This window comes from Cereibacter azotoformans (genome assembly GCF_021391315.1).
Taxonomy (GTDB): domain Bacteria; phylum Pseudomonadota; class Alphaproteobacteria; order Rhodobacterales; family Rhodobacteraceae; genus Cereibacter_A; species Cereibacter_A azotoformans.
The window spans coordinates 1,883,711-1,937,932 of sequence record NZ_CP090021.1 but is presented as its reverse complement, the minus strand read 5'-3'; the positions used below and the strand labels follow the sequence as shown (position 1 = coordinate 1,937,932).

The following is a 54,222-nucleotide window of genomic DNA, read 5'->3' as shown; positions in this document are numbered from 1 at the left end:
AGCGTGTCCGGCGCAATCCCGGTCTGGAACTCGAGGTTCACCGACTGCGGCACGGTCGTGTCGAACTCGCTCACGCCGGCGCGGTCGCCGAAGACCGCGTTCGTTCCCGTCTCGTCGGCCTCGAGCGTATGGTCGATCGCCGAATTGTAGGTGAGGGCGACGCGAGCGGCGATTTCGGGCTTTTCCCAGGCGACGCCCACCACATAGCCGAAGGCATAGTCGGTATTGGTCTCGAGGTTGTAGTCCGTCGTCGCGACGTAGGATCCCTCCTGATAGATGTCGAACAGGATGTTCGCCTTGCCCTTCACCGACTGGGCGCGAAGGCCACCGTAGAGCGACACGTCATTGTCGAACTTGTAGCGCAGGAGCGCGGTGACCGCGTTGGAGCGCAGTTCCGCCGTGGTTCCGGCGAGCGGGTAGATGCCTCCCGGATAGTCCACGTCGGCGCCGATCGGCTGGTCGAGCACCAGCGCGATGTCCATGTTCGATCCGAGCGCCTGCTTGTAGGCAAGCGACCATGTCGAGAAGTTGCCGGCCATGTTCCCGGACTGGAACGGCGTGTTCGGAATGTTCCCGCTGACATCCGGCTTGACGAAGCCGTAGGTCAGCTCGACATACCGGCCTTCCTCGAACAGGATGCCCACGCTCTGCGTCGAACGTTCGATGTCCCCGGCCGAGGCCGCTCCGGCGCTCAGCGCCAGCCCTCCCAATGCTCCCGCAATCTTTCTCATGTCCCGCTCCTCCGCTTGCCGGAGCATCTTTCCGATCCCTTGCCTTTCGGTCAATCACTGACGCCGCGGAACGAAATGTCACTTCGCCCGCTGTGGCTGCGGCGCCCCAGCGGCCGCCCGGATGCTGATCCAGTTGGCCAGCAGGATCACGCCGCCGCCGAGGATCACCAGCGCATCGAGCGGCTCGGCAAAGAGGATCATGCCGAGGATCGCAAAGACCGGCAGCCGCAGGAAATCCACCGTCACCACGAACCCGGCCGTAGCCAGCGAGAGCGCCTGGGTCAGACAGAGATGCGCGGCCAGACCCGAAAGGCCGATCATCACCAGCCAGAAGCCCGAGGTGAGCGTGGGCCAGGTGGTCTCGCCGTCGGCAAGGGTGCAGGCAATCCCGAGCACCGCCTGGATCAGCGTGAGCCAGAACATGATCGAGACGATCGACTCGTGGCGCGTCAGGCGCTTGGTCAGGATGATCGAGCCCGCGAAGAAGATGGCCGATCCCGCGGCGGCGAGCACCCCCACATCCACCTGCGCAAAGTCCGGCCGGGCGACGACGAGGATCCCGGCGAAGCCCACCACGGTCGAGAGCGCGCGCATCCTCGTGATCCGCTCTCCGAGCAGGAGCGGCGACAGCAGGATGACCCAGATCGGCGAGGTGAACTCCAGCGCGATCACCTGCGCGAGGGGGATGAGCCCCAGAGCCCAGAACCAGAGGTTCTGCCCGGTGAAATGGCACAGGTTGCGCACGAGATGCCGTCCGAAGTGGTCGGTGCGGATCTCGGCCGTGCGTCCGGCGGCCATGGCCCAGAGGCCCACCACGGCCAGCCCCACCAGCGAGCGCCAGGCCATGATCTCGAACGTGTCGTGCACGCCCGAAACCATGCGGCCCGAGACCGCCATGGCCGAGAAGGACGTGATGGCACCTGCCATCCAGAGGGTGGCGGCGGGAAGATGTTGCTGGGGAGGCATTTTTCAGGTCCGGTCACTGGGGCCGGCCACCATTGCCCCGCCTGCGGCGGATTGTCCAGCGCAGCGCGCTTGACAGGTGCCGCATGCGACGGCCGGGCCGCGGCGGAGGCCCGGCCCGGTCGGCGCGGATGCCCCTGCCGGGCCTTGCCGATGACGGCGTGCCGGCCGGGAGCGGGGCTTGGCAAGCCCTTCGCCTTGCGTGTAAGACGAAGGCACCAGCGAGGGAGAGGGCCTTGAGCAACCCCGAGAGTTTCATCGACGAGGTGACCGAGGAGGTCCGCCGCGAGCGGCTGTTCGGCTATTTCCGCCGCTATGGCTGGATCGCCCTTGTCATCGTTGTGGCGATCGTCGGCGGTGCGGCCTTCGTCGAGTGGCAGAAGGCGCAGCACCGGGCCGAGTCGCAGGCGTTCGGCGATGCGCTGCTGGCGGCGCTCGAGGCGCCCGATGCGGCTGCGCGCCGGGCGGCGGTCGAGGCCGTGCCGGCCGCGGGCGACCGGGCCGCGCTGCGCGATCTGATGGCCGCGTCGGATCCCGCGGGCGACCGGGCGGCCGCCATGTCCGCGCTGGAGCGTGTGGCCTCCAACGCCACGCTGTCGCCGGTCTACCGCGACCTCGCGGTGCTGCGCCGGGTGATCCTCGGCGGGGCCGAGCTGCCGGTGGCCGACCGCCGCGCCGCCCTGGACGGGATCGCCGCGCCGGGCCGGCCCTACCGCGCGCTTGCGCTGGAGCAGATGGCCTATCTCGAAATCGAGGCGGGCGAGCCCGCCCGCGCCATCGAGACGCTGCGCAGCCTCACGCAGGACCAGGAAGCGCCGCAGGGTCTTCGCCGGCGCGCCGAACAGATGATCACCGCGCTGGGCGGCGGAACCCAGGCCGGCTGAGACCGGCAACAAGGGGACGGGCAGGGACTTGAAGAGGGGTTTCACGGTGAAGCGGACGGCTGCGGTCACGGGATTTGCGCTTCTTGGACTGCTCGGCGCCTGCGGCGAGCGCGAACTGATCCTTCCCGGCGAACGGTTCGACGTTCGCGCGCCGCTCGATGCGAGCGTGCCGACCGAGGGAAATCCGGCGCCTGCGGACCGCAGCGGCCTCAGCGCCAACCGGTCGCTGCCCGTGGCGTTGCCGGCGGCCACGGTGAACGCCTCCTGGCCGCAGCGGGGGGGCAACGCGGCCCATCTCGCGCCGCATGCAAGCCTCTCGGCGGCCCCGCAACTGGTCTGGAGCAGCGACATCGGCGCGGGCAACAGCCGCCGCAACCGGATCTCGGCCGCCCCGGTCGTGGCCGAGGGGCGGGTCTTCACCATGGACGCCATGAGCGACGTGCAGGCCACCTCGACGGGCGGCGCGCAGCTCTGGCGGGTGGACATCACGCCGCCCTCCGACCGGGCGACCGACCTCTCCGGCGGAGGGCTGGCCTACGGCGCCGGACGCCTCTTTGCGACCACGGGCTTTGGCGAGCTGGTGGCGCTCGATCCCGCCACGGGCGCGGTTCTCTGGCGCCAGAAGCTCGGCGCTCCGGCCACCGGCGCCCCGATGGTCGAGGGCGAGACGGTCTATGTCACCGGCCGCGACAGTTCGGCCTGGGCGATCGACGCCTCGAACGGGCGCGTCCGCTGGCAGCTTCCGGGCGCGCCCTCCAGCACCGGCATGATCGGCGGCTCGGCCCCGGCGATGGCGGGCGGAACGGTGCTCTTCCCCTTCAACAGCGGCCAGATGATCGCCGTCCTGCGCGAGGGCGGATCGCAGCTCTGGTCGTCGCAGGTGGCGGGCGAGCGGCTCGGGCGCGCCTACACCGGCTTCCGCGACATCACCGGCGATCCGGTCGTTTCGGGCGGCACGATCTACGTCGGCAGCTCGGCCGGCCGCACGCTTGCGATGTCCGCGGCGTCGGGCGAGACGCTGTGGTCGGCCGACGAGGGCGCGCTTGCGCCGGTGGCCGTGGCGGGCGGTTCGGTCTTCCTCGTCTCGGACGAGGCGCGGCTCGTGCGGCTCGACGCAGCGACCGGGTCGGTGATCTGGTCGGTGGACATGCCCTACTGGGAAAATGCCACGCCCAAGCGGCGCAAGGGGATCACCGCCCATTACGGCCCCGTGCTGGCGGGGGGGCGCCTCCTCGTGGCCTCGTCGGACGGGCTGGTGCGCTTCTTCAACCCGGCGGACGGAGCCCTCGTCGGCTCTGCCGAACTGCCGGGCGGTGCGGCGGCGCAGCCGGCGCTGGCAGGGGGAACGCTCTATGTCGTCGCGGCCAACGGGAAACTTCTCGCTTTCCGCTGACCGTTGTTCCTGCTAGGGACCCGGGCTTGACCTGCCCAAGCCGCCTCCGGAGGCATCGATGAGCTTTACCCTCGCCATTGTCGGCCGTCCCAACGTCGGCAAGTCCACCCTGTTCAACCGCCTTGTCGGCAAGCGGCTGGCCCTGGTGGACGACCAGCCCGGCGTCACGCGCGACCTGCGCGAGGGCGATGCCAGGCTCATCGACCTGCGCTTCACCGTGATCGACACGGCAGGGCTGGAGGAGGTGACGGACGACAGCCTTCAGGGCCGGATGCGCCGCCTGACCGAGCGCGCGGTCGAGATGGCCGACGTCTGCCTGTTCCTGATCGATGGCCGCGTGGGCGTGACCCCCTCGGACGAGGTCTTCGCCGATATCCTGCGCAAGAAGAACGCCCATGTGATCCTTGGCGTGAACAAGGCCGAGGGCCGCGCGGGCGACGCCGGCGCGATCGAGGCCTGGTCGCTGGGACTGGGAGAGCCGGTGCGGCTCTCGGCCGAGCATGGCGAGGGGATGGACGATCTCTACCACATCCTGCGCCCGATCGCCGAGGGCTTTGCCGAGCGCGCCGCCGCCGACGCGCCGGTGGTCGATGTGGATGTGTCCGAAGAGGAAGCCGACCTCGAGGCCGATCCCGACGCGCACAAGCCGACCGTCAAGCGCCCGCTGCAGATCGCGGTGATCGGGCGGCCGAACGCGGGCAAGTCCACCCTCATCAACAAGATCATCGGCGAGGACCGGCTCCTGACCGGCCCCGAGGCTGGCATCACCCGCGACGCGATCTCGGTCCGCTCGGAATGGCAGGGCACGCCGATCCGCATCTTCGACACCGCCGGCATGCGCAAGAAGGCGCGGATCTCGGACAAGCTGGAAAAGCTGTCGGTGGCCGACGGGTTGCGCGCGGTGCGCTTTGCCGAGGTCGTGGTGGTGCTTCTCGATGTCGAGATCCCGTTCGAGCAGCAGGATCTGCGCATCGCCGACTTTGCCGAGACCGAGGGCCGGGCGGTCGTCGTCGCGGTGAACAAGTGGGACCTCGAGGGCGAGAAGCAGGAAAAGCTGGCCGAACTCAAGGAGATGTTCGACCGGCTGTTGCCGCAGCTGCGCGGCGCGCCGCTGGTGACGGTCTCGGCCAAAACCGGCCGTGGGCTCGACCGGCTGCACGCCGCGATCCTGAAGGCGCATGACATCTGGAACCGGCGGATCACCACCGCGCGGCTGAACAGCTGGCTCGGCGCGATGGTCGAGGCGCATCCGCCACCGGCGCCGGGCGGGCGGCGGATCAAGCTGCGCTACATGACGCAGGTCAAGACCCGCCCGCCGGGCTTCGTGGTCATGTGCTCGCACCCCGACGAGATGCCCGACAGCTATCGCCGCTACCTCGTGAACGGCCTGCGGGATCACTTCGACATGCCCGGCACGCCGATCCGGCTGACCATGCGCGGGCAGGGCGACAAGAACCCGTTCAAGGAACGCAAGTTCCGCACGCCCTCGCGGCTCAGGAAGCACCTCGGCAAGAAGGAGTGAGAGGCGCCGCAGGGCGCCTTTCCTCATCCGGCGGCTGCTTGCGCAACTCCTCGGGCGAGAGGTGGCACCGGATCGCGTGACCCGGCGCGACCTCGGCCAGCGGCGGCAGGCGGTCGGCGCAGAGCCTGCCCGGCACCTCGGCCCGTCGGGGACAGCGGGTGTGGAAGGGGCAGCCGGACGGCGGATCGAGGGCCGAGGGCGGATCTCCGGCCGGGGCGGGGCGCAGGGCCGCCGTCGGATCGGAGCGCGGGGCGGCGGCGAGAAGCGCCCTGGTGTAGGGATGCGCGAGCGGGCCGAAGACCTGCGTGGCCGGCCCGATCTCCAGCACCCGGCCGAGATACATGACCATCACCCGGTCCGCGATCTGCCGCACCAGCGCGAGGTCGTGGCTGATGAAGAGGAGCGTGGCCCGCCGGATCCGCTGCAACTCGAGCAGCGTCTCGATCACGGCGGCCTGCACGCTCGCATCAAGGGCCGACACCGGCTCGTCCGCCACGAGGATCGCCGCATCCCCGGCCAGCGCCCGGGCGATCCCAACCCGCTGCCTCTGCCCGCCCGACAGTTGCCGCGGCATCCGTGCGGCCAGTGACTCGGGCAGGCGGACGAGACCGAACAGCTCGGACAGCCGCGTGCGGAGGCTCGCGGCCGAGGAGGCGCCCTGAAACAGCTCCAGCGCGCGCATCACCTGCCGCCCGACCGGCGCCGAGGGATTGAGCGTGTCGGCGGGGTTCTGGAACACCATCTGCATCGCCGCGGTCAGCGCCGCGGGCCGCCGTCCGGCCGGCCGGTCCTGCACCTCGACCCCCGTCAGCCGGATCCGGCCCGCGTCGGGCCGGTCGAGCCCCATGATCAGCCGGGCAAGCGTGCTCTTGCCGCAGCCGGACTCGCCGACGATGGCGAGCGTTTCGCCCTCAAGGGCGGAAAAGCTCACATCCTCCACCGCATGAACCGTGCCGCGGGCCGTGCGGAAGCGGCGGGTCAACCCCTCGACCTCCAGCACCGCGGGTCCGGGGCGGGCCTCTGGCAGCGGCTCGGCCACAATGGGCTGCTCGCGGATCTCGCGCCAGCGCAGGCAGCGCACCGTCTCGTCCGGCCCGGCGGTCTCGAGAGGCACCGGCGCCACGTCGCACCGGCCGCCCTGCGCGTGGCCGCAGCGGGGGGCAAAGGCGCAGCCCTGCGGACGTTCGTGGGGCAGGGGCTGGCCGCCCGCCAGCGGCACCGGAGGGCGGCGCGCGCCCTCGATCCTCGGCAGCGCCCGCAGCAGCGCGCGTGTGTAGGGATGGCGTGGGGAGGCAAACAGCCGCGGCGCCGGCGCGCTCTCGACCAGCCGCCCGGAATAGAGCACCGCGATCCGGTCGCAGATCCCGGCCATGAGCGCCAGGTTGTGCCCGATGAAGAGCATCGACGTCCCGTGCTCCTGCCGGATCTCGCGCAGCAGCTCCACGATCCCCGCCTCGACCGTCACGTCGAGCGCGGTCGTCGGCTCGTCAAGGATCAGCAGCCGCGGGCGGGCCATCAGCGCCATGGCGATGGCGACCCGCTGGAGTTGCCCGCCCGAAAGCTGGTGAGGGTAGCTGTCGAGGATGCGCTCGGGATCGGGCAGGCGCACCTCCTCGGCGGCCCGCCAGGCCGCCGCGCGGGCCTCGGCGCGCGAGACGCGGGCGTGCAGGCGCGGCACCTCGGCCAGTTGCGCCCCGATCCGCATCGAAGGGTTCAGCGCCGCCATCGGCTCCTGGCCCACCATCGCGATTCCCGCGCCGCGGATCGGGCGCAGCGCCCGCTCGCTCAGGCCCGCAAGCTCGCGCCCCCCGAAGCGGAGGCTTCCCCGGTCGATCCGGCCCGCGGGGCCCAGATCGCCCATCACGGCCAGCGCCACCGTGCTCTTGCCGCTGCCGGATTCGCCCACAAGCCCCAGCACCTCGCCCGGCGCGATCGCAAGCGACAGATCCTCGACCGCGGGAAACCGGCCGCGACGGGTGCCGAAGCTGACCGTCAGCCCTTCGAGGCGCAGGACGGGCTCAGTCATGCAGGCTCTCCTCGCGCAGCGCATCGGCGAGAAGGTTGAGCCCGAGCACGAGGCTCATCAGCGCCAGCGCCGGCACCACGGCCGCATGCGGGTAGATCGCGAGAAACCGGCGCCCGTCATTGATGGTCGAGCCCCAGTCCGGGCTCTCGGGCGAGACGCCGAGGCCGAAGAAGCCAAGCGTTCCGAGAAGGATGGTCGTGTAGCCGACCCGCAGGCAGGCATCGACGATCAGCGGCCCGCGGGCGTTCGGCAGGATCTCCCACAGCATGATGAACCAGGGGCCCTCGCCGCGCGTTCGGGCGGCGGCGACATAGTCGCGCGCCCTCAGATCGAGCGCGAGGCCCCGCACGATGCGGAAGGCGGTGGGCGCGTTCACGAAGACCACGGCCACGAAGACGGTGAGCAGCCCCGGTTCCAGCCGCCAGACCCCAAGCGGGTCGGCATCAAGCGCCAGCCCCGACCACATCCAGAGACCAAGGCCGAGGATCGGGATCATCCCCACCGCCCACGGCCTTGCCCGCGTGCGGTATCGGCTGTGCCAGAGGAGAATGAGGAACAGGAGCGGGAACAGGAACAGCAGCGCCGCGAACGTCCGCGGCAGGGCGGTCTCGCGGATCTCGGGCGTGACGAGAAGGTAGAAGAGCAGGATCACCGGAAAGGCCAGCACGAGATTGGCCAGGAAGGAGAGCGCTGCATCGAGCCTTCCGCCGACGTAGCCCGCGGGCAGCCCGAGCAGCACCCCCACGGCCATCGCGCAGAGCGTGGCGGCCGGGGCGATCGCCAGCACCCGGCGCGCGCCCGCAACCATCCGGCTGAAGCTGTCGCGCGCGAGGCTGTCGCCGCCGAGCAGGTAGAAAGGGTAGGATGACCCCGGCGCGGGACTGCCGGGAGCTGCGTTCTTCAGCCCCGACAGCTGCGCCAGCGGATCGTGCGTGGCGATCAGATCCGCAAAGAGCGCGGTCAGGAGCCAGAAGAGCACGATGGTCAGCCCGGCCAGCCCGATCCCGTTGCCGAAGAGGCGGCCGGCCAGCCCCAGTCGCCCGCGCAGCGCAAATCCCGTCCCCAGGATCAGCGCAAGGCCCGCCCAGACAGGCGCGAAGCGCAGCGCCATCCGGCCGAGGATCTCGAGCCAGCCCAGCGACTCCATCAGCCCACCCTCAGCCGCGGGTTCAGGGCGCGATAGGCCAGATCGGACAGCGCCTGCGTCGCCAGCACCAGCGTCACCGCCACGACCGAGCAGCCCAGCAGCAGGGCGATGTCGTTGTTGCCCGCCGCCTGCACCAGCGTCCAGCCGAAGCCCTTGTAGGCAAACAGCGTCTCGACGATCACCACGCCGTTCAGCAGCCACGGAAGCTGCAGCAGGATCACCGTGACCGGCGCCACGAGCGCGTTGCGCAGCGCATGGACCAGCACGATCCGCGCGAGGCCCGCCCCCTTCAATCGGGCGGTGCGGATGTAGGGCTGCGCCATCACCTCGGCCATCGAGGCGCGCGTGATGCGCGCGATGTAGCCCGTGCCATAGAGCGCGATGGTCGCCACTGGCAGGGCAAAGTTCCAGAAGGTGATGCGCGTCATCGCCCCCGAGGCGGTGCCCTGGAACAGCGTGCGCCTCTCGATCCAGCCCGCCTCGTGCAGCAGCGGCGACAGCCCCGCCGTGGCCGAAGCGAACAGCGCCACGAGCACCACGCCCGAGACATATTCGGGCGTCGCCGCCGTGAGGATCGTCGCCACCGAGATCGTGCGGTCCGTCCTCGAGCCCTCGCGCATCCCGGCCAGCGCCCCGAGGGCCAGCGCCGTCGGCACCATCACCGCCATCACCCAGAGCATGAGCCAGCCCGTCGCCGCAAGACTGCGCAGGATCACCGCGCTGACCGGCTGGCGGAAGACCGTGGACTGGCCCCACTCGCCTTGCATCACGCCGCAATGGCCGCAGTCGGCGCGCGGCAGCACGCCCAGCCACTCGCCATAGAGCACGGGGAGCGGCCGGTCGAAGCCGGAGCGTTCCAGCCAGCTTGCCACCTCGGCATCGGACATGCGGGCCGAGCCTTGCGACTTGGCGAGCTTCTCGAGGTTCGGCGGCAGGTGGGTCAGCCAGAAGACGAGCAGGCTCAGGCACAGGGCGGTGCCGAGCATGGCGCCAAGGCGGCGCAGGAGGAGGGTGACGCCCCGCAATGGCTCAGGCGTCGATCCACCACTTGTAATGGTGATGCTCGAAGGTCGGGTGGGCCTCGGCACCCTTCACCTTCGGATCGACATGGCGGAAGATCGAGCGCCAGTAGGGCTGGATCAGCACGCCCTCCTCCTGCAGGATCCGCTCGAGATCGGCCATGAGGGTGCGGCGCCCGTCGGGATCGACGATCGACATGGCCTCATCAAGCTTGGCGTCGAACTCCTTGTTGGCAAAGCCGGATTCGTTCCAGGGCACCCCCGAGCGATAGGCGAGCGCCAGAACCTGCACCCCCAGCGGGCGCATGTTCCACTCGGTCGCCGAGAAGGGAAACTTCAGCCAGTCGTTCCAGTAGGTCGCGCCGGGCAGGACCGTCCGCCGGATCGACACGCCGGCGTCCCGCAGCTGCGCCGCCACGGCGTCGCACGAGGCCGCCTGCCAGGCGTCGTCGAGCGAGACCAGCTCGAACTCGTGGCCCTCCATCCCGGCCTCTTCCAGCAGGGCCCGGGCCTGCGCGCGATCGACGGTCAGCGGCGGCAGCTCGGCATATTCGGGATGGATCGGGCTGACGTGGTGGTTCTCGGCCACATGCCCGTGGCCCGAGTAGCCCAGTTCCAGCACGACGGCATTGTCCACCGCCATCTGCAGCGCCCGGCGCACGCGGACGTCGCGGTACTCCTCGGACTGCTGGTTGAACCGGATCGCGAGGGTGGTCGCGGTGCGGGCTTCGGACTTGTCCCAGCCAAGCCCGTCCAGCACCTCGATGAACTCGCCCACGGTCTGATAGGTCGCGTCGATCTCGCCCGATCCCGCCGCGGCCACGGCGGCCGAGGGATCGCTGCCGAAATCGAGATATTCGATCCGGTCGAGCCAGGGGCCGCCATGGACGTCGCTGCCCCACCAGGGATGCGCCTCGTTGCGGACCAGCACCATGCGGATGCCCACCTCGACCGTTTCCGGCCGGTAGGGCCCGGTTCCGACGGGATTGGCCGCCGGGTCGCCGCCCTCGTAGGAGGGGTGGACGATCGCAGCCGGATAGTCGGCGAGGTTCGCAATCAGCGCGATGTCGGGCTGCGAGAGTGTCAGCCGGAGTGTCGTCTCGTCCACCACTTCGATCGCGTCCGGCCGCAGCTTGCCCTCGGCCTGCAGGGCCACCATCTGGGCCGCCATCGCGTTCCCCTCGACCGAGGCGTCGCACCAGCGCTCGAAATTGTGCCGGACATCCTCGGCGGTGAAGGCGTCGCCGTTGCTCCAGCGGACGCCGGGGCGGACGTTCAGCCGGTATTCCGTGGCGTTGTCGTTGGCCTCCCAGCTTTCGAGGAGCATCGGCCGGAAGGTTCCGTCGGACTGATATTCCACCAGATACTCCAGCCAGCCGCGGGTGAAGTTCGCGATCTGCGACCAGTCGGCCGTCCGCGGATCCTTGAGCGCCCGGGTCTCCATCTCCATGCGCAGGGTGCCGCCGGGCCGCGGCGCCTCTTGCGCGCGGGCGGGGGCTGCCAGCCCCAGCAGGCCGTAGGCCGCGCCCGCCGAAACGCCGAGCGCGGTGGCCCGGCTCAGGAACTCGCGTCGGCTCATCCGGCCCGCCGCAACTTCGACCTGATGCATCAGGGCCGCGGGATGCAGTCTCTCGCTGGTCATGTCGGTCTCCCTGCTCGTGCGGTGCTGCCCATTCGGCCCGGATTTTCCGCGTGCGTCAACGCCCTGCGGCAGTCTCCGTTCCGTCGTCAGGAGGCGCGGCGGAAGGCCGAGGGCGACTGGCCGGTGAGATGGCCGAAGGCGCGGGTGAAATAGGCGGGCGAGGTGAAGCCGAGGCTTTCGGCGATCCGATGCACCGGCAGGTCCGTCTCGGCCAGCATCCGGCGGGCCTCGAACAGCACCCGGTCATGCAGCAGCGCCGAGGCGGGCCGGCCGCAGGTCTGGCGGCAGCACCGGCTGAGATGGGTGGGCGTCACGCCCAGCTCGCCCGCGAAATGACCCACGCCCAGGCCGCGGCGGAACTCGCGCTCGAGCAGCATCGTGTAGCGGGCGACGAGCCGGCGGCTCGCATCCTGCGGCTCGGCCCCCCTTTGCGCGACCTGACGCTCAAGCCAGATGCCAAGCAGGCCGGCCTGGTGCATAAGGGCCCGCTCCCAGGCCAGAGGCCGGGTCTCGATCTCGCGGGCGATCGTGCCGAGCATCCGGCTCAGCTCCTGCTGCGCCGCGGGGTCGCGGACAGGCAGATGCTGGGGCTGAAGGGGCAGCAGGAACGGGCCGCCGCGGGTGAAGAAGACGGCGGTTCCACGGCTCTGCGGCCCGACCTCGAAGCCGTGCATCGTGCCTGCGGGGATGAAGATCGCGGTCCGGGCGCTGTAGCCCCGCGTCGCACCCGCCACCGTGATGCGCCCCTGTCCTGCGGTGAACCACAGCAGCATCGGCTCGCAGAGCGAGCGCATCGCCTCGACGCGCCAGCGCCCGGCAGCGGCAAGGCGGGGGATCGCGACAAGCCGCACGGCCGCAAGCGAGGCACTGTCGGACATGGCAACCCTCCGAACCGCTTTCCGACAGATAAGCAGCGCCGGACACAAGTCCCAAGCGAAAAGATTAACGCCGGATCACGGCAGGCGGATCTCGCGCCAGTCGCGCATCCGGTTGCGGAACCAGGTCCGCTGGCGCTTGGCATATTGCCGGCTGGCCAGCTTTGCGGCCGCGATGGCCTCGTCGAGCGTCCGTTCGCCCTTCAGGTGGGCCACAAGCTCGGGTGCGCCGATGGCGCGCGAAGAGGGCAGCGCCGGGTCCCAGTCCGCCAGCGCGACGCGCGCCTCCTCCAGCGCGCCGGCCCCGATCATCAGGTCGAACCGGCGGTCGATGCGCTCGGCCAGCCAGTCCCGGTCGGGCCGGAGCACGAGCGCGACCGTCTCGGCCAGCGGCAGGAGCGGCGTCCCCGTCGCGGCCTGCCAGTCGGCCAGACCTCGGCCGGTGGCGCGCAGGACCTCCCACGCGCGCTGGACGCGGGCGGGATTGCGCAGGTCGATCCGGCCGGCCGTGGCCGGATCGAGATCGGCCGCCATCGCGGAAAGTCCCGCCCGCGCCAGAAAGGCATCCGCCTCGTGGCGCATTTCGGGCGGCGTGTGAGGAATGTCGGCCAAGCCGTTCGTCAGGGCCGAGAAATAGAGCCCCGTCCCCCCCACGATCACCGGGCGCAGACCTTCCCGGAGCACGGCCTCGACCTCCTTCAGCCAGTGGCCGGCCGAGTAGGTCCCGTGCCGCGGGACGTGGCCATAGAGGCGGTGCGGCAGCGCGGCCTCTTCGGCGGCCGACGGTCGCGCCGACAGGATGCGCCAGCAGTCATAGACCTGGAGCGCGTCGGCATTGACCACCACGCCGCCGTCGCGTCCGACGATCTCGGCCGCCAGCGCCGACTTGCCCGAGGCGGTCGGGCCCGCGATCAGGACGGGACGGTGTGGGGGGATCGGGAGGGGCGGCAACATGGCGCTGCGGGCCTTGGCAAGAAGGGTGACGCGGGAGGAAAGCGGTCGGACAACCCGGTGGCTGGCGATCCCGGTTGAACCCGGTGTCGTTTTCCGACATTTTGCGCCGCAGTCAATTCCAATCAACAAGACGGACGGGAAGATCCCATGACCAGCGAAGCCGCGCCGGCGAGCACAGCCGTGGCCTACAAACGCGTGATGCTCAAGATCTCGGGCGAGGCGCTGATGGGCGACCAGGGATACGGGCTGCATCCGCCCACCGTGCAGCGCATCGCGCGCGAGGTGCAGGCGGTGCATCGTCTCGGCGTCGAGATCTGCATGGTGATCGGCGGCGGCAACATCTTCCGCGGGCTGCAGGGCTCGGCGCAGGGGATGGAGCGGACGACCGCCGACTACATGGGGATGCTCGCCACGGTGATGAACGCGCTGGCCATGCAGGCGGCGCTGGAATCGCTCGGCATCTTCACCCGCGTGATCAGCGCGATCCCGATGGATCAGGTGTGCGAACCCTACATCCGCCGCCGCGCGGTGCGCCACCTGGAAAAGAAGCGGGTGTGTATCTTCGCCGCAGGCACCGGCAACCCCTACTTCACCACCGACACCGCGGCCACCCTGCGCGCGAACGAGATGGCCTGCCAGGCGATCTTCAAGGGCACCAAGGTGGACGGCGTCTATGACAAGGACCCGCGCAAGTTCGCCGACGCCCGGCGCTACGAGACGGTTTCCTACGACGAATGCCTGCAGAAGCATCTTGGTGTGATGGATGCCTCGGCCATCGCGCTCGCCCGCGACAACGATCTGCCGATCATCGTCTTCTCGCTCGACGAGCCCGGCGGCTTCTGCGGGATCCTGCGCGGCGAGGGCACCTATACCCGCGTCCAGGGCTGAGGCCCTCCCCGAGCCTATACCAATGGCGAAGCGGTGCTGCTATAGAGCGGCAGAACCGCCCGAGCGGAACGTGAAGGAACCAGAACATGTCGCAAGAAGATCTCGAGATCGACCTCGATGCGATCCAGCGCCGGATGGATGGCGCGATGCATGCGCTGCGCACCGAATTCGGGTCGCTGCGCACCGGGCGCGCCTCGGCCTCCATCCTCGAGCCGATCCATGTCGATGCCTACGGCCAGCAGACGCCGCTGAACCAGCTGGGCACGATCAACGTGCCCGAGCCGCGGATGGTGGTGATCAACGTCTGGGACAAGGGCATGATCTCCAAGGTCGAGCGCGCGATCCGCGACAGTGGCATCGGCATCAACCCGGTGGTGGATGGCCCGATCATCCGCCTGCCGATCCCGGAACTGAACGAGGAGCGCCGCAAGGAGCTGACCAAGGTCGCAGCCCATTACGCCGAGCAGGCCCGTGTCGCGATCCGCAACGTGCGCCGCGACGGGATGGACCAGATCAAGAAGGCCAAGTCCGCCGGCATGGCCGAGGACGACCAGAAGATGTGGTCGGACGAGGTGCAGGCCCTGACCGACAAGGCCATCGCCGCGGTGGACAAGGCGCTCGAGGAGAAGCAGAAGGAAATCATGCAGGTCTGAGCCCCTTCCATGAGGCCCTTCACCCGCCCCAGCCCGATTGACCAGCCCGTAGAAAAGGGGAATGCCTTGGCCGTGACCGAGCCGCGAGAGGCGGATCCTCCCCGCAGACGTGCAGATCACGTCGCCATCATCATGGACGGCAACGGACGCTGGGCGGTGAACCGGGGCTGGCCGCGCCTCGTGGGTCACCGCCGGGGCGCCGAGAGGGTCCGCGAGATCGTGAAGGCCTCGCCCAACCTCGGCATCCGCTGGCTGACGATCTACGCCTTCTCCACCGAGAACTGGAAGCGTTCGACGGAAGAGGTGCTGGGCCTCATGTCGATCTTCGCGCGCTACATCGAGCGCGAGGCCGACCGGCTGGCGCAGGAGGGCGTGCGGATGCGCTTCATCGGCGACCGGACGCGGCTGGACGCCAAGCTGCAGCGGCTGATGGCGAGCATCGAGGCGCGCACGCAGTTCAACCAGCGGCTTCACCTGACGGTGGCGATCAACTACGGCGGCCGGGACGAACTGGCCCGCGCCGCCCGCCGCATGTGCGAAGATGTGGCCGAGGGGCGGCTTCGCCCCGATGAGGCGGACGAGGCGGCGCTGGCCGCGCGGCTCGACACGGCGGGAATGCCCGACCCGGACCTCGTGATCCGCACCTCGGGCGAGACGCGGACCTCGAACTTCCTGCCGTGGCAATCGGCCTACGCGGAATATGACTTCTCGCCGACCCTCTGGCCCGATTTCACCGCGACGGAGCTGTCCGCCATCATCGAGCGCTATGGCGTGCGCGAGCGTCGCTTCGGCGGAGTGCTGCGCGCATGAGCCGGCCGGAGAAGCCGAAGGGCCGCTGGGGCGACCTGCGCCGTCGGATGATCTCGGCGGTGATCATGCTGTCGGTGGGGGGCATCGAGGTCTGGCTCGGCGGCGTGCCGTTCGCGCTACTGGTGATGGCCCTGACCGGCCTGATGCTGTGGGAACTGGCGCGGATGACGGCGCCGTCGCGGCCGGTGGCCAACGTCGTCGTGGGACTGGCCGCCTCGGCCGTGCTGATGGGGGTGCTGGCCCTCGTCTTCCAGGAAGACATGATGGTCGCGCTGGCGGGCCTTGCGCTCGCGCCGGCCGCGGGGCTGATCGGCGCGCGGCGCGACCGGCGGATCTTCTTCACCTACGGCATCGCGCTGATGGCCGCGGGGGCGGGGCTCGTGATGCTGCGCGAAGAGGGCGGGTCGGTGGCGATCCTGTGGCTCATCCTCGTGGTGGTGGCTTCGGACGTGCTGGGCTATTTCGCCGGCCGCAGCTTTGGCGGGCCCAAGTTCTGGCCCGCGGTTAGCCCCAACAAGACATGGTCCGGCACGGTCGCGGGCTGGGCGGGTGCGGCAATTGTGGGTCTTGGATTCTCCATTGCCGCGGGTGCAGGCTGGGGCCTCATCATCCTGTCGCCCGTCATCGCGCTGGCAGGACAACTCGGGGACATTGTCGAGAGCTGGATCAAGCGGCGTTCCGGGGTCAAGGACAGCTCGTCGCTGATCCCGGGCCACGGCGGCGTGCTGGACCGGTTCGACGCGCTGACCGGGGCGGTGCTCGCCGTTCTCGTTCTGGGGATGCTCGGTGACCTTCCGCTGCCGGAATTGGGGAACTGAACGGCATCATGCGCAGCCTGTCGATCTTCGGGGCCACCGGCTCCATCGGCGAATCCACCTTCGATCTCGTCATGCGGAAAGGGGGCCCGGAGGCCTTCCGAACCGTGGCCCTGACCGGGGGCCGCAACGTGGCGCGACTGGCCGAGATGGCGCGCGCGCTGAAGGCGGAGCTGGCCGTCACCGCGCATGAAGAGTGCCTGCCCGCGCTGCGCGAGGCGCTGGCGGGATCGGGGACCGAGGTCGCGGGCGGAACGCAGGCCATCGCCGAGGCGGCCGACCGGCCGGCCGACTGGACGATGTCGGCGATCGTGGGGGCCGCGGGCCTCGTGCCGGGGATGCGGGCGTTGAAGCACGGCCGGACGCTGGCCTTGGCGAACAAGGAGAGCCTTGTCACCGCGGGCCAGCTGCTGATGCGCACCGCCGAGGAGAACGGGGCGACCATCCTGCCGGTGGACAGCGAACATTCGGCCGTCTTCCAGGCGCTCGCGGGTGAGGACACGACCTGCGTCGAGCGGGTGATCATCACCGCGTCGGGCGGGCCGTTCCGCGACTGGACGCTCGAGCAGATCCGGGGCTGCACCGTGGCGCAGGCGATGGCGCATCCGAACTGGTCGATGGGCCAGCGGATCTCGATCGACAGCGCCTCGATGTTCAACAAGGCGCTGGAGCTGATCGAGACGCGCGAGTTCTTCGGCTTCGAGCCGGACCGGATCGAGGCCGTCGTGCATCCGCAGAGCATCGTCCACGCGCTCGTGGGCTTCTGCGACGGCGGGATCATGGCGCATCTGGGGCCGGCCGACATGCGCCACGCCATCGGCTTTGCGCTGAACTGGCCGGGCCGCGGCGAGGTGCCGGTGGCGCGTCTCGACCTCGCACAGATTGCGAACCTCACCTTCCAGACGCCTGACGAAGAACGTTTTCCGGCCCTGCGTCTCGCACGCGAGGTAATGGCGGCGCGCGGTCTTTCGGGGGCGGCCTTCAACGCGGCCAAGGAGATTGCCCTCGACCATTTCATCGCGGGCAACATCGGCTTTCTCGACATGGCGGCGGTCGTCGAAGAGGCGCTTTTGGCGGTTTCTGCCGATCCGCTCTTCGGAAAAGTGCCCTCGACCCTTGAGGAAGTGCTGGCAATGGACCATCTCGCTCGGAAGGCGGCAGAAGAAGCCGCCAGCTTCCGCCAGCAGAAAAGGTAACAGCTCTTGGATATTGTCGGTCTCGTTCCCCAGTTCGGCGGGGCAGTCTGGACGATCATTGCCTTCATCGTCGCTCTTTCCATCGTCGTGGCCGTCCACGAATACGGGCATTACATCGTCGGCCGCTGGACGGGGATCCATGCCGAGGTCTTCTCGCTTGGCATGGGGCCCGTCATCGCCTCGCGCGTGGACCGGCGCGGAACGCGCTGGCAGCTCGCGGCGCTGCCGTTCGGGGGCTATGTCCGCTTCCTGGGCGATGCCGACGCCGCCTCGAGCCGGGCGAGCCTCACGGTTCACCAGCTGAACGAGCAGGAGCGGGGGCGGACCATGCACGGCGCTCCGCTCTGGGCGAGGTCGGCCACGGTCGCCGCGGGCCCGCTGTTCAACTTCGCGCTCTCGATCCTCGTCTTCTGCGGCTTCTTCATGGTCAAGGGCGTGGCGACCGAACTGCCCGTGGTCGGACAGATGAAGGAGCTTCCCTCGGCGGGGCAAGAGCTTGAGCCGGGCGACCGGATCCTGTCGGTCAACGGGCAGGAGACGGCAACGCTGGCCGATTTCGTGCGGGTCGCGAACGAGCTGCCGCCCGCGCCGACCGCCGACTACCGGATCGAGCGTGCGGGCGCTGAACTGGCCCTGACGACGGCCTATCCGTTCCCGCCGGTGGTCGATTCCGTCCAGGCGCCCTCGGGGGCCCATGACGCGGGCATTGAGGCGGGGGATGTCATCCTCTCCGTGAACGGCGCCGAGATCGCCTCGTTCCGCGAGTTGCGCGAGGCCGTGGGCGACACGAACGGCGCGCCGGTGACGCTGACCGTCTGGCGGGCGGGCGAGACGTTCGAGGCCACGCTCAGCCCGCGGCGCATGGACATTCCGCTCGCGAGCGGAGGTTTCGAGACCCGCTGGCTGATCGGCCTGTCGGGCGGGCTGCTCTTCGAGCCCGAGACCCGCACGCCCGGCCCGATCGAGGCGATGGGTCTTGGCATCCAGCAGACCTACACGGTCATCACCACCAGCCTGTCAGGTCTCTGGCACATGGTCACGGGGGCGATCTCGTCGTGCAACCTGCAGGGCCCGATCGGGATCGCCGAGATCTCGGGCGCGGCGGCCTCTCAGGGTCCGGGCAACTTCATCTGGTTCATCGCCATGCTCTCGACGGCGGTGGGGCTCATGAACCTCTTTCCGGTGCCGATCCTCGACGGCGGGCATCTGGTGTTCCACGCCTACGAGGCCGTGGCCGGCAAGCCGCCCAGCGACCGGGCGCTGCGCATCCTGATGACGGGGGGGCTGGCCATGCTGCTTTCACTCATGGTCTTCGCGGTGACGAACGACCTGTTCTGCTGACATCCTCTCAAGCAACCAGCCGGGGCCGCCTTCCAGTCGAGGGCGGCCCCTTGCCTGTCCCGCTGCGTTCGGCGCGAAGTGCCGCGGGCGCCCGCGGCGGGCGGGGCCGCAATGAGGCCACAATCCTCTGGCAGGTCCGCGGCAGGCGCATTGCTTGCGGAGCGGCAGATGAAAAGCGTGATCGACGGCACCCGTGGCCTTCTCCTCCTCGTCAACCTGAACCGGGACCTCCTGCTGTCCCTCGGCTCGGTCGCCCTTGCGCTGGCGGCGGCCGCGCTGCTGTCGCCGGCTCCGCAGCCCTGGTGAGGTCGTGCGGCATCACATGCCCACCGGATCGCTTGCAGGGCGCCTGCGCTTTTGACAAAACCTGCCATGTCCAGTAGTCAGGACGGAAAGAAAATGACCGAGGGCAGGCGAATGGCGAGGAACCGTACGACGAGCGGACGGGCAGGGCAGGACCGTGGGGTGATCAGGCCGGCCGCGGTGTCGGTGTTCCTCGGGGTGGCAGGCGTCGCGGCAGGGCTGACCCTGCCTGCGCTGGCGCAGAGCTACTCGTTCAGCGACGTGCGGATCGAGGGCAACCAGCGGGTCGATGCCACGACCGTTCTGGGCTTTGCGCGGATCAACCGCGGGCAGGCGGTTTCGGGCGGCCAGCTGAACGAGGCCTACCAGCGGCTCGCCGACTCCGGTCTCTTCGAGACGGTCGAGATCGTGCCGCAGGGCGGGACCCTGGTGATCCGGGTGCAGGAATATCCGACGATCAACGTCATCAACTTCGAAGGCAATGCGCGGATCAAGGACGAGAACCTCGCCACCCTGATCCAGTCCCAGTCGCGCCGCGCCTACAACCCCTCGCAGGCCGAGGCCGATGCCGCCGCCATCACCGAGGCCTATCGGGTGCAGGGCCGCATCGCCGCGACCGTCACGCCCAAGATCATCCGCCGCTCGGGCAACCGGGTCGATCTGGTGTTCGACATCGCCGAGGGCAAGGTCGTCGAGATCGAGCGGCTGTCCTTCGTCGGCAACCGCGCCTATTCCGACCGCCGCCTGCGCCAGGTGCTGGAAACCAAGCAGGCGGGCCTGCTGCGCAGCGTCATCGCCTCGGATACCTTCATCGCCGAGCGGATCGAGCTCGACAAGCAGCTCCTGCGCGACTTCTACCTGTCGCGCGGCTTCATCGACTTCGAGGTGCTCGACGCCACGGCCGAGGTGACGCGCGAGCGTGACGCCTTCTTCCTCACCTTCACCGTGCAGGAGGGGCAGAGCTACAGCTTCGGGCAGGTGACCGCCTCGTCCGAGGTCGAGGGTGTGGATGCGGCCGATTTCAGCAATGCGCTGCGCATCCGCCGCGGCGTGACCTACTCGCCCTCGGTCGTCGAGAACAACATCGCCCGGCTGGAGTCGCTTGCGCTGCAGAAAGGGCTGAACTTCATCCGGGTGGAGCCGCGCATCACCCGGAACGAGCGCAACCAGACGCTGGACGTGAACTTCGCCCTCGTGCGCGGCGAGCGCATCTTCGTCGAGCGGATCGACATCGAGGGCAACACCACGACGCTCGATCAGGTGGTGCGGCGCCAGTTCCGCACCGTCGAGGGCGACCCCTTCAACCCGCGTGAAGTGCGCCAGTCGGCCGAGCGGATCCGCGCCCTGGGCTATTTCGCCAATGCCGATGTGAACACCCAGCCCGGCTCGAGCCCGGATCAGGTTGTGGTGAATGTCGATGTCGAAGAGCAGCCCACCGGCTCGCTCTCCTTCGGCGTGAGCTACGGTGTCAGCTCGGGCGCGGGCTTCTCGATCGGCTTCTCCGAGCAGAACTTCCTCGGCCGCGGCCAGATCCTCGGGCTCGACATCTCGACCGGGACCGACAACATCAACACGCAGATCAACTTCGTCGAGCCTGCGTTCCTTGGCCGCGACCTGCGCTTCCGGTTCAACACCTACTATCGGGAAACCGACAACCAGTATTCGCGCTATGACACGCGCCGGATCGGCATTTCGCCCTCGATCGAGTTCCCGATCAGCGAGAACGGGCGGCTCGAGATGCGCTACACTTTGTCCCAGGACAAGATCCAGAACGTGGATCGGGGTCTGGACGACGACGGCGACACGGACGCCTCGTCGATCATCCTGCGGAAGGAGGAAGATCGCGGTGCGTTGATCGCCTCGTCGCTGGGTTACACCTATTCGTGGGATTCGAACCGGGGCGGCATGAACCCGACCGGGCGGAATCTCTTGCGCTTCAGCCAGGATTTCGCGGGTGTCGGCGGGGATGTGGAGTATGTCTCCACCACCGCGCTCGCGCTGACCGAGCGCAAGGTCTGGAACGAGGAACTCACCGTTCGCGCCGTCGTCGAGGGCGGGGTGCTGAACATGATCGGCGACGATTCCTCGCGCGTGACCGACCGCTTCTTCGGCAATGGCAAGATCCGCGGGTTCGAGCCGAACGGCATCGGTCCGCGCGACCTGAATGTCGGCAACGAGGACGCGCTCGGCGGCAACTACTTCGCGGTTGCCCGGCTCGAGGCCGAGTTCCCGCTGGGCCTGCCCGAGGAATACGGCTTCATGGGCGGCGTCTTCATGGACGCAGGATCGGTCTGGAGCCTGGATGACGTGAACGGCGGCGAGAACGGCGACGATCCGGTGGACGACGACTTCCACCTCCGGTCCTCTGTCGGTGTCTCGGTCTTCTGGACCACGCCCATCGGGCCGCTGCGGTTCAACTTTGCCAAGGCGATCGAGAAGCAGGACTACGACAAGGAGCAGTTCTTCGACCTGACGATCTCGACCCGGTTCTGATGCGTCGGCTTCCGGTCGTGGCCCTGGCCTGTGCGCTGGCCCTGCCGGGGGCAGCCCGTGCGCAGTCCGACGCTGCCCCGGTTCCGGCCGGGGTCGCGGTCATCGACCAGAGCCGGCTCATCACCGACACGTCGCTCGGGCGCGCGCTCGAGCAGCGGTTCCAGGCGGCCTCGCGCGCCCTGATCGCCGAGAACCGCGAGATCGAGGCCGCGCTCGAGGCCGAGGAACGCGCGCTCACGGCGCAGCGCGGCAGCCTCGAGCCCGACGAGTTCCGGCGTCTGGCGGCCGACTTCGACACCAGGGTCGAGGGCATCCGGGACGCTCAGGAAGCCAAGTCGCGCGGTCTGACGCGGCAGCGCGACGAAGAGCGGCAGCGCATCGTCGAGCAGGCCCTGCCGATCCTCGCCCGCCTGATGCAGGAGCGGGGGGCGATGGTGCTCATCGACCGCGGCTCTGTCGTCCTCTCGCGCGATGCGGCCGACATCACCGACGAGGCGATCGAACGGCTGGATGCCCGGACGCCCGCAGATGCGGCGCCTGCGGAGGGCGAGGCGTCCCCGTCTTCCGGGGCCGCGCCGCCGCAGGGGGCCGATGGCCCGCCGGCGCCCGCGGGCGAGGCGCCCCTGCCGCCACCCGCCTCACCATGACCCTGCGGCTTGCCGCCGTGCCGCTGCCTTGCTAGCAAGGCTCGGGAGGCCAGGCCGCTCCACCCTCCGCCAAGGAACCCATGCGATGACCGAAGCCGCCGAAGCGACGCTCTCCGCCGATATCCAGTTGATCCAGCGGATCATCCCGCACCGTTACCCGTTTCTTCTGGTGGATCGGGTGCGCGACATCGTCCCGAACCAGAGCGCCGTGGGCATCAAGTGCGTGACCATGAACGAGCCGCAGTTCACCGGGCACTTCCCCGGCTTGCCGATCTTTCCGGGCGTGCAGATCATCGAGGCGATGGCGCAGACCGCCGCCGTGCTGGTGGGCGTGTCGCTCGACCTCGCCGACAAGGGGGCCAAGGTCTATTTCATGGGCATCGACGGCGCGAAGTTCCGCCGCAAGGTGGTGCCGGGCGACGTGCTCGAGATGGCCGTGACGGTGAAGCGCGGCGGCGGCAAGGTCTGGAAGTTCGAGGGGCGCGCCTCGGTCGATGGGGAACTGGCCGCCGAGGCCGAGTTCGCCGCCATGCTGGACATACCGAAAGGATAAGAGATGGCCGAGATCCATCCCTCCGCCATCGTCGAACCGGGCGCCGTGATCGGTGAAGGATGCCGGATCGGTCCCTTCGCCCTGATCGGGCCGGAGGTGACGCTCGGCCCGGGTGTCGTGGTCAAGAGCCACGCCGTGGTGACGGGGTGGACCGAGGTCGGGGCCGAAACGGTGATCTTCCCCTTTGCCGTGGTGGGTGAGGTTCCTCAGGACCTGAAGTACAGGGGCGAGCGCACGCGGCTGGTCGTGGGCGCGCGCTGCCGCATCCGCGAGGGCGCGACGCTCAACTGCGGCACAGAGGGCGGCGGCGGCGTGACGCGGGTCGGCGACGACTGCCTGCTGATGACCGGCGCCCATGTGGGCCATGATGCGACGCTCGGCCACCGGGTGATCCTCGCCAATCAGGCCGCCATCGCCGGCCATTGCTGGATCGGCGACGATGTGATCGTGGGCGGGCTCTCGGGGGTGCACCAGTGGGTGCGCGTGGGCCGCGGCGCGATCATCGGCGCGGTGACGATGGTGACGAACGACGTGCTGCCGCACGGGCTCGTGCAGGCACCGCGGGGGGAACTCGACGGGCTGAACCTCGTGGGGCTCAAGCGCCGCGGCGTGAGCCGGGCCGAGATCACCGCGCTGCGGGCGGCCTATCAGATGCTGGCGCAGGGCGAGGGCACCTTCCTGGACCGGGCCCGCCGTCTGGCCGATGAGACCGACAGCCCGCATGTGCGCGAGATGACCGACTTCATCCTGGCGGCCACCGACCGCTCGTTCCTGACGCCGCAATGACGGTGGCCTCGACCGCGATCATCGCCGGGACGGGGGCCCTGCCGCGCCATCTGGCTTGGGCCCTGCGCGCGGCGGGCGAGGTGCCGCTGGTGGCCGCGCTCGAGGGGTTTGCCCCCGAGGGGCTCGAAGCCGACATCACCTTCCGGGTCGAACGGCTCGTGCCTTTCCTGCGCGAACTGGAGACGGCGGGGGTGTCGCGGCTGGTCTTTGCCGGGGCGGTCCGCCGTCCGCGGCTCGATCCGTCGCTGTTCGATCCGCTGACCGCGCAGATGGTGCCCCGGCTGATCGGCGCCATGCAGGCGGGCGATGATGCCACGCTGCGCGCCGTGATCGCGATCTTTGAGGAAGAGGGCTTCGCGGTCGTTGGGGTCTCCGATATTGCGCCCGATCTGGTGCCCGAGGCGGCCACGCTCTGCGGGGCCCCGCGCGAGGGCGACGTGCGCGACGTGGGGCGCGCCGCGGCGATCGTCGAGGCGATCGGGCGGGTGGATGTGGGGCAGGGCGCGGTGGTGGCGCAGGGCCTCTGCCTTGCGGTCGAGGCGCTGCCCGGCACCGATGCCATGCTCGACTGGGTGGCGGCCACGGCGGGGCGGCCCGATCCCGCGGGCGCGCGGGGCGTGCTCTACAAGGCGCCGAAGCCGGGGCAGGATCGCCGGATCGACCTGCCGACGCTGGGGCCGGCCACCGTGGCGCGCGCGGCCGCGGCGGGCCTGGCCGGCATCGCCTGGGAGGCGGGCGGCGTGATCCTGCTCGACCGCGAGGCGACGGTGCGCGCGGCCGAAGAGGCGGGCCTCTTCCTCTGGGCGAGGGAGCCATGAAGTTCTTCCTGATCGCCGGCGAGCCGTCCGGCGACCGCCTGGGCGGCGCCCTGATGGCGGGGCTCTCGGACCTTGCACCGGGGACGGAGTTCGCCGGGGTAGGCGGGCCCGCAATGCAGGCGGAAGGGCTCGTGAGCCTCTTCCCGATGGAGGAGCTTTCGGTGATGGGTCTGGCCGAGATCCTGCCGAAATACCTCCACCTGCGCCGCCGGGTGCGGGAGGCGGCCGAGGCCTGTCTGGCCTCGGGGGCCGAGGCGCTGGTGACGATCGACAGCCCCGACTTCGGCCTCCGCGTGGCGGCTCTCGTGAAGCGGGCGAGGCCCTCGGTGCGCACGATCCATTATGTCGCCCCCTCGGTCTGGGCCTGGCGGCCGGGGCGGGCGGCGCGAATGGCGCGCCATGTCGATCATGTGCTGGCGCTGCTGCCGTTCGAGCCGCCCTACATGACCGCCGCCGGCATGACCTGCGACTTCGTGGGCCATCCGGTCGTGGCCGAGCCGCGCGCCTCCGAGGCCGAGGTTCAGGCGCTGCGCGAGCGGGTGGCGACGGGGCCGGTGATCCTCGTGCTGCCGGGCTCGCGCCGGTCCGAGGTGACGCGGCTTGCGCCCGTGTTCGGCGACGTGCTCGCGCGGCTGCGCCACCGGCATCCGGGCCTCACCGTGCTGGTGCCGACGGTGCCGCATGTGGCCGATCTGGTGCGCGAGCAGGTGGCGGGCTGGCCGGTTCATCCGCTGGTGATCGAGGATGCCGAGCGCAAGCGGGCGGCCTTCGCGGCGGCCGACGTGGCGCTCGCCGCCTCGGGCACCGTCTCGCTCGAGCTGGCGGCGAACGGTACTCCGATGGTGATCGCCTATGACATGAACCCGCTCTCGATGTGGCTCATCTCGCGGATGGCCCGGATCGACACGGTGACGCTGGTCAACCTCGTGTCGGACAGCCGCGTGGTGCCGGAGTTCCTGGGCCCGCGCTGCCGCGCCGAGCGGATCGCCCCCGCCCTTCTCGCGCTGCTCGAGGACGCGTCCCAGAGGTCGGCCCAGCAGGCGGCAATGCAGCTCACGATGGAGAGGCTGGGGCAGGGCGACGAGGCGCCGGGCCTGCGGGCCGCCCGGTCAGTCCTGTCGGTGCTGGCGGGCGGCGGCGCGCCGCAGGAGACGCGCTGACCGATCCGTGCCCGCGGACACGTTGACGCGGGCCACGGCCCCCTGTAGCGGACGGTCATGGCACGCGCACCCCTCCTTCAGCTCTCCGGCATTTCCCTCACCTTCGGCGGCGAGCCGGTCTTCGACGGTCTCGACCTTGTGGTCCAGCAACAGGACCGGGTGGCCCTCGTCGGCCGCAACGGCTCGGGCAAGTCCACGCTCCTCAAGGTCATGGCGGGGCTGGTCGAGCCTGACCGCGGCGACCGGGTGGTGCCGGCCGGCACATCGGTCGGCTACATGGAGCAGGATCCCGACCTGTCGGCCTTCGCCACGCTGGGCGACTATGCGGCCTCGGGATTGGCGCAGGGCGAGGAATACCGCGTCGAGATGGTGGCAGAGGGGTTGAAGTTCCGCCCCGACACGCCGGTTGCGACCGCCTCGGGCGGCGAGCGGCGCCGGGCGGCTCTGGCCAAGCTCATGGCCGAGGCGCCGGATCTTATGCTGCTCGACGAGCCGACGAACCACCTCGACATCCAGGCGATCCAGTGGCTCGAGGCGCAGCTGTCCGAGACGCGGGCGGGCTTCGTGCTGATCAGCCACGACCGCGCCTTCCTGCGCGCGCTCTCCCGCGCGACGCTCTGGATCGACCGTGGGCAGGTGCGGCGGCGCGAGTCGGGGTTCGAGGGGTTCGAGGAGTGGCGCGAGCAGGTCTGGGCCGAGGAGGACGACCAGCGCCACAAGCTCGACCGCCGGATCAAGGCCGAGGCGCGGTGGGCGGTCGAGGGGATCTCGGCGCGGCGCAAGCGCAACCAGGGCCGGCTGCGCGCGCTGGCGGCGATGCGCGAGGAGCGCCGGTCGCAGATTCGCCGGCAGGGCACGGCGGCGCTCGAACTTGAGTCCGGGCCGACCTCGGGAAAGCGCGTGATCGAGGCAAAGGGCCTCACGAAACTTTTCGACGGGCAACCGATCGTGAAGGATTTCTCGCTGCGCGTGCTGCGCGGCGACCGTGTGGCCTTCGTCGGACCGAACGGCGTGGGCAAGACCACGCTGCTGAAACTGCTGACCGGCGAGATGGAGCCGGACGCCGGCACGGTCACGCTGGGCACGAATCTGCAGGTGGCGATCTTCGACCAGACGCGGTCCCAGCTCGATCCCGAAGCCTCGCTCTGGGACAGCCTGACCTCTGATCCGGCGATGCGCGTCTCGGGGCAGCAGGATCAGGTGATGGTGCGGGGCCAGCCGCGGCATGTGGTGGGCTACCTCAAGGATTTCCTCTTTGACGAGCGTCAGGTGCGGGCGCCGGTGCGGTCGCTGTCGGGCGGCGAGAAGGCCCGGCTCTTGCTGGCGCGGATCATGGCGCGCGAGTCGAACCTGCTGATCCTCGACGAGCCGACGAACGATCTCGACGTCGAGACGCTGGATCTTCTGCAAGACATTCTCGGGGATTACGACGGAACGGTTCTGCTGGTGAGCCACGATCGCGACTTCATCGACCGGGTGGCCACCACCACCGTGGCGCTGGAGGGGCAGGGGCGGGCCACGGTCTATGCCGGTGGCTGGAGCGACCATCTGGCCCAGCGGGGCACCCCCGAGGCCGCCGCCCCCGAGCCCGCGCGCGACGCGCCGAAGGCCCAGCCGCGGCCCGAGGCGAAGAAACCGGCGGAAGGCCTGACCTTCACCGAGCGCAAGCGCCTCGAGGCCCTGCCCGGCATCATCGAGCGGCTCGAGGCCGAGATCGCTAAGCTCTCGGAGTTCCTGGCGGCCGAGGATCTCTTCACCCGCGAGCCCGTCAAGTTCCGCAAGGCCACCGAAGCCATGGCCGAGCGTCAGGCCCTTCTGGCGCAGGCGGAAGAGGAGTGGCTGACGCTGGAAGACAAGGCCGGCGCCTGATTGCCGATGATTCTCTCCTCTTGAGCGGGAATTGGCGCAAGACCACTCGCCCGCTTCACCACAGCGTGAGTGGCTCTGGCGCGGACCGTGCGCGATACATACGACATGGGGCACGGGAAGCGCCGCCACATCCGGCGGTGCGAGACCGTCAACGACAGATCCGGCGTGACCGCAACGCAGCAGCGCGGAAGCCGGAAGCTTGATTGGAGACAGAGATGAAACGCATTGCAGCGCTCGCGCTCGGTGGCCTTCTTGCCGCTCCTGCCTTCGCGGGCGGCCCGATCACCGTGGCACCGGAGCCGATTGTCGAGCCGATGCCTGCCCCCGTCGTGGTCGCTCCGGTCACCGACTGGAGCGGTTTCTACGTCGGCGGCCAGCTCGGCTACGGTGACGTTGGTACGGAGATCAGCGGCCTGGACGGCAACGGCGCCATCGGCGGCGTGCACGCCGGCTACCGCTACGATTTTGGCCGTGCCGTGGTCGGTGCGGAAATCGCCTATGACATGACCAACATCGACATTGGCGACAGTGCAGAGCTCGATAACGTGGCGACGCTGAAGCTGATGGCGGGCGGCAAGATCGGGCGGGGTCTGCTCTACGCGACCGCCGGCGGAACCTGGGCCGACGTGACGTCGGACGCGGGCGACCCGGACGACGGCTACGTTTACGGCATCGGCTACGACTACATGCTGAACGACCGCTGGTCGGTGGGCGCCGAACTGCTGCGCCACGAGTGGGACACGTTCGACGATGCGGGCACCGACGCGGACGCGACCACGCTTCAGGCGAAGGTCGGCTTCCGGTTCTGATCCGAAAGCACCAGATCGAGGGAAGGGGCGCGGAGAGATCCGCGCCCCTTTTCCGTTGGTGATCCCGGTGGACGGGTGGTGAAACCTGTGTTACAGGCAACATTATCGTTCGAGGTGTGATATGCAGGTATTCTGGCTGTGATAGACGACATTGACCGGGAAATTGCCGGGCTTCTGGCCGAGGACGCTCGCCGGTCCCTGACCGAAGTGGCCGGCCAGGTCGGCTTGTCCACCTCGGCCGTCAATGAGCGTGTGAGGCGGCTTGTGGCGCAGGGCGTCATCCGGCGCTTCACGCTGGATGTCGCACCCGAGGCTCTGGGCCTGCCGGTTCTTGCGTTGATCTGGGCGGACGTGCCCCACGCGCGCGAGGAGGCCTTTCGCGCTTTCGCAACGAGCCATCCCGGCATCACCGAATGTCATCATGTGACGGGTGCCTGGTCCTATCTGATCCACCTGCGTGCGGCGAACCTTGACGGGGTCGAGGCCTTTCTCGGGCAGATGAAGGGCGATGGGCTGATCGCCCGCTCCGAGACGATGCTCGCGCTGTCCACGCTTCGGACGGCGCCGCTGGTGCCGCGATGATGCTGTTCTTCAAGGCCACGCTCATGGGGCTTGCTGTGGCCGCGCCCCTCGGGCCCATCGGCGCCCTCTGCATCCAGCGGACGCTGTCACACGGGTTCCGGGCGGGCGTGGCTGGCGGGCTTGGCACGGCGCTGGCGGACGCCTCCTATGCAGCCGCCGCGGCCGCGGGATTTGCGACCTTCGCGGCCGTCCTCGACCGCATCGCCCTGCCGCTCGGCCTCGGGGGAGGGGCGTTTCTGATCTGGCTGGGCCTTCGCAGCCTGCGAGCCCGTCCCCAGCCGGGTGCGGCGCAGGCGGCGGCCGGCGGTCTCGGGGCCACGCTGGCCGCGACCTTCCTTCTCACGCTCGCCAATCCGGCAACGATCCTGACGTTTGCGGCCATCTTTGCGGCCCTCGGCCTCGCGCGCGAGGCGGATCCGGTCTCGGCGGCCCTCGTCGTGGCGGGCGTCTTCACCGGCTCGATGCTGTGGTGGATCTTGCTGGCGGGAATGGTTGCGGCCGCCCAGCGCCGTTTGCCACCCGCGTTCGGGCCGTGGGTGGCGCGCATCTCGGGGATTTTCATGCTGGGCTTCGGCCTCTGGACCATCGCGCGCGCGATGAGTTGACGCCCATTCGGTATCCAGCGGTCAGTCCTTGGTGCGGTCACTGGCCGCTGTCAGATCGGCATTGTGCTGCCACAGGGTTCCCGGTAGTTCTTCGCCGCGCGCCGGGCAATGTGCTGTCCCGGCGGCTCTGGAAGAGTGGCAGAGTGGTCGATTGCAGCGGTCTTGAAAGCTGTTGTAGGTTCGCGCCGCCCGCAGTGCTGGACCGAAGAATAGGATTGTGGTTACACGGGGTTACGGTTAGGTCCGCGAGAGGCGGTTGTCGGCGCTGACAGAGCCGATACGCCAGCCGCTAGCGGCAGGTATGGAAGAGTGGCCGAGTGGTTTAAGGCACTGGTCTTGAAAACCAGCGAGCGGGCAACCGCTCCGTGGGTTCGAATCCCACCTCTTCCGCCAGTTTTGCCGGTTAACCAATTGTTTAAAAAGGGAAAGCTTTGCAGCCTTCCCCCTCTTCTTCCCCCTGCTGGTGCCGGATGCTGCTGGACTTTACCGGCTTATGCAGCACCGGGGGAACAGGTCAGGCCGCAGCCTTCTGCGCCGCATCAGCCTTCCGGCGGTTCTCCAGTTCCTCCAGATCTTCGAGCAGATCAGACAGCTCGCGTGCGGCAAGCTCCAGCGCGTCGGTCGGGAGGTAGCCGCCACGGAAGGCGATGTCAGGATCGACCGTCGAATCATGGGCAAGAATGTGCGCCTGGATGATCGAGAGGACGGCGCAGGCGCGGTAATAGGGGCGTTCGCTCATGAGCGGGCCTCCTTCGCGGCGGCGCGCGCGCCCCGCTCCAATGCGTCGATGTCGTTGGCGAGAGCATCGGCCTTCTGAACCAGAACCTCCAGAAGCGCATGGAGACCGTTTGCAGGGGCGCCGTTGCCGGATGGCACCTGGTCGTAGAGTTCGACGGCGGCCTGAGCCAAGGAGTAGAGCTTGACTGCGGCGGTCTGGCAGTCAGCGAGGGATCTGGTCTGAACGGTCATCGGGGACTCCCTTGATGATGTTTCGTAACGAGGTTACGATAAGCATGGGGCGGCACTGCCTGTCAACAGAAATCATAACAGGGTTACGATGACACCAGATCAGAGCAGAATGGCGCGGGCGGCGGTGCGACTCGGGGTGCGGGAACTGGCCGCCGCGGCGGGAGTGTCGCCGGATACGGTCGCCCGATTCGAGCGCGGCGAGGAACTAAGGGCTTCCACCGTCGAGGCAATCCGGGCAGCATTGGAGGCGGCCGGCGTCGAGTTCATCCCAGAGAACGGCGGCGGCCCTGGTGTGCGATTGAGGAAGCAGACGACATGACGGAAAAAGTTGAAGTTACAATGAATGAGCCTGTCGCGGTCACCGCGTATAACATGGCGCGGGACATCTGGCTTACGAGCAAAGATCACTCTCCGCGTTTGGATGACCAAGCCGAGTTCCTTATGCTCGTTGCCAACTGCTCTCAGGCCCTAAAGGGAATTAAGGCATACCTGCCGAAGACCTGATGATCTCGTCGCGGCGGGTGCCGAGATCGGCAGCGGTGGCGGGGACTGCGTTGCGGTCCTCAACGCAGTCGGGGCGCCCGCCACCTTTGGAAACCTCTCCCCGCTCCTGCGCGGCGTCGTATTCCTCGGCGAGACGCATCTCGGCGCGGGCGCGAATGGCGAGGCCCCGGCAAGCCAGCCGGGGCCTCTTGGTCCCCTGACGCGGGGTCCAGATGATCGCCTCCGGTCTTCACTCGTGGCGATCTGCACCGCGCCGACATTGGAGACATCCGGCCGTGCCATGACGGGGTTTACGCACTCACCGTCTGATCGGGATGCTTGCGAGGCGGCTGGCCCCAGGCGCATCCTGCCTTCGCTCTCAGCCGCCGAACAAGGCGTCGAGCAATTCGGGTGTGAGCGGCTGGCTCGACTTCACCGGAGCCGCCCGCCCACCGCGGTTTGCGTAGGCGTGATCGAGCCAAGCGTCGTCCATCGCGGCGATGATCTCGACGTGATGCGGCTCGAGCGGCACGCGCATCAGCCGGCACCACGCCTCCAGCTCGGTCCAGCCGATCGGGTTCGGCCCCGCGGCGTGCATCGTGCGGCACCGCGAGACCTGCCAGAACGCCCGCCAGAGCAACGCGCCGGCCTCAGGCACCGGAGGGTTGCCACCGGCCAGAGCGCCCGTCAGAACGGCGCACATCTGGCGCTTGAGGCGGTTCATCGCAGCGTCTGTTGCCATGCAAAGCTGATCCCTGATGTGTAAAGGCCGGCGGCGATGCCGGGGTTCACGCTGCCGGGAATGACCACCGCCTTGCAGTAGGGCTTGATCAGGGTCACGGCCGCGCCGATCGCGGCGCCAGGCCGGATCGCGGGCACCACCTCGAAGAAGTTGGTGATCCCGGAGCCGCTCGCGGTCCCTGCGGTCACGGCCTGGTGCAGCGCGCGGCGGGTCGGGTTGCTCCCGTAGGCGAAGCTCAGGAAGTCGCCCTCGCTGATGCGGTAGCCCACGGGAAGCCCCTCGAGCTTCATCTCCCGGTTGGCAGAGAGCGCGTTGATCGCGGGCGAGGCGCCGCCCAGGACGGCGCCGGTCGGATCGATCACGGGCGCGGGCTTCTGCGGAGGATAGACGAGGAGGCTCGCGCCACCGCCGCGGACGAGATGCAGCTTCGCCTTTACCGCCTCGGCCTCCGCATGCGTGAGGAAGGGAAGCGTGATGCGGCCGCGCCAGAGCCGTGGGCCGAGATCCGCGGTCAGCACCTCACCGGCCGCCGTCCGGCTGATTTCCACCACCTCCGGCAGGTCGAAGGTGCAGGTCTCGATCGTGAGGCCGGCGAAGAAGTCGGCGCGCGTGAGGGGAAAGGTGTAGGCCATCAGCGCCTCCTCGGGTTCTTGGCGATCTGGTCGAAGCGCACGGGCAACGCCCGGTCGAGCTGCGCAACGCCGGCCTGCGTGATGGCGATCGACTGCCCCTCGGCCTGTTTCAGGATGCGGGCCTCAAGCTCGGGCGAGAGCGTGACGAGCACCTCGGATCGGCCACCGCCGCTGGTGCTGCCCGTCGAGCCGCCCACGACGCCGCCGGACGCATAGCCACGCGCACCGCGCCGCATCGCCTCGACCACGGCCACGCCGCCGGCCTTCGCAACATCGGCCTGGCTCCAGACCACCTCGCCCTTGTGGACGACGCCAGCGGGTTCGTTCTTGCCGCCCGGCCCGGTGTAGCCGCCCCCCGAGAAGCCCATGCCGCCGAGGGCGCTGCCCACCGCGCTGCCGAGGCCCGCACTCCACAGCCCGTCGAAGGCGCTGCTGGCGACCATCTCGGCGAGCTTGGCGATCACCATGTTGAGCGCGTCGGAGAAGCTGTGCGCCCCCGTGATCAGCCCCGTGAAGGCGCCTTCCAGCGTGGCCTTCGATTGCGAGAGCGCATCCTCGAATGCCTCGTGCCGCTCGCGGGCGTTGTCGGCTGCCCGACCTGCATTCACATAGTCCTGTGCGAGCTGGTCGATCTCGGCCGCAAGCTGAGGCGTTATCTCCTTGCCGTCCTTCTGCGCAGCGACCAGAAGCTCGGCCCGCTTCGCGGCATAGTCCGCCACGTCGGCATAGCCCTGCATCGCAACCTCTGCCGCGTTCAGGGCTGCGGCCTCGGCCTCAAGCGCGGCCGTCGCCTCGCGGATCGAGATCACTTCGCCCGCATATTCCGATTTCGGCGCCGCTCCACCACCCCCGCCGGCACTGGCGCCCGCGTCGAGGAAGTCGCCCAGGCTATCCACGCCCGGCCGCTGCGGACGCGGGGAGGTGCGGGGGGCGTTCTTCGTCCCGGTCCAGGCGTCGCGGGCGTTCCCGGTGTTGCCGCCCCGCTCGTCGTCCGAGGTGGCCGGAGATCCGCCCGGCAGCGCGTCCCGGAGGTTCCGCGCCATGCCGATGGCCTTCGCGAGGGCGGTGACAAGCCCGCCGATGCCCGCGATCACGTTGGAGAACTGCGCTCGATCGACCTTATCAAGGGCGGACATGGCGGCATTCGCGCGGGTCGTGACGGACGTGAGGCCGGTCTCGAACTCTTCCGCGCTGATCGTGCCGTCGCGCATCCCCTCCACGAGCCGCCGCGTCTCGTCGGCCGTCGCCGCAAGCTCTGCCGAGGCGTCGCTGTAGCCCCATGCCTCAAGCGTGGCGGCGACCTGCCGCATCTCGGGAATGAGTGCCGCGGCCCGGTCGCCGAGCTGCTCATACGCCTGCCGGATGCGCGCGACCTGCTCTGCATGCGCGTCGAGCGCGTCCCGGTCTTCCTCCAGGGCATCGGCCACCCCGGCGCCGAGAAGCGCGTCGGCCTGCGCCCGGTCGGGAAAGATGTTGTCCAGCCGGCTCCGAAGGTCCGCGGCTTCGGCGGCCACGTCTGCCGCGCCGACGACAACGGCCTTGAAGAAGTTGCCGGCCGAGGTCGTCAGCTCCTGGAACTTCCGATCCAGCTCGGCCGCCTTCTGGATCATCTCCGCATCGAGCACGGCGCCCGCCTCATGCGCGCGGTTGATCGTCTTGCGAAGGCCCGCCTCGCCCTGACTGAGAAGCTCGACAAAGCGTTCGCCGCCCGTGCCGCCGAAGATCTCGTCGGCCACGCGGATCTGCGCCGCCCGGTCGAGGTCCTGCATCCGGCCGATGATCTCGAGCATCAGCTCGGACGGCTCCTTCAGCCCCTCGCGCAGCGCGGCCGCGTCATAGCCGAGCCGCTGGAAGGCCTCGGCCGCCGGCCCGGCGCCGGTCACGATGAACTCGTCGGCGCGCAGGTTCAGCTCCTTGAAGCCGTCCACGAGGCTGTCCACGCCGATACGGTTCTGCTCGGCCACGAACTTCCATTCCTGGAAGGCCTTGGCGGACAGGCCTGCGCGCTTGGCCTCGTCGCCGAGCTGCGCCACGCTGCGCACGGTGTCGGTGACGCTGGTCGAGATGCCGGCGAAGGCCGCGGTGATCATGCCGCCCGCGAGCCCACCGAGGAACGCCCGGCCGAAGGTGCCGATCTGCGCCGAGGTCGAGGCCAGCGCCTGGTTGATCCGGGACGTGCCGCGAACCATGTCCTGCTCCATGGCCTGCGTTGCCGAGCGCGAGTCCCGGCGCAACCGGCTGTAGGACCGCGTTCCGCGCTGCTCGGCCCGCTGCATGTTCTTCTCGAAGTCGCGGATGCGCGCCTCGAGGAGCACCACCAGCCGTTCCTGATCTCCTGACATTCAGCCCTCCTCAGGCGGTCCACATGTCGTCGGTGAACCACGACGCCGATGTGGTGAATTGCTCTTCGCCGGCCGCAGCCCGAGCCACGGCCATTGCCGTTGCCACGCTGCCATCGATCTTGTTCCCGCTCCTGCCCTTGTGGAACGAGCGGTTCCCCGCGGCATCGACGTGCAGTTGCACGTTCTCGAAGTTCCAGCGCAGGACCGGGTGCCCGCCGTGCTTGAAGGCTCCGGCGAGGATCGCGCGCTCCAGCTCCTTCACGGCCGGCGCCATCGTCACCCAGCCTTGACGGAACTCCACCGCCGGAAGCCCGTCATCCACGAGGTTCGCCATCATGGCCCGGCCATAGGTCGGGTCGAAGGCGATCTCGCGGACGTTGAACCGGGCGCAAAGCTCGCGGATGTGCGCCTCCACCGCGCGCAGGTCCACGGTGTTGCCGGGCGTCGGGATGATGAAGCCCTCTTCCGCCCAGGTCACATAATCGACGCCGTGCCGCTCGCCGCGGGCGCGCAGGTTGTCCTCGGGACAGAAGAACCAGGGATGCACCTGGTAGCCGTCCTGCCCGTCCTCCCATGCCGCCACGACACAGGTGAGATCCTCGTTCTTCGAGAGGTCCACGCCGAGCCAGCACGGGGCCTGAACCATCTCCAGCTCATCGAGGTCAACCTCGTGCGCGCCCCTGTCATAGACGTGCATCTCGACAAAGGGCGAGCTGGACTGATCCAGCCAGCGGTTGAGGTTGTATTGAAGGAAGCTGTCGCGCTCGAACGGCGAGAACTCGGCCTTGCGCGCCTTGTCCCGGTAGCTGTCGAGGTCCGGGTAGCCGTAGGGCAGGCCGGGGTTGACCGCCCGCCAAAGCTCCTCGTCCTTCCAGTCGTCCTCGGGCTCGGCCATGAAGATCACCGGCAGCGTGGCCGGGTCGTCAATCTCGCCCTTCTGGACGCGGATCGCATATTCGATGGTCTTCCACGCGAGGTTTTCCTGCCCGCGGCCCGAGGTGCTGGCGACAATCATCAGCGTGCCCGGCACCTTCACGAGGGCACTGTCCAGCGCCTCCCACTGCCGGAGACCGGCGCGGCCCTCCCAAGCGTGCAGCTCGTCGGCAATGACGACGTTCGGGGTCTTGCCGTGCAGCACCTTGCCATCGGCGGCCACCGCGACATAGCGGCTCCCCTCCTTGGGGAAGGCGATGCGGCTGACATACTCGCGGATGTTCAGATGCTTCCGCAGCCGGTGATCGTGCTGGACGATGAGCGCGGCCTCGTTGAACAGCTCGAGCGCCTGCTCGTGCGCCGAGGCGGCCGAGACCGTCAGGCCGCCCGGCGTCCGCTCCGGGCCGATGAGATGCAGGAGCGTGAGGGCGGCGCAAAGAGATGTCTTGCGGTTGCCCCGCGGCAGGAGGAGCACGACGCGGCGCACGATCCGCGAGCCGTCCGGGTGGCGCGGTCCATAGATCCGCCGCACGATCCGCTCCTGCCACGGATCGAGCTGGAAGGGATGGCCCATGGCCGGGTTCTTCGGGTGCTTCAGCTTCTTCAGCCATGCCACCGCACGTTCCCCGTAGCCCAGCGGGTCGGGGATCTCGGAGCCATCGTCTATCCAGCCGGGGCGCATCATCCGAGCAACTCGTCCTCGTCGTCGTCCTCACGGATTGCCGGACGCGAGCGCGACACAGGCGTGAGCCCCAGCTCGGCCGCGAGAAGGCGCGCACGGGTCATGGCGTCGGACTGGATGCCCACCGCCGGGTGCCGCTTCGGCCCGGTCGGGGTCTCGATCACGCGGCCCTCGTCCTGCATCATCGTCTCCATCTCGCGGACGGTGCCAACGGCAACGCAGTAGTTCTCAAGGCTGCCGAGGTCGGCGACGGTGAGGATCTTCCGTTCCGTGAGGATCGGCATCACGCGGCACCATTCCAGCGCAGCGGCACGGGACAGCCACGCGGGCGCCGTAAGATCGGTGATGGCCTCTGCATCGGCCCGGAGGTGCGGTTTCGTCCCGCGCATCACGCCTCTCCTTCCGTGGCGACGCAGCGCAGCTCGAGCCCCTTCCGGCGGCCGATCGGCACCACGCCCTTGATGTTGAAGTGCTGGCCGTCGAAGCTCACCCGGTCGGACATGGTGATCCCGTCGAGGAAGCGGGTGCGGAAGACGATGGCCGTCTCCTCGCTCACGCCCCAGCCGCGGATGAACTCGGACGCCTCGGCCGTGACGATCTCCGCGCGCAGCGTGGCCTTCCTCGTCCATGTCGGGAGAGGCGTTCCGAAGTCGTCAACGGCGAAGGTGGCGCCGTGGATCTCGATCACGCGGGAGAGCTTGCCGGCCTGCATCACGCCACCTCCTGAACGAGGACTTCGACCGTCACGACGCCGTGCGAGGTCAGGCCGTCCGGGTCGCGCATCTGGCGCATGTCCGACACGCGCGCGTCGGCCGCGTGGAAGCCCGCCGGGAGGAGCAGGCGGTCGGCATGGATCGCCCGCCGGATCTCGCCGCAGATCCGCTTCACGCCCTGGAGCGAAGGCTCCTTCTTCCAGACATGGAGCGTGTGATAGATCCGCTGCCGATCGCGGGCGAAGCTGTCGCCCGAATCCACCGCCTGCGACTCGCCCATGATGATGGACGGCGAGGGGGCCGGGCGCTGGTTCACGTCGAGGATGTTCCCGGCCGGAACAAGCGCGGTCACGCCCGCGTCAAGCGTGAGGCGGTGCCGGAGGGCAATCTGAACGGCGGCCTCCGCACTCATCGGCCCGCCTCCCGGATCGCCTTGCCGATCGCCCGCTTGATCGCAGCGGCTGCCCGAGCGCGATGCAGCCGGACGGACGGCCAGAAGAAGGGCTTGGCCTCGTTCTTCGTGGTCCCGTATTCGACCAGATGCGCATAGCGCACGTCGCTGTTGCCCACCGTCACCGCGGACTGGTTCTCGCCCACCATCATGGCGCCGCCCGGCTGGGAATAGGCCGGCGTCGTCTGCCCCGGCCCCGTGACGGCGATGGACCCCGCGAGATCGCCGCTGTCCTTCGGTGCAACGGCCCGCATGGTCGAGGCCAGCGCCTCGGCCTGCCTGACAAGCGCGGGCTGGACGGCTTCACGCGCCGCCTTCGGGACCGCGCGCATCCGCCGCTGGAACTTGCCGAGGCCGCCGTCGTCCGCCATCAGAAGCTCCACTCCCGATATTCCGCGACGATCTCGCGGACGCCGAAGGGCACCTCACGCGCGCCGGGGCTGGCAGCCTCCCGCGTCTCATACCACCACGCGGCCAGTTGCAGGATCGCCTCCTCGATCGAGGGCGGCACCGGGTCCTGCCCGTCGCCCCCGAAGGTCTCCGCGATCCTGAAGCCGAGGAGACGCTCGACATGGTTCCGCGCCGCCTCGAGTTTCAGTTCGAGGAGCGCGTCATCAACGCCGCCCATGTCGTCGGTGAACGAGAGCTGCGCCTTCAGGGCATCGAGCGTCGCCGCGGTCATGTCACCCTCACTCCGCCGCCGCGACGCGGACGATGTTCGAGTTGATCCAGAGCGAGGCGTTCAGCTTCAGGACCGCGTTGGCCGCGTCCAGGGCCTCGGAGGCGCTGGCGACCTTGGCAATGAACATCCGCTCGGAAGGCGTGCCACCGGCCGGGGCATCGTTGAACACGATGCGGAACGCGTAGTCGTGGATCGTCTTCTCGGCCGCGATCAGCGCGAGCTGGCCCGCGTCGGCATAGTCGAGGCCGCAGATCAGATCCATCGCGCCCGCGTTCCGGGTGCCCTTGAGGCGCTTCGTGCGGTTCTGGTTCAGCGACTCGAAGGTGATCTCGGAGGCGCTGTCGCCGAAGGTGCCGAGGCTCTCGACTTCCTTGATCTCGGTCCAGCTCTGGGAGGCGAAGGTCGTCTCGGTCACGTCCGCGCCGGGGTCGGCGATCACCCCGCCGATGTAGCATTTCGCGCCGTTGGTGGCGTAAATCATGTCCGTTGTCCTTTTGCTGCGCGCCGCTCTTCAATCTGCTTGGCGCTGTTGTGGTCGGCAGCGCAGAGCGGCTGCCAGTTCGAGCGATCCCAGAACAGGGACAGGTCGCCCCGGTGCGGGATGATGTGATCGACCACGGTCGCCGGGGCGCCGCAGCGTCGGCAGAACGGGTGCGCGGCAAGGAAGTCCGCCCGCGCCCGTTCCCATTTCGAGGTGTAGCCGCGGGCGCTGGAACTCGGCCGGGTCCGGTCGAACCGCGCCTTGCGCTCCGCGTCCCGCTTGGCCTGGCATTCGCAGCGAAGCCCCGCCGGGACCTTCCGGCCACAGCCGCAGATCCGAGGGGGCTTGCCGGGCATCGTCAGGCCACCGGCTTATCGGCGGGCGAGATGATCGCCACGGCACCGGCCGCGATGCTCGTCCCGCCGGCCTTGGTCAGCGCCACGCGCGCATAACGCTTGAAGCCGCCGTAGCCGAGCCGGTAGCTCTTCGAGGCGTCCAGCGTGGCCGGAGCGTCGGACTTCACCGAAGTCTCCGGCACGTCGCCCCAAGTCGTGCCGTCGTCGCTCTCCTGGAGCTTCACGCCGAAGTCGCCCGAGCCGGCGATCGCGCCGGTATTGACCACGAAGGCCACGCCCCAGGTGTTGATCAGGTCCACGGTCAGCCCGTTCGCCGCCGCGGCCTGCACCGCCGGAGCGAGTGCCGGCACCGCCTTGATGTTGGAATAGAGGTCGCGCATGTCGCGTGCTCCTTACGAGGTTGCCATTTTCAGCTTGCGGAACTTCGCAGGCTGAAGGACGCGTCCACCGACACGGCGGGTCGCATGGATGCGGGTCAGGCCCTCGGTCGCCTTGATGTAGGGGTTGACCAGGACGCTGAGGTTCAGCCGGTCCACGATCCGGTAACCGGACCAGTCCGCATAGGCGATCGGGAACGAGCCGGACTCGAGGTCGGGCATGTCCACCATCTCGACCACCGGGCGGCCGAGGATCGTCTCGGGCTGGCCCGCCTGATAGGACGGCTGCCACAGGAAGTTGCCCTGGCCGTCCTTGAGCTTCCGCAGGACGCCGAGGGTCGTCCCGTTCATGGCCCAGGCGCCGCGGTTCCGATAGGTCGCCGGGATCGCATAGAGCATGGTCACGAGGGCATCGGCCGAGAGGTTGGTCGCGTGGCCGTTGGCGGTGTAGGGGATGCCGGCCGCGTTCATGAAGCCTTCCGGCGCGAGCACGCCGTCACCCGACACGAAGGCAAGGCCCTCCTTCTGGCCGAAGTCTTCCGCCAGCGCGAGGCGCACCTCGGCCTCGGCCTGTCCGGCGCTGTCGGCGAGAAGCTGGTTCGAGATGTCAACGTAGGTGTTGATCTCCTTCACCATGACCTCGGCCTGCCCGAAGCCGGGCTCGGACGCTTCCTGCGCCTGCGTCTCGCCCTTCCACTTCGCATTCGTGATGCCGGTGCGGGTCGGGTAGATCACGGACGGCGCCGCGGTGCCGCGGATCGTCGCCACGCTGCGCACGGGCGAGAACTCGACCAGATCGCGCAGGAACTCCGTGCTCATCTCGGCCGGCGCGAGGTAGCCGCCCTGCGGATCGCTGGAGACGGTGAGGGTCTTCAGCTCCTCGGCCGGGGCGTTGCTGCCCGCACGCAGATAGGCGCCGAACGCCTTGCGCTCGGCATCGTCGTCCTTGCGCTGCTCGCCGCCGCCGGGACGGTTCACCTTCGCCTCGATCTTGTCGAGCCGCTGGGTCAGGCCATCGAAGCCCTTCAGCGTCTCGGCCATCTGGCCCATCTTGGTTTCCAGCGCCGACAGGTCGGGCGCGTCGTTGGTCTCGGTCATGTCGTCCTTTCCGGCCGTCGCGGCCTTTGCGGTAGTGATCCGGGCGCCCGGATGCGCCGGAATGGCGACCACGCTGATTTCCATCAGGTCGAGGTCGGAAATGGTGCGGCCACCGCCCCGGCGGGGCGCGGCCTTCTTCGTCGCGAAGCCGATCGAGAGGCCCGTCAGAGCCTTGGCCTGGATGAGCGCGCGGACCTCGCGGGCGCGGGCCACGTCCTCCACGAGGAGTTTCCCCTTCACCTGAAGGCCGGTCGCATCGGCGGTCGCGGACTCCCATACGCCCACCACGTCCGCGGGATCGTGGCTCGCGAGCATGGGCAAAGGCAGGGCCACGGACTTGAAGGCGCCGGGTTCAATCACATCGCCCACCCGGTCGGGCGAGCCGAAGGGCCAGGCGGTCCCGGTGATGGTGCCCGCCTCGTCGGTGGCGAAGGCCGCCTTGATCTCGATGCGATCCATCAGCGCGTCCTCCGATGCGTGCGACGATCGGCGGCGAAGGCGTCAACCTGCGCCTGCACCCACGTTGCCGCGCGAAGGACGCGGACGACGTTGGCGTGAGAGAAGGGCACGGGCTTGCCGTCCTCCTCGATCTCCCAGGCCAGCACGCAGCGCGCGAGGCTGTTCAGGCGGGCCTTCTCGCGGGCCTCGGCCGAAACCCGGCCGTCCGCGTCGGCCGCCTCTGCCAGCTCGTCAGACAGCGCCAGACGGGCCTTCGCCTGCGTCCGGCTGTCCGGTCCCGCCACACGGAAGCGGATGCCGGTGGCGCGGCCGGTCACGGGGTCGAGGAGATCGCACCAGGCGCCGCGCTCCTGATCTTCCGCATCGGCAAGGATGGCGCTCAGGTCATTCAGCATTCGACGGCTCCTGTTGCGGCGGCTCGGCGGCGGCCGTGATGTTCGGGTTGCGGAACTCGTCGCCGCCCGGACGCGGCTCCATGCCCAGCCAGCCGCGGCCCTCGTTCGGGTTCAGCACCTGAGAAGCGATGAGGCTGTTGATTGTGGTGGCGCGGGTCGCGAGATCGGCGCGGCTGATGTCGTCGCGGTCGAAGCGGATGGCGAACCGGCCGCGCTCGTCCTCCGTCAGAAGCGCCCGACCGAGGGCGCCTTCCAGCGCCTTGAGGCGGGGTTCGAGGCAGTAGCTCAGGAACTCCTTCGCCTTCTGCTCGGCATTGCCCCAGGTCGCCCGCTCAAGATCGCCGATCATCGGCGCCGGGATGTTGAAGGCCCGCGCGATCTCCGTGATCTGGAACTTGCGGTTCTCGAGGAACTGGGCATCCGTCGAGGCCAGCGTCAGCGGCTGGAACTCGGCGCCGTCGTAGAGGATCGCCGTGGCGCCGCCCGCGTCCTGCCCCTCGTGCGTTGCCCGCCACGCGGCCCGCGCCTTCCTCACGGCCTCGTCGCCCATGCCTTTCGGGAAGGACAGCACGCCCGAGGGACGCGCCCCACGCCCGAAGAGACGGGCTGCATGGCGCTCCATGACGATCGCTGCGGCGATGGCCTCGCGGGCCAGCGTCACCGGGCACCGGCCGAAGGGCTCGCGCAGGTGGATCACGTCGGAGGAGGGCAGGGGCACACTGTTCAGGCTGTAGCGCGGTTCTCCCGTGCCCTGGTCGAACTCGACCGCCATCACGCCGCGGCGGTAGTGGATGATCTCCACCGGCCGGCCGCCGACACGGTTGACCCAGGCCAGCGCGCCAATGTCGGTCAGGAGGGCGTCGATCACCATATCCCGGATCAGCTCGAAGCCCGAGGTCCAGTCGTTCGCCCGGTCGCGCAGGAGGGGCAGGATCGGATGATCGGGAACGTCAGCCTCGGTTCCGTCCGCGAGGATCTCGACCACCTTCACGTCGAGGGTGGCGCAGGCTTCCGAGATGGTGCGCACGGCTGCCGAGACCGCAGGCACCTTCAGCGCCTCAAGCGGCGTGACCGAGGCGCCGGCGATGGTCGGCATCACACCGAAGATGGCCGAGAGATCCTCGGAAGGGGTGGCGAGCGACTTGCGGGTGAAGGGCCAGAGTTTCATACTGGCAGTATGCGGCCACGGCGAGCGCGGCGGCAGTTGGCAGACCCTTGCAAATGCTAGGTTTCTCGCGCATCTGGGTCAGACCCGAAATCCAGATTGATGCAAATCTCGCGCAAGGTTCCCCGCGCCGGTCCCCACGATGGGGCAGAAGTTGGAGACCACCCCCGGTTGATCTCACTCGATGCCCCACTCCAAGCGGAACAACGCCTTCCCGAGGTCAACGAGGTGCATCACGTCGTGGCTCGCGATCTTGCCCTTGACCGGGATGGGCCGCAGATCCTGCCCCTTGGCGACAGCCAGCGCCGCGGCCTGCCGTCCGGTCTCGTAAGCGATGTCATTCCCGCTCCACTGTCCGAACGCTGGCGGACGGCCGAGGCGGTAGTCCTCGTAACCCTGCCGATAGGCCTCCGTCTTGCAGAACGTCGTCGGTCGCACGTGCTTCGCTCCGACCTGAGCCATCACCGCATCCCCCTCAGCCACGCGTTCAGCTCCGAGCGCAGGGCGAAGTAGCGCTCGCCATCCGGCCGGTAGATCGGCGCCCTCCCATGCCTGGCCCAGCGGCGCACCGTGTCCACCGATACGCCCAAGGCCTTCGAGATGGCGGGCAGCCCCCACAGCTTTTCCGGGCCACTGGTGATGGCGTCGAAGCGCTCCGGATCGAGGGGAGGATGGTTCATCATGGATTGGTCTCTCATTCTAACGCCTCGTAACGCTGCCCATCCGCCGCCGCAGTCAGGCCCTTAAGTATATGACTGCGGCGGCGGTGGTGGGGCTTCCGCCCCCACACCACGCGCCCCACACGCATATTCCGCACTCACCGCACTCATTCCGCACTCAACTGCGGAGACTGCGGATAGGTCTCGTTATGGTCACCGGCGGGGATGCCCACGACGATCTGTTGCTTGTCGCGCCCGTCCCTCGGGGATCGCACCGTCTCGACCCGGAGGGCGCCGTTCCTGAGCCAGGTGTTGATCATGCTTCCGACGCGCGTCCGGGCGGCCTTTTGGTCCGGGCTTTGCTGGTCCTTGGTCGTGCCCGGTTCGCCAACGTCCAGCCCGAGGGTATCGGCCACGACGTAGCCCACCCACTCCCGGCTTGTGATCGCCTTAGCCGGTGGCGTCTCCCTTGCGGCAATCGCATCCTGCACCTGCCGCAGATCGTCCAGCTTGACGCCCTCGAAGGCATCCGGTGGCGTCCAAGCCGTGCAAACCCCGATCTCGTCGCCTTCTGGATAGGCGGGGGTCGGGTTGTTGAGCGCAACGGTCTCCATCCGATACCATGTGAAGCCCGCGCCCCTCGCGGACATGTTGGGCTTAGCACCGTCCAATGACCGGAAGATCCGCGCTGTCTCCGCAGGCGTGAGGCCCATCCTCTCGCCCTCCTCGAAGCTCATTGGCGCCAGCACACGCCCGGCGCGGATGCCATCGCGGAATGCCGAGGCTCCGCGGCCATCGTTGATGCTGTCGCCGGTGCCCGCTTTGGCCGTGTGGTGGATCAGTTCTATGGCCGCATTCGTCTGGTTCGCCACGTCCCGCCATGCGTCGATCACGGCATTCATTGCCACGTTGTCGTTTTCCGGCACCGAATGGCAGGTGATGAACGGATCGATGATGAGCACGTCGATCCGGAGCGCTCGCATCTGCGCCACCAGCTCAGCTACTACAGGCCGCGCGATCTTCACGCCCTCGCGGTCAGCCGTGGCAATCTTGATCGGCTGGTCGCGCCCACTATCGACGCACAGGCGACCGCCGATCTCGTCGTCGCTGATGCCATAGTGAATGCAGGCCGCCTCAAGGCGCCGGCTGATCTCCTCGACAGGATCTTCGCCACACCAATACCAGACGCGCAGGCCCTCGCGGGAATGCACCCAACTATGCAGCCGTTTCCGGCCGGTCACCATCGAGAGAGCGTCCACCAGCGCCAGCGACGACTTGCCGATGCCGCCGGGGCTGATGGTGCCCGAGAGCATTCGCCGTTGCAGATGGTAGCCGTAGAGCCACTGGCGCGGAGGTGGCACGTTACGGCGCCAAGGGGTCGGGGACAGATCGCATGGCCCCTGTGTCTCGCCCCCTGTCTGCTCATGCCGCCCGTAGTCCTCAAACTCGGAGGCATAGGCTTCATCCGGAAGCGACGGCGGCATATCCGGCTCGAAGTTCAGATCCTGATACATTGAGCCTCCTGCTCACGCAGCACGTCGTTCCAGTCGCGCCCGTCCGGCGCAGCCAGGAAAGAGACGCGCCAACCCAGCGCAGCGGCACGTTCCGCCAGCTTCCGCCCTGCCGCGCGGCCGGGCTCGTCGCCGTCCGTCGCCACGATCAGGCGCCCGGGTGCAGGAGGCAGGCTAAGGGCTTGCATCCCGCTGGTGGAGAGCGCAGCCCAGACCTCGGCGGGCTCTTGCAGGACGCCGCTGAGGAGGCTCAAGCCGGTCTCAATTCCTTCGCACACCGCGAGCGCGCCGCCTCGCTCAGAAAGGCGCACGGCACCGCCCGCACAGGGACCCTGCATCATCTTCGCGTTGCGGCTCAGTCGCTCTCCTGTCTTCTCGAAGAAGGTCCGATGGACACCGCCGGAGTTCACATCTGCGACCATCGCCGAGACGTAGCGAGCCGAGGGCGCATGGTAAGCATCGACGGCCCAGCGCAGCGACGACGGCAGGGGGCAGGTAATCCCGCGACTGCGCAGGTAGCGTTCCCCCTTGGTGCCCGTGATCGGCCGCGAACGTTCCCACAAATTGCGAGCCTTGGCCCGTTGCTCCGCCTCATAGGTGGCGCGCTTCTGATCGGCCTGCCGGGCTGCCTCTGCGTCAAAGGTGGCCACAGCCGGGGTCACGCCCGCGGCCTTGATGATGTCGCGGAAATGGCAGCCGGTCTTGTGGCACCAGCAGAGCAGCCGGCCGCCTTCGCTACGGATCGAGAGCGCGCGTTGATCCACTCGTCTGTCGGGCTGGCAGACCGGACACGGTGCGGTCCCGTGATTGCCGCGCCACTCGCCGTTCAGTGCGAGGGTCAGAGATTGAGCGTCATTCATCACGCCGCCCTCTCGGCATCGCCGAAACGAATTGCGAGAGGAGGCATGGTGCGGTATTCTTCAGCCTGCCACCATTTCGAAATCCCCGCCCCGGTAGCGCCTGCCCGCGCGCCGGGTTTTTTTGTCTGGGCTATCATCTGGCGATCTCACGCGGCTTCACGTTGAGCTTTGCGGCATTCAAGCCACGCAGTGATCTCGCTTTCCGCCCAGCCTACGGCGCGGGCGCCGATCTTTATCGGCTTGGGGAATTCACCGCGCGCAATCGCCTCATAGATACTTGAGCGGCTCTTCGCGGTGCGGGCTTTGACTTCTGGAAGTCTGAGGATGGTTTCGGCCATGTCCGTTCCTTTCCGGCTGTCTCTGGACAAGTCGGAAGATGTCGGATTGTGCGGCCAACTTCATGGGTGCGTTAATTCGGGAAAGAGAGGCACACTTCGCCGCAGCCACGCTTTCCGCACCGTCTCGTATGAGCAATACCGGAAACCTTCTTGCGTCAATGCCTCCGACACGAGGTCACAGGCTGAATTCCTGTGGTCGCTCTCCTCGTTGCGCAGAGGTTTGAAGCCGCGCAGTTCGGCAATTTTGACCAAGTCGGTCAGCATATAGTCTAGCCGTCGCTGGCTCTTCGGATGTTTGCCGCGACGTGACGGGCGCTTAATTTCGCCACGCAAAACGGCGCAGGCGAATTTTCGATCTTCGGCATCATCATAACCTTCCTCAAGCGCTAGTGCTGTCCCAGAAGAAACAAGGTCGAACGCAATAGGATCGGTCGCGGCCAACCGCCTATAGGCCGCAAGAGGCACCGGTTGTGCAGCCATCGCCCCTCTAAGGAAACATCCCACGGACGACTTTCTTTTTGCCTCGGAGCGTGAAATATGATTGGGCCAGATTGGGGTCCGAAGCCACGCAAGCAGAAGGTCCAGAGTCGCTTCGCGCCGCGGCTCCCCCGAGCTGGCCAAGCCCGCTGAATATCTCTTGATATCCGTTACCTGATTTAACAGATGCTCCCTATTTTCGGGACATGGATTGCCATCTATAGTTAAGTTCGCCAGGGCTAACGCTTCGTTAAAAGCGTCAATTTCTTCGGGTGCAACAAGGTATGGATCGAGACCAAACCAGTCATTTCCTCGAAACACTGCCTGCCAATCCGTCACCGCTCTTTCCCCCGCATCCTCACCACCTTCTGCGCCATCTTCTCGCCGCGAAGGAATTGCGCCCATCGTGTCATCACGGCCCGGCGCCGTTCCAGCATGTCGCTTCGCCGATAGGCGCGCTCCACTTCCGAGCCGACATTGTGCGCCAGCGCCATTTCCGCCAAGTCGCGCTCTATCCCCTTTTCCGCCGCCCAGTCGCGGAACGTCGAGCGCAGGCCATGCGGCACCGCCGGGCGTTTCGAGCGCGGATCCAGCCAGCCCGGCCGTCCGGCCTTCACCTCGGCTTCCTGCATCCGGCGCATGACGGCGGAAAGCGTCATGTCGGACAACTGCCCGCCGCGCGGGGCGAAAAACACGAAAGGCGAGTCCTTCATTCGCGGCAGGCTTTCGAGAAGCGCCAGAGCGTCGGCAGACAGCGGCACGCGGTGTTCCCGTTCGGCCTTCATCCGGCCCGCCGGGATTACCCATGTCGCACGTGTCGCACCGGGTGCCCGTTCAAATTCCACTTCATCCCACGTCATGCCGCGCACCTCGCCCGAGCGGGAAGCGCAGAGCGTCAAAAATTCCAGCGCCCGCGCCGCCATGCCTTCGCGCTTGTTCAAGTCGGCCCACCAGCCCGGCACGTCGGCCAGCGCCAGAGCCGGTTGATTGTCGCCCTTCGCCACCTTGCCGGGCTTCGGCAGCATCTCGGACAGGTTCCCCTTCCAGCGCGCTGGATTGTCGCCCGTGCGGTGCCCGGCCACCGTTGCCCATGAAAGGACGTTCTCAATCCGGCCGCGAAGGCGCGAGGCGGTTTCCGTCTTGCTCTGCCAGATGGGTTCCAGAACGCGCAGCACGTCGGCCACCGTGATTTGCGAAACCAGCTTCGGCCCCAATATTGGCTTGGCGTAGGTGTCGAGCGTCGCCCGCCACTGGGCGCGGTGCTTGGGGTTCCGAAACTCATCCAGCTTCGCGGAAAGGTAGCTATCCACCGCCGCCGCGAAGGTGAGCGCCGCCGCCGCTTCCCGCTTCTCGGCCAGAGGGTCGCGGCCCGCTCGCACCGTCCGCTTGTTCGCTGCCGCTGTTTCCCGCGCCTCGGCCAGTTTCACAAGCGGCGGGCTGCCCAGCCCCAGTTCGCACCGCTTCCCCCGGATGGTGATACGCTGCACCCAAAAGCGCGAGCCGTTCGCGTCAACGCGAAGGTAAAGGCCCAGCCCGCCCCCATCGTGATACTTGCCCGGCTCAAGGTTCGCGTTCACCTTGGCGGCTGACAGCCCCTTGTCGCCCCGCCTCGCCTTCGCCTTCACCACTTCCCTTCCCCCGGCTCTTCCCCCAGCAAAAGCCGGATGCCCCCGGATATTGGCGGAACATGCCGGACAAGGGAAGGTCATTTTTCCCTTACTGTTCAAGACGTAATCGGATGAAGTCGGACGCCACCGGAAGTGCTTATAGCGGACACCTCTTCCGCCACATTCAGATACTGAATCCGTCGAGGGGCCCCGATTGGGGCCTTTTTTCTTTTTGTTTCAAAGGGCGTTGGCAGGGCCATCCGCCCTTCGGAGACTGGGCGCTTGACGCGGAATGGGTCTCCGAATGGCCTGCGTCTCTCTTCGAGCGCCCCTCGACGGTCACGGGACGGCGTAAAACATCCTCGCATTTCCAATGGGTTGCCGCGTTCATGGGGTCGTCCCTTTCGCGAGATAATCCGGTGGCGGAGACTGACACGAAGGCGCGGGGCGGTCAGAAGGACGGCTCTGTGGCGGCCGATCCCAAGTCCGGCGGCAGCGTTCGAAGCGAGCCACGACGCTGCCAGAAGTCTCTGATGACAAACAGACTTCGCGCCCATAGCCTGGTGCAATGTCGAACGGGCCCTGGACAGATGAAGAGAACGACCTGATCGTCGCGGATTACTTCGCGATGCTGGCCGACGACATCTCCGGACGGCCCTACAAGAAGGCCGAACACCGCCGCACACTCCGCCCGCTGCTGAACGACCGGTCCGAGGGGTCCGTCGAGTTCAAGCACCAGAACATCAGCGCGGTGCTGAAGGGGCTCGGCGAGGACTGGATCCCAGGCTACAAGCCCGCGTTCAACTTCCAGATGACCTTGGTGGATGCCGTGGCGCGGTGGCTGGCGCTGAACCCGGCCTGGCTTGGGCGCCAACCGGGGCCGCAAACAGCCGCTTCCCTACGCGAGGCTGCGCAGATCTGGATCGGGCCGCCGCCGACGCTGTCGAACCAGCCACCCCCGCAGGAGCTGGACCAGATGCTGCACATCGCCCGCAAGTTCGACGTGGCGGGCCGGGACGAACGCAACCGGGCCCTCGGCCGCGCGGGCGAGGAGCGCGTGCTGGCGCATGAGCGCGCGGCCTTGCGGACCGCGGGGCGGGACGATCTGGCGCGCAAGGTGCGCTGGGTGTCGGAGGAGGATGGCGACGGCGCGGGTTACGACATCGCAAGCTTCGCGCCGGACGGGCGGCCGCGGCTGATCGAGGTGAAGACGACGAACGGATGGGAGCGCACGCCCTTCCACATTACCCGCAACGAACTGGCCGTCGCCGACGAGCGCAGGTCGGAATGGCGTCTGTTCCGGCTCTGGAACTTCTCACGCGAGCCGAAGGCGTTCGAGCTGCATCCGCCGCTGGACGCGCATGTCTCCCTGACCGCGACGACGTTTCAGGCGAGCTTTCACTGAGCCTCAGTCGAATACCCGCTCCGGCTGTTCGTGCCATGGCAGGGCCGCGACATCGGTCAGTTTCAACAGGGTCACGGCGGGCACCTCACGCTTGTAGACGAGGCGCTTGAGGACTCCCGGCGCGAGGTAGGCGAGCCGCAGCTGTCGGCTGACATGGCGTTCGGCCAGCCCCACGGCTTTCGCCAGATCGGTGACCGTATTGAACTCGCCAGCCTCCATGCGCCGCCGCCAGCCCCACGCCCGGCCGATGGCGCGCAGGATATGCGGATCCTGCGACCGGTCTTCACTTGGCAGATAGGTTGCGGGCGGCATGATCTTCGGCCGCCCGTTCTGCTTGCGGACCTTGAGCGGTACGAAGATCTGGATGGACTCTTCGGGTTTCATCATTCCGCCGCCACCTTCTTTCGTGGCGCCATCATGTCGCGCATGACGCCCGAGACGCCGTCGGTCCGGACATCGATGACCAGCCCCTCGGACGTCACAGTGACCCGTCGCACCAGCAACTGCACGATCCGGGTCTGCTCCGCAGGAAACAACTTGCCCCAGACGTCCTCGAACGTCTGCAGCGCGGAGATCACGTCGGCCTCGGCGAAGGCGTGGCCCTCGCGCGCCAAGTGGGCAATGACCTGCGCCGTGATCGAGGGGGCGCGCATCACCCGCCGCAACTCGGTCACCACGGCCGCTTCCACGAGGTCGGCAGGAAGGCGGCGCGGTATGCCCTCATCGCTGGGCTCGCGATTCTTGATGACGTCCATCGAGACGTAGTACCGGTATCGCCGCGCGCCCTTCTTCGTGCTGCTCGGGGTCATGGCCGCGCCCGTGGCCGTAAAGATAAGGCCCTTCAGCAACGCAGGCGCCTGCGCCCGGGTGTTGTTGGCGCGCTTGCGGGGGCTCTCCCGCAAGATGGCATGGACCTGATCCCACAGCTTCTGGTCGATGATGGCCTGATGCTCGCCGGGATAGGCCTTGCCCTTGTGGACGGCGTCGCCGCGATAGACGCGGTTCATCAGCACTCTGTAGAGATATCCCTTGTCGACCAACGTGCCCTGCTTGTTGCGGAGCCCTTTGCGGCGTAGTTCGCGGGCCAGCACGGTCGCTGATCCGACCTCGACGAACCTCTCGAAGATGCCCCGCACGGTGGCAGCCTCGTCTTCATTCACCACGAGCTTGCGGTCCTTCACATCGTACCCGAGCGGGACGTAGCCGCCCATCCACATGCCCTTCATGCGAGAGGCGCGGACTTTGTCGCGGATGCGCTCGGCTGTGACCTCGCGCTCGAACTGAGCGAAGCTGAGCAGGATGTTCAGCGTCAGCCGCCCCATGGACGTGGTGGTGTTGAAGGACTGCGTGACCGAGACGAAGGTCACGCCGTTGCGGTCGAAGACCTCGACCAGCTTCGAGAAGTCCATCAGCGACCGTGACAGGCGGTCGATTTTGTAGACGACCACCACATCTATCAGGCCGTCTTCGATGTCGGCCAGAAGCTGCTTGAGGCCGGGCCGTTCCAGCGTTCCGCCCGAGATGCCGCCGTCGTCATACTGATCGCGGACCAGCACCCAGCCCTCGGAGCGTTGGCTGGCGATGTAGGCCTCGCAGGCCTCTCTCTGAGCGTGCAGGCTGTTGAATTCCTGCTCCAGCCCTTCCTCGGAGGACTTGCGCGTGTAGATCGCGCAGCGTTGGCGGCGGACGGGATTTGCGCGTTGATCCATCAATCATTCCCCCGCTTTCGTTCGCGCAACCCGAAGAAGCGGTAGCCATTCCAACGCGTTCCGGTGATCGCCCGCGCAATCGCAGACAAGGATTTGTAGGGTCGCCCCTGCCACTCGAACCCGTCCCGCAAGACCGTGATCGTGTGCTCGACTCCGTTCCATTCGCGGATCAGCCTCGTGCCGACCACGGGATTTCGAAGATCGGCGATCTGGCTCTTGCGCGTCAGGGTGCCGCCGACCTCGTCGGCCAGCAGGTCCAGCATGCGCCGGGTTTCGCGATCAGGACCGCCATACGTCAGCTCCTGGATGCGGTAGGCCAACCGGCTCTCGAGGAACGTCCGGCTGTTGTTCGGCGCCGTCGTGGCAAAAATCGTCTGCCACTCCGACTTCAACTGGGGGACGGACATGGACTTCAGCGCGGCCAGGCGCGCGGGGATGGGATCAGGCTTCGTCATGCGTTTCTCCGGTGAGTTGGAGTTGCATGACGGCATTGGTCGTCGGGATAGTGTAGGCAACGTTCTCCAGTATTGTCCGATACTTCACGCCTATCCTGCCCGAGCAGCCGAACCAGCCCGAGCGCCAGCAGGCCACACAGTTCGGCGCGGCGTTCGGCGGCGGTCATCTGGTCGGGAGGTAGCGGATTGGGGCGGTTCATGTCTCGGTGGCCGTGTTTGATGGTGTGCTACTGATCAAAAGCCACCCAGCCGTCCGAGGTGGGACATCTCAGCGGAACGGGATGCGGAAATGCGAACAGGGAGAGAACATCAGGGCTTGCCGATCACGGATTTGTCCATGATTATCGTAGGTTGAATCAATCGAGAGCAGTAGTTCATTGAGGTGAGTTCATGGCGCGCAAAGCATCCCCGATCGGTCCGCATGTTCTGGCGCTGATCGAGGATGCGCGCGTCGACCTCGCCCGAGCTGCCCTTGCCGTGCGCGAGGGAGACAATGAGCCGGAATTCAAGCTGCCCGAGGACGTTCCCGACCTCGCCGACGAAGAAGCGGTCGAGGCGTTTCGGCAAGCACTTGTCGAGACGCTGTCGGATTTCGACCGCGATGACCTGCGACCTGCGGAGCAGCGATCACGAAGGATCCGGGCCCTCGCCGAGAAAAAGGGCGTCACCTCACTCACCACCATTGTCGAGCAACAACTCGATGAGACACGGTCGCAGGAGTTTCACCGGCAGCCAGATGAGCTCTGCAGAAGCATCTGGGCATATCTCCATGAACGCGAAACCTTCGAGGATGCGGAGAGCTTTCACTTCGCCCGACAGTTCCGCGACCACGGCAAGCTCTACGACGCCTTCGAGGTCGAACTGGAGAACCAGGTAGCCCTCGACGCGGCGGCCATCGACGAAAAGTCGCTGGCGTCCAAGATCAAGGGCGTGCTCGAGCTGAAGCCCGAGATATCCTGCACAGTTAAGGCGCTCGATCTGCCTGCCACCGATACGCACCCTGCGTCCATCATGCTGATCGTCCGGCACGGTGGTCCGCTTTCGAGTGTCTACGATCACCGGCAAGACGGAAGGCGGGGAACCATCTACTACCGACCGCCAAACGAGGCGACGCTGATCTACACGCCCTCGATGCGGCAGATCGAGGTCTGCGCGGACAGCCCCGTGGTGCGCCAGACGGTCAGCGACTCCTTCGCCGAAGTTGCGCTAGGTCACGACATCTCCCAGAAACCTCTGACCTGGAAGCGCTATAATCTTTCGCGCTTCCGCTCTTCGCTTCTCCTGCAGCCCCCTGAGATCGAAGGGTACGCGTTCGAGTTCGCGCGCGTCATCGAAGCCGAGATCCGGCTGGGAACCTGGCGCCGCAAGCTTCAGCTCAAGGTGACGGTCGACGATGATATCCAGGAGGTTGCCGACCGATATCTCGGGGCGCGGAACATCTTTCGGCGCGCCGAAGCGTTCAGCCGGATCACCATCGCGGTCGCCTACAACCTGATCGGCGATGAGAAGCAGCGGACGCTCAATATCACGATTGCGGGCACGAAGAGCTGCAACCTGCAGAGCAAGCCCGATCCGGAGGAACGCAGCCTCGGCTTCGCGCTGCTCAAGGAATGGGGAATCCTGAGCGCGTTCAGGCAAATCGCGCATGATGACCTTCGCGCGATCTTTCCCCAGCTTGTTCAACTCCACGATCGCATCGAGGACGAGGTCAGCGGAAGTTATCTGCTGGAACTCGGGCTTGACCCGAAGCGTCTCATCGAAGGCGGCCTGCTTGAGCGCCGCGACCGTCAGGACGTGGTTCTCATAGAGGACGACGACGTCGACGGGGAAGGCGCCGTCAAGCCGTCGGCGACCGAAGGCATGATCCAGGCTGTCGGTCCTTTCGGCGAAGATGTCGGTAAGCGCCCCGCATCGGATGTCGAGATGTTCGCGATCAACGCTCAGTGGCTTCACGAGACGCTCATGCGCCTGATGAAGCCGCTGCTGAGCAAGCGGGCGGCCGAGATCCTGGACCCGGACCTGACCCTCGTCGGCGCCATCCAGATCGATGAGGCAGATGTGCCCGTCTATTTCGCCCGGCGGCTCAATGATCCCAAAGCGGCGCAGAGACTGGATCTGATGTTGCGCGCGCGGGGCACCGCTGGGGTGGGCATCGTCTTCGCCGCGAGTGAGGAGATGCCGTCACATCTTGGGCCTAACGTCGTCATGCCGCTGCTGTCCCATCTCGCATCGGCGGACGAGGAAATGCTATTCGCGCGCGACGGAATAGAACTCGCGTACCGAGACGGTCTTTCACTCGCACGCGGGGGCGTGTCGCCGCGGGTGGTTCGGACAGGCAAGCAGTCCGGCACGCTGTTCATTCCTGGCAGGGAGCCGCTTCACCTCGCTGGGAACGATCAGTTGACGATCTTCGAGCGCCTGGTGGTCGCAGCCGGGAAAGGCAGTCCCGACGTTCAGGTCAAGGCGCTGATGGAAGGCTTCGAGTCCAGAAGCCCCCAGCAGGCGTTCCGGAAGGAGACCTGGGACAGCATCCGGGACGTCTATATCGGCAAGGGTGCGAAGAACGGATATTGGCGACTGCTACTCACTGCGCAGCCGACCGAAGCCGTGGCCGAGCCAGCCGAGGAAGCGACCGTCTAACAGCGGTCTAACATGCGGCGGGAGACGGTCTAACAAACCGCTGATTACTGGAAGGGCTCCACATAGAGGAGCACTTCCATGCCGACTCCCTTCCCCCCGCGCCAGGCAGCCCCGACG

60 protein-coding genes and 1 tRNA gene (2 of these 61 only partly in view) are annotated in these 54,222 nt (G+C 68.0%); 26 read left to right on the top strand and 35 right to left on the bottom strand.

The genetic code is table 11. The annotated features are described in order from the left end of the window. Positions 1-731, bottom strand: the 5' portion of a protein-coding gene (locus LV780_RS09725; RefSeq protein ID WP_108220451.1) for an outer membrane protein transport protein. 391 nt of this gene lie to the left of the window's left edge; the window shows 731 of its 1,122 coding nt (coding positions 1-731); its start codon is at positions 729-731; its stop codon lies beyond the left edge, outside the window. Between the two features lie 78 nt (positions 732-809). Continuing rightward, positions 810-1,697 carry a DMT family transporter gene (locus LV780_RS09720; protein ID WP_011909124.1) on the bottom strand — a complete coding sequence of 296 codons (888 nt, stop codon included), beginning with the start codon at positions 1,695-1,697 and terminating at the stop codon, positions 810-812. 233 nt (positions 1,698-1,930) lie between these two features. Between LV780_RS09720 and LV780_RS09715 the strand changes: the two genes are divergently transcribed. The 3 genes from LV780_RS09715 to der are packed head-to-tail and all read left to right on the top strand — an operon-like array spanning position 1,931 to position 5,493. After that, positions 1,931-2,578: a hypothetical protein gene (locus LV780_RS09715; RefSeq protein ID WP_108220408.1), complete on the top strand. Its 648-nt coding sequence runs from the start codon at positions 1,931-1,933 to the stop codon at positions 2,576-2,578. Between the two features lie 46 nt (positions 2,579-2,624). Then, positions 2,625-3,971, top strand: coding sequence for an outer membrane protein assembly factor BamB family protein (locus LV780_RS09710; RefSeq protein WP_108220452.1), 1,347 nt, complete (start codon positions 2,625-2,627; stop codon positions 3,969-3,971). 58 nt (positions 3,972-4,029) lie between these two features. After that, positions 4,030-5,493, top strand: coding sequence for a ribosome biogenesis GTPase Der (gene der / locus LV780_RS09705; RefSeq protein ID WP_101340774.1), 1,464 nt, complete (start codon positions 4,030-4,032; stop codon positions 5,491-5,493). Here the strand turns inward: der and LV780_RS09700 are convergent. From LV780_RS09700 to miaA, 6 genes are all read right to left on the bottom strand, one after another. Then, entirely contained in the window at positions 5,465-7,519 is a 2,055-nt protein-coding gene (locus LV780_RS09700; RefSeq protein WP_108220409.1) for an ABC transporter ATP-binding protein, read from the bottom strand. The genes der and LV780_RS09700 overlap by 29 nt on opposite strands. Next, positions 7,512-8,666, bottom strand: coding sequence for an ABC transporter permease (locus tag LV780_RS09695; protein ID WP_108220410.1), 1,155 nt, complete (start codon positions 8,664-8,666; stop codon positions 7,512-7,514). The genes LV780_RS09700 and LV780_RS09695 overlap by 8 nt, the downstream gene beginning before the upstream one ends. Next, positions 8,666-9,652, bottom strand: coding sequence for an ABC transporter permease (locus LV780_RS09690; protein ID WP_407647915.1), 987 nt, complete (start codon positions 9,650-9,652; stop codon positions 8,666-8,668). The genes LV780_RS09695 and LV780_RS09690 overlap by 1 nt, the downstream gene beginning before the upstream one ends. 43 nt (positions 9,653-9,695) lie before the next feature. Continuing rightward, positions 9,696-11,327, bottom strand: coding sequence for an ABC transporter substrate-binding protein (locus LV780_RS09685; protein WP_108220412.1), 1,632 nt, complete (start codon positions 11,325-11,327; stop codon positions 9,696-9,698). Between the two features lie 86 nt (positions 11,328-11,413). Beyond that, positions 11,414-12,205 (bottom strand): AraC family transcriptional regulator, encoded by a 792-nt coding sequence (locus LV780_RS09680; RefSeq protein WP_108220413.1) that lies wholly within the window; start codon positions 12,203-12,205, stop codon positions 11,414-11,416. Positions 12,206-12,280: 75 nt separating this feature from the next. Next, the gene (miaA, locus tag LV780_RS09675) at positions 12,281-13,156 is read right to left on the bottom strand and encodes a tRNA (adenosine(37)-N6)-dimethylallyltransferase MiaA (RefSeq protein WP_108220414.1); all 876 of its coding nucleotides are present in this window, start codon (positions 13,154-13,156) and stop codon (positions 12,281-12,283) included. Positions 13,157-13,303: 147 nt separating this feature from the next. Between miaA and pyrH the strand changes: the two genes are divergently transcribed. The 18 genes from pyrH to LV780_RS09585 all read left to right on the top strand — a co-directional run bounded on the left by pyrH (position 13,304) and on the right by LV780_RS09585 (position 29,877). Then, positions 13,304-14,044, top strand: a complete 741-nt coding sequence (pyrH, locus tag LV780_RS09670) for a UMP kinase (protein WP_108220415.1) — start codon at positions 13,304-13,306, stop codon at positions 14,042-14,044. A gap of 86 nt (positions 14,045-14,130) precedes the next feature. After that, on the top strand, positions 14,131-14,697 hold the full coding sequence (frr, locus tag LV780_RS09665) for a ribosome recycling factor (protein ID WP_108220416.1): 567 nt from the start codon (positions 14,131-14,133) through the stop codon (positions 14,695-14,697). Positions 14,698-14,763: 66 nt separating this feature from the next. Continuing rightward, positions 14,764-15,507 (top strand): polyprenyl diphosphate synthase, encoded by a 744-nt coding sequence (gene uppS / locus LV780_RS09660; protein WP_108220417.1) that lies wholly within the window; start codon positions 14,764-14,766, stop codon positions 15,505-15,507. Beyond that, a complete protein-coding gene (locus tag LV780_RS09655) occupies positions 15,504-16,325 on the top strand; it encodes a phosphatidate cytidylyltransferase (protein ID WP_108220418.1) in 822 nt (273 codons plus the stop codon). The genes uppS and LV780_RS09655 overlap by 4 nt, the downstream gene beginning before the upstream one ends. 8 nt (positions 16,326-16,333) lie before the next feature. After that, positions 16,334-17,518 carry a 1-deoxy-D-xylulose-5-phosphate reductoisomerase gene (gene dxr, locus LV780_RS09650; RefSeq protein WP_101340782.1) on the top strand — a complete coding sequence of 395 codons (1,185 nt, stop codon included), beginning with the start codon at positions 16,334-16,336 and terminating at the stop codon, positions 17,516-17,518. Positions 17,519-17,524: 6 nt separating this feature from the next. Further along, complete coding sequence (gene rseP / locus LV780_RS09645; protein ID WP_108220419.1) at positions 17,525-18,859, top strand: RIP metalloprotease RseP; 1,335 nt, start codon at positions 17,525-17,527, stop codon at positions 18,857-18,859. Positions 18,860-19,027: 168 nt separating this feature from the next. Then, positions 19,028-19,165, top strand: coding sequence for a hypothetical protein (locus LV780_RS09640; protein ID WP_101340784.1), 138 nt, complete (start codon positions 19,028-19,030; stop codon positions 19,163-19,165). 93 nt (positions 19,166-19,258) lie between these two features. Then, positions 19,259-21,655, top strand: a complete 2,397-nt coding sequence (bamA, locus tag LV780_RS09635; protein WP_108220420.1) for an outer membrane protein assembly factor BamA — start codon at positions 19,259-19,261, stop codon at positions 21,653-21,655. Then, the gene (locus tag LV780_RS09630; RefSeq protein ID WP_108220421.1) at positions 21,655-22,302 is read left to right on the top strand and encodes an OmpH family outer membrane protein; all 648 of its coding nucleotides are present in this window, start codon (positions 21,655-21,657) and stop codon (positions 22,300-22,302) included. The genes bamA and LV780_RS09630 overlap by 1 nt, the downstream gene beginning before the upstream one ends. Positions 22,303-22,387: 85 nt before the next feature. Beyond that, positions 22,388-22,855 carry a 3-hydroxyacyl-ACP dehydratase FabZ gene (fabZ, locus tag LV780_RS09625; protein WP_108220422.1) on the top strand — a complete coding sequence of 156 codons (468 nt, stop codon included), beginning with the start codon at positions 22,388-22,390 and terminating at the stop codon, positions 22,853-22,855. Positions 22,856-22,858: 3 nt separating this feature from the next. Next, positions 22,859-23,641 (top strand): acyl-ACP--UDP-N-acetylglucosamine O-acyltransferase, encoded by a 783-nt coding sequence (gene lpxA / locus LV780_RS09620; protein WP_011909104.1) that lies wholly within the window; start codon positions 22,859-22,861, stop codon positions 23,639-23,641. Next, the gene (locus LV780_RS09615; protein ID WP_108220423.1) at positions 23,638-24,459 is read left to right on the top strand and encodes an LpxI family protein; all 822 of its coding nucleotides are present in this window, start codon (positions 23,638-23,640) and stop codon (positions 24,457-24,459) included. The genes lpxA and LV780_RS09615 overlap by 4 nt, the downstream gene beginning before the upstream one ends. After that, positions 24,456-25,619, top strand: a complete 1,164-nt coding sequence (lpxB, locus tag LV780_RS09610; protein WP_101341850.1) for a lipid-A-disaccharide synthase — start codon at positions 24,456-24,458, stop codon at positions 25,617-25,619. The genes LV780_RS09615 and lpxB overlap by 4 nt, the downstream gene beginning before the upstream one ends. A gap of 57 nt (positions 25,620-25,676) precedes the next feature. Then, on the top strand, positions 25,677-27,488 hold the full coding sequence (locus LV780_RS09605; RefSeq protein ID WP_108220424.1) for an ABC-F family ATP-binding cassette domain-containing protein: 1,812 nt from the start codon (positions 25,677-25,679) through the stop codon (positions 27,486-27,488). Between the two features lie 215 nt (positions 27,489-27,703). After that, positions 27,704-28,297 carry an outer membrane protein gene (locus LV780_RS09600; RefSeq protein WP_011909100.1) on the top strand — a complete coding sequence of 198 codons (594 nt, stop codon included), beginning with the start codon at positions 27,704-27,706 and terminating at the stop codon, positions 28,295-28,297. Positions 28,298-28,429: 132 nt separating this feature from the next. Then, on the top strand, positions 28,430-28,879 hold the full coding sequence (locus tag LV780_RS09595; protein WP_044248206.1) for an Lrp/AsnC family transcriptional regulator: 450 nt from the start codon (positions 28,430-28,432) through the stop codon (positions 28,877-28,879). Further along, positions 28,879-29,484, top strand: a complete 606-nt coding sequence (locus LV780_RS09590) for a LysE family translocator (RefSeq protein ID WP_108220453.1) — start codon at positions 28,879-28,881, stop codon at positions 29,482-29,484. Before LV780_RS09595 ends, LV780_RS09590 begins: the two co-directional genes overlap by 1 nt. A gap of 303 nt (positions 29,485-29,787) precedes the next feature. Further along, positions 29,788-29,877, top strand: a tRNA-Ser gene (locus tag LV780_RS09585). 121 nt (positions 29,878-29,998) lie between these two features. Here LV780_RS09585 and LV780_RS09580 read toward each other — a convergent pair. Together LV780_RS09580 and LV780_RS09575 are read right to left on the bottom strand one after the other, a co-directional pair. Beyond that, positions 29,999-30,223 (bottom strand): hypothetical protein, encoded by a 225-nt coding sequence (locus LV780_RS09580; RefSeq protein WP_101340810.1) that lies wholly within the window; start codon positions 30,221-30,223, stop codon positions 29,999-30,001. Further along, complete coding sequence (locus LV780_RS09575) at positions 30,220-30,453, bottom strand: hypothetical protein (RefSeq protein WP_108222702.1); 234 nt, start codon at positions 30,451-30,453, stop codon at positions 30,220-30,222. The genes LV780_RS09580 and LV780_RS09575 overlap by 4 nt, the downstream gene beginning before the upstream one ends. Before the next feature lie 88 nt (positions 30,454-30,541). On the opposite strand from LV780_RS09575, the gene LV780_RS09570 reads away from it, so the two are divergent. Continuing rightward, on the top strand, positions 30,542-30,772 hold the full coding sequence (locus tag LV780_RS09570) for a helix-turn-helix domain-containing protein (RefSeq protein WP_205025767.1): 231 nt from the start codon (positions 30,542-30,544) through the stop codon (positions 30,770-30,772). Then, a complete protein-coding gene (locus LV780_RS09565; RefSeq protein WP_146172351.1) occupies positions 30,769-30,957 on the top strand; it encodes a hypothetical protein in 189 nt (62 codons plus the stop codon). Before LV780_RS09570 ends, LV780_RS09565 begins: the two co-directional genes overlap by 4 nt. Before the next feature lie 358 nt (positions 30,958-31,315). On the opposite strand, the gene LV780_RS09560 is transcribed toward LV780_RS09565, so the two are convergent. The 22 genes from LV780_RS09560 to LV780_RS09455 all read right to left on the bottom strand — a co-directional run bounded on the left by LV780_RS09560 (position 31,316) and on the right by LV780_RS09455 (position 48,016). After that, positions 31,316-31,678, bottom strand: coding sequence for a phage tail assembly chaperone (locus tag LV780_RS09560; protein ID WP_233863775.1), 363 nt, complete (start codon positions 31,676-31,678; stop codon positions 31,316-31,318). Continuing rightward, positions 31,657-32,310, bottom strand: a complete 654-nt coding sequence (locus LV780_RS09555) for a hypothetical protein (protein WP_101340806.1) — start codon at positions 32,308-32,310, stop codon at positions 31,657-31,659. Before LV780_RS09555 ends, LV780_RS09560 begins: the two co-directional genes overlap by 22 nt. Continuing rightward, positions 32,310-34,652: a phage tail tape measure protein gene (locus tag LV780_RS09550; RefSeq protein ID WP_233863774.1), complete on the bottom strand. Its 2,343-nt coding sequence runs from the start codon at positions 34,650-34,652 to the stop codon at positions 32,310-32,312. Before LV780_RS09550 ends, LV780_RS09555 begins: the two co-directional genes overlap by 1 nt. Before the next feature lie 10 nt (positions 34,653-34,662). Beyond that, complete coding sequence (locus tag LV780_RS09545; RefSeq protein ID WP_117345010.1) at positions 34,663-36,270, bottom strand: terminase large subunit; 1,608 nt, start codon at positions 36,268-36,270, stop codon at positions 34,663-34,665. Then, complete coding sequence (locus LV780_RS09540) at positions 36,267-36,656, bottom strand: phage terminase small subunit P27 family (RefSeq protein ID WP_117345009.1); 390 nt, start codon at positions 36,654-36,656, stop codon at positions 36,267-36,269. Before LV780_RS09540 ends, LV780_RS09545 begins: the two co-directional genes overlap by 4 nt. Next, complete coding sequence (locus tag LV780_RS09535) at positions 36,656-36,979, bottom strand: phage head closure protein (RefSeq protein ID WP_117345008.1); 324 nt, start codon at positions 36,977-36,979, stop codon at positions 36,656-36,658. Before LV780_RS09535 ends, LV780_RS09540 begins: the two co-directional genes overlap by 1 nt. After that, positions 36,979-37,392: a DUF3168 domain-containing protein gene (locus LV780_RS09530; protein ID WP_117345007.1), complete on the bottom strand. Its 414-nt coding sequence runs from the start codon at positions 37,390-37,392 to the stop codon at positions 36,979-36,981. Before LV780_RS09530 ends, LV780_RS09535 begins: the two co-directional genes overlap by 1 nt. Beyond that, entirely contained in the window at positions 37,389-37,802 is a 414-nt protein-coding gene (locus LV780_RS09525) for an HK97-gp10 family putative phage morphogenesis protein (RefSeq protein WP_101340811.1), read from the bottom strand. Before LV780_RS09525 ends, LV780_RS09530 begins: the two co-directional genes overlap by 4 nt. Continuing rightward, entirely contained in the window at positions 37,802-38,113 is a 312-nt protein-coding gene (locus LV780_RS09520; RefSeq protein ID WP_117345006.1) for a head-tail connector protein, read from the bottom strand. The genes LV780_RS09525 and LV780_RS09520 overlap by 1 nt, the downstream gene beginning before the upstream one ends. Positions 38,114-38,120: 7 nt before the next feature. Beyond that, positions 38,121-38,594 (bottom strand): hypothetical protein, encoded by a 474-nt coding sequence (locus LV780_RS09515; RefSeq protein WP_117345005.1) that lies wholly within the window; start codon positions 38,592-38,594, stop codon positions 38,121-38,123. Then, on the bottom strand, positions 38,591-38,950 hold the full coding sequence (locus tag LV780_RS09510) for an HNH endonuclease signature motif containing protein (RefSeq protein ID WP_117345004.1): 360 nt from the start codon (positions 38,948-38,950) through the stop codon (positions 38,591-38,593). The genes LV780_RS09515 and LV780_RS09510 overlap by 4 nt, the downstream gene beginning before the upstream one ends. A 2-nt stretch (positions 38,951-38,952) precedes the next feature. Next, complete coding sequence (locus LV780_RS09505) at positions 38,953-39,330, bottom strand: hypothetical protein (RefSeq protein ID WP_108222695.1); 378 nt, start codon at positions 39,328-39,330, stop codon at positions 38,953-38,955. A 12-nt stretch (positions 39,331-39,342) separates the two neighbouring features. Then, a complete protein-coding gene (locus tag LV780_RS09500; protein ID WP_117345003.1) occupies positions 39,343-40,884 on the bottom strand; it encodes a phage major capsid protein in 1,542 nt (513 codons plus the stop codon). After that, the gene (locus tag LV780_RS09495) at positions 40,884-41,279 is read right to left on the bottom strand and encodes a hypothetical protein (RefSeq protein WP_117345002.1); all 396 of its coding nucleotides are present in this window, start codon (positions 41,277-41,279) and stop codon (positions 40,884-40,886) included. Before LV780_RS09495 ends, LV780_RS09500 begins: the two co-directional genes overlap by 1 nt. Further along, positions 41,269-42,447, bottom strand: coding sequence for a phage portal protein (locus LV780_RS09490; RefSeq protein ID WP_117345001.1), 1,179 nt, complete (start codon positions 42,445-42,447; stop codon positions 41,269-41,271). The genes LV780_RS09495 and LV780_RS09490 overlap by 11 nt, the downstream gene beginning before the upstream one ends. A gap of 174 nt (positions 42,448-42,621) precedes the next feature. Beyond that, a complete protein-coding gene (locus tag LV780_RS09485; RefSeq protein WP_108222692.1) occupies positions 42,622-42,906 on the bottom strand; it encodes a hypothetical protein in 285 nt (94 codons plus the stop codon). Further along, the gene (locus LV780_RS09480; protein ID WP_108222691.1) at positions 42,906-43,142 is read right to left on the bottom strand and encodes a helix-turn-helix domain-containing protein; all 237 of its coding nucleotides are present in this window, start codon (positions 43,140-43,142) and stop codon (positions 42,906-42,908) included. Before LV780_RS09480 ends, LV780_RS09485 begins: the two co-directional genes overlap by 1 nt. Before the next feature lie 128 nt (positions 43,143-43,270). Continuing rightward, on the bottom strand, positions 43,271-44,617 hold the full coding sequence (locus tag LV780_RS09475; RefSeq protein WP_233863773.1) for a helicase RepA family protein: 1,347 nt from the start codon (positions 44,615-44,617) through the stop codon (positions 43,271-43,273). After that, entirely contained in the window at positions 44,602-45,474 is an 873-nt protein-coding gene (locus LV780_RS09470; protein ID WP_108222690.1) for a DUF7146 domain-containing protein, read from the bottom strand. The genes LV780_RS09475 and LV780_RS09470 overlap by 16 nt, the downstream gene beginning before the upstream one ends. 146 nt (positions 45,475-45,620) lie before the next feature. After that, positions 45,621-45,812, bottom strand: a complete 192-nt coding sequence (locus LV780_RS09465) for a helix-turn-helix transcriptional regulator (RefSeq protein WP_117345000.1) — start codon at positions 45,810-45,812, stop codon at positions 45,621-45,623. 60 nt (positions 45,813-45,872) lie between these two features. Further along, a complete protein-coding gene (locus tag LV780_RS09460) occupies positions 45,873-46,628 on the bottom strand; it encodes a hypothetical protein (protein WP_147326422.1) in 756 nt (251 codons plus the stop codon). Next, positions 46,625-48,016, bottom strand: coding sequence for a tyrosine-type recombinase/integrase (locus tag LV780_RS09455; RefSeq protein WP_233863772.1), 1,392 nt, complete (start codon positions 48,014-48,016; stop codon positions 46,625-46,627). The genes LV780_RS09460 and LV780_RS09455 overlap by 4 nt, the downstream gene beginning before the upstream one ends. Positions 48,017-48,464: 448 nt before the next feature. Between LV780_RS09455 and LV780_RS09450 the strand changes: the two genes are divergently transcribed. Beyond that, entirely contained in the window at positions 48,465-49,301 is an 837-nt protein-coding gene (locus LV780_RS09450) for a DUF3883 domain-containing protein (protein WP_108220425.1), read from the top strand. Positions 49,302-49,304: 3 nt separating this feature from the next. On the opposite strand, the gene LV780_RS09445 is transcribed toward LV780_RS09450, so the two are convergent. The 3 genes from LV780_RS09445 to LV780_RS09435 are packed head-to-tail and all read right to left on the bottom strand — an operon-like array spanning position 49,305 to position 51,465. Then, positions 49,305-49,688 (bottom strand): hypothetical protein, encoded by a 384-nt coding sequence (locus tag LV780_RS09445; RefSeq protein ID WP_108220426.1) that lies wholly within the window; start codon positions 49,686-49,688, stop codon positions 49,305-49,307. Further along, a complete protein-coding gene (locus tag LV780_RS09440) occupies positions 49,685-51,010 on the bottom strand; it encodes a recombinase family protein (protein ID WP_108220427.1) in 1,326 nt (441 codons plus the stop codon). The genes LV780_RS09445 and LV780_RS09440 overlap by 4 nt, the downstream gene beginning before the upstream one ends. Next, the gene (locus tag LV780_RS09435; RefSeq protein WP_108220428.1) at positions 51,010-51,465 is read right to left on the bottom strand and encodes a DUF2924 domain-containing protein; all 456 of its coding nucleotides are present in this window, start codon (positions 51,463-51,465) and stop codon (positions 51,010-51,012) included. The genes LV780_RS09440 and LV780_RS09435 overlap by 1 nt, the downstream gene beginning before the upstream one ends. A gap of 390 nt (positions 51,466-51,855) precedes the next feature. On the opposite strand from LV780_RS09435, the gene LV780_RS09430 reads away from it, so the two are divergent. Next, the gene (locus LV780_RS09430) at positions 51,856-54,105 is read left to right on the top strand and encodes a hypothetical protein (protein WP_108220430.1); all 2,250 of its coding nucleotides are present in this window, start codon (positions 51,856-51,858) and stop codon (positions 54,103-54,105) included. 78 nt (positions 54,106-54,183) lie between these two features. Then, positions 54,184-54,222, top strand: partial view of a hypothetical protein gene (locus LV780_RS09425; protein ID WP_146172290.1) — the 5' end (the start) only. Its footprint extends 207 nt past the window's final position; the window shows 39 of its 246 coding nt (coding positions 1-39); its start codon is at positions 54,184-54,186; its stop codon lies beyond the right edge, outside the window.

Coding starts and splice junctions, on each gene's coding strand:
- LV780_RS09720 (WP_011909124.1), bottom strand. CDS start 1,697: ATGCCTCCCCAGCAACATCTTCCCGCCGCCACCCTCTGGATGGCAGGT.
- der (WP_101340774.1), top strand. CDS start 4,030: ATGAGCTTTACCCTCGCCATTGTCGGCCGTCCCAACGTCGGCAAGTCC.
- LV780_RS09700 (WP_108220409.1), bottom strand. CDS start 7,519: ATGACTGAGCCCGTCCTGCGCCTCGAAGGGCTGACGGTCAGCTTCGGC.
- LV780_RS09695 (WP_108220410.1), bottom strand. CDS start 8,666: ATGGAGTCGCTGGGCTGGCTCGAGATCCTCGGCCGGATGGCGCTGCGC.
- LV780_RS09690 (WP_407647915.1), bottom strand. CDS start 9,652: ATGCTCGGCACCGCCCTGTGCCTGAGCCTGCTCGTCTTCTGGCTGACC.
- LV780_RS09685 (WP_108220412.1), bottom strand. CDS start 11,327: ATGACCAGCGAGAGACTGCATCCCGCGGCCCTGATGCATCAGGTCGAA.
- LV780_RS09680 (WP_108220413.1), bottom strand. CDS start 12,205: ATGTCCGACAGTGCCTCGCTTGCGGCCGTGCGGCTTGTCGCGATCCCC.
- miaA (WP_108220414.1), bottom strand. CDS start 13,156: ATGTTGCCGCCCCTCCCGATCCCCCCACACCGTCCCGTCCTGATCGCG.
- pyrH (WP_108220415.1), top strand. CDS start 13,304: ATGACCAGCGAAGCCGCGCCGGCGAGCACAGCCGTGGCCTACAAACGC.
- frr (WP_108220416.1), top strand. CDS start 14,131: ATGTCGCAAGAAGATCTCGAGATCGACCTCGATGCGATCCAGCGCCGG.
- LV780_RS09655 (WP_108220418.1), top strand. CDS start 15,504: ATGAGCCGGCCGGAGAAGCCGAAGGGCCGCTGGGGCGACCTGCGCCGT.
- dxr (WP_101340782.1), top strand. CDS start 16,334: ATGCGCAGCCTGTCGATCTTCGGGGCCACCGGCTCCATCGGCGAATCC.
- LV780_RS09640 (WP_101340784.1), top strand. CDS start 19,028: ATGAAAAGCGTGATCGACGGCACCCGTGGCCTTCTCCTCCTCGTCAAC.
- bamA (WP_108220420.1), top strand. CDS start 19,259: ATGACCGAGGGCAGGCGAATGGCGAGGAACCGTACGACGAGCGGACGG.
- LV780_RS09630 (WP_108220421.1), top strand. CDS start 21,655: ATGCGTCGGCTTCCGGTCGTGGCCCTGGCCTGTGCGCTGGCCCTGCCG.
- fabZ (WP_108220422.1), top strand. CDS start 22,388: ATGACCGAAGCCGCCGAAGCGACGCTCTCCGCCGATATCCAGTTGATC.
- lpxA (WP_011909104.1), top strand. CDS start 22,859: ATGGCCGAGATCCATCCCTCCGCCATCGTCGAACCGGGCGCCGTGATC.
- LV780_RS09615 (WP_108220423.1), top strand. CDS start 23,638: ATGACGGTGGCCTCGACCGCGATCATCGCCGGGACGGGGGCCCTGCCG.
- lpxB (WP_101341850.1), top strand. CDS start 24,456: ATGAAGTTCTTCCTGATCGCCGGCGAGCCGTCCGGCGACCGCCTGGGC.
- LV780_RS09605 (WP_108220424.1), top strand. CDS start 25,677: ATGGCACGCGCACCCCTCCTTCAGCTCTCCGGCATTTCCCTCACCTTC.
- LV780_RS09600 (WP_011909100.1), top strand. CDS start 27,704: ATGAAACGCATTGCAGCGCTCGCGCTCGGTGGCCTTCTTGCCGCTCCT.
- LV780_RS09590 (WP_108220453.1), top strand. CDS start 28,879: ATGCTGTTCTTCAAGGCCACGCTCATGGGGCTTGCTGTGGCCGCGCCC.
- LV780_RS09580 (WP_101340810.1), bottom strand. CDS start 30,223: ATGAGCGAACGCCCCTATTACCGCGCCTGCGCCGTCCTCTCGATCATC.
- LV780_RS09575 (WP_108222702.1), bottom strand. CDS start 30,453: ATGACCGTTCAGACCAGATCCCTCGCTGACTGCCAGACCGCCGCAGTC.
- LV780_RS09570 (WP_205025767.1), top strand. CDS start 30,542: ATGACACCAGATCAGAGCAGAATGGCGCGGGCGGCGGTGCGACTCGGG.
- LV780_RS09565 (WP_146172351.1), top strand. CDS start 30,769: ATGACGGAAAAAGTTGAAGTTACAATGAATGAGCCTGTCGCGGTCACC.
- LV780_RS09560 (WP_233863775.1), bottom strand. CDS start 31,678: ATGGCAACAGACGCTGCGATGAACCGCCTCAAGCGCCAGATGTGCGCC.
- LV780_RS09555 (WP_101340806.1), bottom strand. CDS start 32,310: ATGGCCTACACCTTTCCCCTCACGCGCGCCGACTTCTTCGCCGGCCTC.
- LV780_RS09550 (WP_233863774.1), bottom strand. CDS start 34,652: ATGTCAGGAGATCAGGAACGGCTGGTGGTGCTCCTCGAGGCGCGCATC.
- LV780_RS09545 (WP_117345010.1), bottom strand. CDS start 36,270: ATGATGCGCCCCGGCTGGATAGACGATGGCTCCGAGATCCCCGACCCG.
- LV780_RS09540 (WP_117345009.1), bottom strand. CDS start 36,656: ATGCGCGGGACGAAACCGCACCTCCGGGCCGATGCAGAGGCCATCACC.
- LV780_RS09535 (WP_117345008.1), bottom strand. CDS start 36,979: ATGCAGGCCGGCAAGCTCTCCCGCGTGATCGAGATCCACGGCGCCACC.
- LV780_RS09530 (WP_117345007.1), bottom strand. CDS start 37,392: ATGAGTGCGGAGGCCGCCGTTCAGATTGCCCTCCGGCACCGCCTCACG.
- LV780_RS09525 (WP_101340811.1), bottom strand. CDS start 37,802: ATGGCGGACGACGGCGGCCTCGGCAAGTTCCAGCGGCGGATGCGCGCG.
- LV780_RS09520 (WP_117345006.1), bottom strand. CDS start 38,113: ATGACCGCGGCGACGCTCGATGCCCTGAAGGCGCAGCTCTCGTTCACC.
- LV780_RS09515 (WP_117345005.1), bottom strand. CDS start 38,594: ATGATTTACGCCACCAACGGCGCGAAATGCTACATCGGCGGGGTGATC.
- LV780_RS09510 (WP_117345004.1), bottom strand. CDS start 38,950: ATGCCCGGCAAGCCCCCTCGGATCTGCGGCTGTGGCCGGAAGGTCCCG.
- LV780_RS09505 (WP_108222695.1), bottom strand. CDS start 39,330: ATGCGCGACCTCTATTCCAACATCAAGGCGGTGCCGGCACTCGCTCCG.
- LV780_RS09500 (WP_117345003.1), bottom strand. CDS start 40,884: ATGGATCGCATCGAGATCAAGGCGGCCTTCGCCACCGACGAGGCGGGC.
- LV780_RS09495 (WP_117345002.1), bottom strand. CDS start 41,279: ATGCTGAATGACCTGAGCGCCATCCTTGCCGATGCGGAAGATCAGGAG.
- LV780_RS09490 (WP_117345001.1), bottom strand. CDS start 42,447: ATGAAACTCTGGCCCTTCACCCGCAAGTCGCTCGCCACCCCTTCCGAG.
- LV780_RS09485 (WP_108222692.1), bottom strand. CDS start 42,906: ATGGCTCAGGTCGGAGCGAAGCACGTGCGACCGACGACGTTCTGCAAG.
- LV780_RS09480 (WP_108222691.1), bottom strand. CDS start 43,142: ATGAGAGACCAATCCATGATGAACCATCCTCCCCTCGATCCGGAGCGC.
- LV780_RS09475 (WP_233863773.1), bottom strand. CDS start 44,617: ATGTATCAGGATCTGAACTTCGAGCCGGATATGCCGCCGTCGCTTCCG.
- LV780_RS09470 (WP_108222690.1), bottom strand. CDS start 45,474: ATGAATGACGCTCAATCTCTGACCCTCGCACTGAACGGCGAGTGGCGC.
- LV780_RS09465 (WP_117345000.1), bottom strand. CDS start 45,812: ATGGCCGAAACCATCCTCAGACTTCCAGAAGTCAAAGCCCGCACCGCG.
- LV780_RS09450 (WP_108220425.1), top strand. CDS start 48,465: ATGTCGAACGGGCCCTGGACAGATGAAGAGAACGACCTGATCGTCGCG.
- LV780_RS09445 (WP_108220426.1), bottom strand. CDS start 49,688: ATGATGAAACCCGAAGAGTCCATCCAGATCTTCGTACCGCTCAAGGTC.
- LV780_RS09440 (WP_108220427.1), bottom strand. CDS start 51,010: ATGGATCAACGCGCAAATCCCGTCCGCCGCCAACGCTGCGCGATCTAC.
- LV780_RS09435 (WP_108220428.1), bottom strand. CDS start 51,465: ATGACGAAGCCTGATCCCATCCCCGCGCGCCTGGCCGCGCTGAAGTCC.
- LV780_RS09430 (WP_108220430.1), top strand. CDS start 51,856: ATGGCGCGCAAAGCATCCCCGATCGGTCCGCATGTTCTGGCGCTGATC.